This window comes from Sagittula salina, from assembly GCF_017813235.1.
Lineage (GTDB): Bacteria > Pseudomonadota > Alphaproteobacteria > Rhodobacterales > Rhodobacteraceae > Sagittula > Sagittula salina.
On sequence record NZ_JAGISH010000012.1, the window covers coordinates 1 to 57,671 of the forward strand.

Annotated in this window: 16 protein-coding genes (1 of these 16 running past the window's edge); 7 read left to right on the top strand and 9 right to left on the bottom strand. The window is 67.9% G+C overall.

The annotated features are described in order from the left end of the window. The 6 genes from J5474_RS18190 to deoC all read right to left on the bottom strand — a co-directional run. Positions 1-987: ABC transporter substrate-binding protein (locus tag J5474_RS18190; RefSeq protein WP_209362727.1), on the bottom strand; the 987-nt coding region annotated here is incomplete at its 3' end. Between the two features lie 48 nt (positions 988-1,035). Further along, positions 1,036-2,064, bottom strand: a complete 1,029-nt coding sequence (locus J5474_RS18195; protein WP_209362730.1) for a carbohydrate ABC transporter permease — start codon at positions 2,062-2,064, stop codon at positions 1,036-1,038. Then, the gene (locus J5474_RS18200; RefSeq protein ID WP_209362732.1) at positions 2,061-2,936 is read right to left on the bottom strand and encodes a carbohydrate ABC transporter permease; all 876 of its coding nucleotides are present in this window, start codon (positions 2,934-2,936) and stop codon (positions 2,061-2,063) included. Before J5474_RS18200 ends, J5474_RS18195 begins: the two co-directional genes overlap by 4 nt. After that, positions 2,933-3,865: a ribokinase gene (rbsK, locus tag J5474_RS18205; protein WP_209362734.1), complete on the bottom strand. Its 933-nt coding sequence runs from the start codon at positions 3,863-3,865 to the stop codon at positions 2,933-2,935. Before rbsK ends, J5474_RS18200 begins: the two co-directional genes overlap by 4 nt. Before the next feature lie 60 nt (positions 3,866-3,925). Then, positions 3,926-6,289, bottom strand: coding sequence for an aldehyde dehydrogenase family protein (locus J5474_RS18210; RefSeq protein WP_209362736.1), 2,364 nt, complete (start codon positions 6,287-6,289; stop codon positions 3,926-3,928). 5 nt (positions 6,290-6,294) lie between these two features. After that, positions 6,295-7,350, bottom strand: a complete 1,056-nt coding sequence (gene deoC / locus J5474_RS18215; RefSeq protein WP_209362738.1) for a deoxyribose-phosphate aldolase — start codon at positions 7,348-7,350, stop codon at positions 6,295-6,297. Between the two features lie 127 nt (positions 7,351-7,477). Here deoC and J5474_RS18220 point away from each other — a divergent pair, with 127 nt between their 5' ends. Continuing rightward, positions 7,478-8,233 (top strand): DeoR family transcriptional regulator, encoded by a 756-nt coding sequence (locus J5474_RS18220; protein WP_209362740.1) that lies wholly within the window; start codon positions 7,478-7,480, stop codon positions 8,231-8,233. A gap of 252 nt (positions 8,234-8,485) precedes the next feature. Here the strand turns inward: J5474_RS18220 and J5474_RS18225 are convergent, their stop codons facing one another. From J5474_RS18225 to J5474_RS18235, 3 genes are all read right to left on the bottom strand, one after another. Continuing rightward, positions 8,486-11,374, bottom strand: a complete 2,889-nt coding sequence (locus tag J5474_RS18225; protein ID WP_209362742.1) for an autotransporter family protein — start codon at positions 11,372-11,374, stop codon at positions 8,486-8,488. Positions 11,375-11,522: 148 nt separating this feature from the next. Then, positions 11,523-12,191, bottom strand: coding sequence for a GNAT family N-acetyltransferase (locus J5474_RS18230; RefSeq protein ID WP_209362744.1), 669 nt, complete (start codon positions 12,189-12,191; stop codon positions 11,523-11,525). A 61-nt stretch (positions 12,192-12,252) separates the two neighbouring features. After that, positions 12,253-12,459, bottom strand: coding sequence for a hypothetical protein (locus J5474_RS18235; RefSeq protein WP_209362746.1), 207 nt, complete (start codon positions 12,457-12,459; stop codon positions 12,253-12,255). Positions 12,460-12,955: 496 nt separating this feature from the next. Between J5474_RS18235 and repA the strand changes: the two genes are divergently transcribed. From repA to J5474_RS18265, 6 genes are all read left to right on the top strand, one after another. Beyond that, a complete protein-coding gene (repA, locus tag J5474_RS18240; protein ID WP_209362748.1) occupies positions 12,956-14,155 on the top strand; it encodes a plasmid partitioning protein RepA in 1,200 nt (399 codons plus the stop codon). Between the two features lie 22 nt (positions 14,156-14,177). Next, positions 14,178-15,155: a plasmid partitioning protein RepB gene (repB, locus tag J5474_RS18245; protein ID WP_209362751.1), complete on the top strand. Its 978-nt coding sequence runs from the start codon at positions 14,178-14,180 to the stop codon at positions 15,153-15,155. Positions 15,156-15,331: 176 nt separating this feature from the next. Then, complete coding sequence (gene repC, locus J5474_RS18250) at positions 15,332-16,420, top strand: plasmid replication protein RepC (protein WP_209362753.1); 1,089 nt, start codon at positions 15,332-15,334, stop codon at positions 16,418-16,420. Positions 16,421-16,761: 341 nt separating this feature from the next. Beyond that, positions 16,762-17,511, top strand: a complete 750-nt coding sequence (locus J5474_RS18255) for a SapC family protein (RefSeq protein ID WP_209362756.1) — start codon at positions 16,762-16,764, stop codon at positions 17,509-17,511. A gap of 1 nt (position 17,512) precedes the next feature. Further along, a complete protein-coding gene (locus J5474_RS18260) occupies positions 17,513-18,667 on the top strand; it encodes a BamA/TamA family outer membrane protein (RefSeq protein ID WP_209362758.1) in 1,155 nt (384 codons plus the stop codon). Between the two features lie 62 nt (positions 18,668-18,729). Beyond that, positions 18,730-57,671, top strand: the 5' portion of a protein-coding gene (locus J5474_RS18265; RefSeq protein ID WP_209362845.1) for a hypothetical protein. The gene runs 8,683 nt beyond the window's last position; 38,942 of the gene's 47,625 nt are visible here — the first part of the coding sequence; it begins with the start codon at positions 18,730-18,732; its stop codon lies beyond the right edge, outside the window.

Below are 57,671 nucleotides of genomic sequence, written 5' to 3' on the forward strand. Positions count from 1 at the left end.
GTCGATGGGCGTGTCGTAGCTGTCCCACTCACCGGTCTTGTAGTTGTAGACCTCGGTTGCGGACGGCAGCACGGCGGAGCCGACCTTGCCCGCGACGGTGGACTGCGACGGGTCCGCCGCGATCACGCCGGTGTCGCCCCAGCCGATGGACTGCGCCACCTGCCCGCCCGAAAAGGCCGCGTTGACCTCGCCGAAGGAGAAGTTCAGCGCCGAGGGCGGCGCCAGCTTCGACGCACGGATATATTCCTCGAGGCCGCGCACCCATGCCGGGTTGTTGACCTGCGCATCCATGGTTTCGGGGTCGAAGAACATCGACCCCGGCAGGTCGGGGTGGCTGGCGTAGGCCGCCACGTGGCTGAACAGGAACCAGAACTGCTGGCCGCCCCGGCGGAAGGCCTCGGCGGTGCCATAGACGCCTTCGACGTCGTTCTGGAAGAACTCCGCGATATCGAGGTATTCCTTCCAGGTCTTCGGCACGGCGAGGTCATAGCCGTACTTCGCCTTGAATGCCTCCTGGTTGGCGGCGTCCTCGAACAGGTCGATGCGATAGGTGTAGGTGTGCACGTCGCCGTCCATGGTCTGCGACAGCACCTTGTCGTTCCAGACCATCAGCTGTTCGCGGTAGACCGGCGCGATGTCTTCCCAGGCCTCGCCCTCCTGGAACTTGGCGGGCATTTCGGTCAGGAAGGGCGTGAAATCCGGCGCCCATGCGGGGGCAAAGGCGATCACGTCAAAGGAATCGTCGCCCGCCGCAAGCGTGGTGACGATCTTCGGATACAGCTCCGACCAGGGGAATTCGACGACCTTCACGGTGCCGCAGGTCTTCTCCGACCAGACTTCCGCCGCCTGGCTCAGCGCGGAGGCGATGTAGGGGCCGGTCTGCGTGGTCGCGGTGATCTCGACCCCGGTGTAATCGGGCGAGCACGCCAGCGCGGCACCCGTGGTCAGCGCCAGCGCGCCCACCGACAGTTTCAATGATTTCAGCATGGTATTTCCTCCCAGAAATGGCCCCTCCTCCGGGGCACTTTGTTAAACCTATTTGACGGCGCCGCTCAGCAGGCCGGACCGCATGAGCCGCCCCAGAAGCCCCGCGACGATCACCATGGGGATGATGGCCACGAGGGCGGCGGCAGAGATCGCCCACCATTCGTCGCCGCGCTGGCTGTTCTGACCCGCGATCAGCACGGGCAGCGTCTGCCATTCCGAATTGGTCAGGAAGAGCGCAAAGAGAAACTCGTTCCAGGTGAAGGCCAGCGTGATGACGAATGTTGCGATCAGGCCGGGGCGGGTCATCGGCAGCACGATGCCGAAGAAGATCCGCCATTGCGGCACGTTGTCGACCATGGCAGCCTCTTCGACCTCCAGCGGAAGTGCCGCGATGAAATCGCGCATCAGCCAGACCACGATGGGCAGCGAGAAGGCGATATAGGCCAACGTCAACCCGAGGTAGGTATCGGTCAGCTTGAACCCCATCTTCCCCATCTCGGAGTAGAGCAGGAACAGCGCGAAGGCGACGACGATCGGCGGGAACAGGCGCTGGCTGACGAACCAGAACACGATATCGTCGTTGTTCATCACCTTGCCCGGCAGCGGAAAGCGATTGGCGATCACCGACAGCGCCAGCGCCGCGCAAAAGGCAAGGATGGAGGCCGTGGCCGGTGGCAGTCCCAGCCAGTAGCGCCCGGCGAGGAAACCGCCCATGGCCACGGCAAAGAACAGCACGCCCGACAGCAGTTTCACCCGGAAAGAGAACCGCACCAGGGCATAGGCCGCCATGGCGCCCAGCAGCGTGGCGAAGACCGAGGACGACACCGCCACGATGGCGGAGGACCAGAAGTTCGAATAGAACTCGCCCCGGATGCCGGACAGAAGCTCGCGCCAGGCCTTCAGCGTCGGTTCGAAGTCGACAAACGGCAGGTAGGTCGGTCCGCCGACCACGTCGGGCGGCGTTTTCAGCGATGTGATGGCCACCCAGTACAGCGGGAAGATGGTAAAGGCGAACCACGCGCAGCACAGGGCGAAAGCCACCCAGCGGCGCGGGCCATGGAGATCGCGCACGCTCATTTGTACTTCTCCAGGTAGGGTTTCAGCAGGGCGAGGTAGACAAGGCTGAGGATCAGCACCACCGCGAGGAACAGGAAGGACAACGCCGAGGTGTAGCCCAGGTTGAACTTCTTGAACCCCTCCTGGTAGGCGAACAAGGTCAGCGTCTCCGTCGCCACCCCCGGCCCGCCGCCGGTCATGACGAATACCGTGTCGATGATCTTGAAGCTTTCGACGATGCGGATGAAGATCACCGCCGCAGAGATCGGCAGCATCATCGGGAAGGTGATCCCCCAGAACTGTTGCCAGCCGCTGGCGTTCTCCAGCTCGGCCGCCTCGTAGACGTCATCGGGCAGGCCCTGAAGCCCGGCCAGCAGCAGCAGGATGACAAACGGCGTCCACTGCCAGATCTCCACCGCGATCAGCGACCCCAGCGCCCAATGCGCATCCGTCAGGTACGGCAGGTTCGGAAACCCGAAGAAGGTGGCCATCTGGTTCAACGGCCCCATGGTCGGGTTGAAGATCTGCCGCGCGACCAGCGCCACCGCGACAGGCGCCACCAGCATCGGCATCAGGAAACTCACGCGGAAGAATTCGACGCCCTTCACCCGCTTGGCCAGCGCCAGCGCGATGCCGAAACCGATCACGAACTGCAACGCGACAGAGGTGAAGGCGATGATCGACGTGGTTTTCACCGTCTGCCAGAAGCGCGGATTGCTCAGCAGGTCGGTGTAGTTGTCGAGGCCCACGAACCGCGCGGGCATCGGCGGCACCAGTCGCAGGCTCATGAAGCTGTTGGCCAGCGAGAAGATCAGCGGAAAGATCGCGATGGCCAGAACGACAAGGAAAGCGGGCCAGAGAAACAGGTGCTTGATCGGGTCGTCGCGGGTCATGCGTGCGCTCCCAGCAGGGTGTCGATCTCGGCACGGGTCGGCATGGCGGGCGCGGTGCCGCGCCGGGTGACGGCGATGCCCGCCGTGGCGCAGCCAAAGCGTACCGCATCCTCGATCCCCTGCCCTTCGGCCAGCGCGGTGGAGAAGCCGCCGATAAAGGCGTCGCCCGCCCCGGCGGTGTCGATCGCCGGGGCGTTGGACAGCGCGGGTATGCGTTTGCTGATCTCGGCTGAGTGGATGTAGACCCCCTTATCGCCCAGCGTGATCAGGGCCGTCTTCACGCCGCGCCTCAGGAATTCCTCGCCCGCGCGTTTCGCGTCATCCTCGGTGACGACATCGAAACCGACGATGGCCGCCGCTTCGCTTTCGTTCGGCACAAAGAAATCGCTCAGCCCGTAGCAGGCATCGTCAAAGGAATTGGCGGGCGCAGGGTTGAAGACGGTGGTGACACCGGCTGCGCGCGCCGTCCTCAGCGCGGCCAGCGCGGCCTCGGGCGGCTGTTCCAGCTGGGTGACAAAGACCCGCGCGCCCTCGATCACGTCGCGCTGCGCCTCCACATCGGCCTCTGAAATGGTGCCTGCGGCGCCGGCGTAGACGATGATGGCGTTTTCGCCGGTCGTGTCGTTCACGAAAATGAACGCCGCGCCCGACGGCATGTCCGGCATCACCTCGACGCGCGGGGTAACGCCCGCGTCCTCGTAGATCTCCAGCGCCATCTTGCCGAACGGATCATCCCCGATCTTGGAGATAAAACTGACCTCGGCCCCGGCTCGCCCTGCCGCGACGGCCTGGTTCGATCCCTTGCCGCCGGGGCCAAGCGAAAAGCCGCTGCCCTGGATTGTCTCGCCGATCTTCGGCATGCGGCCCGCCAGATAGGCGGTATCCGCAACGTAGATGCCGAGGATCGCGATCCCCTTCTGCTCTGCCATGTGTCCTCCCCCCGCGCGGCTCTCTCCCGGTGCCACGCTCTGTTCGATTCTCTGCCGGGTCTATTCGCCGTAGGGCACCCAGATGTTCTTGATCTGCGTCGCCTGCCGCAGGAAAAGCTCGCCTTCCGCTTCCGGCGACATCCAGTCCCAGGCACGGCCGTAGTCGGTGAAGACGCGCTTGAGATTGCCGGTGGACAGCCGTTCCACCGTCTCCGACAACGCCGCCGAGCCAAAGGCCCAGAGCGCATCCACCCCGTTGTGCTTTGCCAGTTCCGCGCCCAGCGTGTCGGCGCTGCCGGTAACGATGTTCAGCACACCCGCCGGCAGGTCGGAGGTCTCCAGAACCTGGTAGAAATCCGTCGCCGAAAGCGGATGCGCCTCTGAGGCCACCGCCACAACGCGGTTGCCGGTGGCGATCAGCGGCGCGGTCGTGCTGACGAAGCCCAGCAGCGGCGCCTCTGTCGGGCAGATCACGCCTGCCACGCCGATGGATTCCGGCACTGCAAGCGCCAGCCCGCGCATCGGCGGCATGTGCACGACGCCCTCGTATTTGTCCGCCCAGGCGCCGTAGCTGAACAGCCGGCTGACGGCGGCCGCGACCTCCGCACGGGCACGGTCGGGCTTTGCCCCGGTCTGCGCCACGATGCGGTCGGCGAATTCCGCCGCGCGGGCCGACAGGTTCTCGCCCATGTAATACAGGATCTGGGCGCGGTTGTGCTGGGTCTTCGATCCCCAGCTTGCGGCCGCCGTCGCGGCTTCCACGGCGTTGCGGATATCCTTGCGGTTGCCCTCGCCGACCTCGGCCAGGACCTCGCCCCTGGCGCCGATCACCGCGCGGGCGTTGCCGCCGTCGGGGCGCGCCTGCTTGCCGCCGATGAACAGCTTCGCGGTGCGGTCCACCGCCTCGATGGCAAAGCCCTTGGCCTTCGCCGGGACGACGGGCTTGCGCTCGGGCGCCTTGGCCAGCGCGCGCGGCTTGAGGTAGTCGAAACACCCCTCCCGCCCGCCTTCGCGGCCAAAACCGCTTTCCTTGACGCCACCAAAGCCCACGCCCGCGTCCATGACGTTGGTGCAGTTCACCCAGACGATGCCAGCCTGCACCTTTGCCGCGAGGTCCAGCGCGAGGTTCACGTTCTCGCTCCAGATGCTGGCGGCGAGGCCATAGCGCGAATGATTGGCCAGCTGCACCGCCTCTTCGGGGGTGCGGAAGGTCATGGAAACGGCAACCGGGCCAAAGATTTCCTCGGTCGCGGCCGCGCAGGTGGCGGGCACGTCCTGCAGCACGGTCGGCGGGTAGAAGCTGCCCGCGTCGGGCAGCGCGCCCTCGGCCTGGAGCAGCGTGGCGCCCGCCGCGACGGCCGCATCCACCATGCCCGCGATACGCGCGCGCTGCGCCGGGTCGATCACCGCGCCCATGTCGATGGTCTTGTCCAGCGACGTACCGATGCGCAGCGTTTTCAGCCGCGCGGCGAGCCGGGCGTGGAAGTCATCCGCCACGCCTTCCTGCACCAGAATGCGCGAACCCGCGCAGCAGACCTGACCCTGGTTGAACCAGATGGCATCGACGACGCCCTCCACGGCGGCATCCAGATCGGCATCCTCGCAGACGATGAAGGGCGACTTGCCGCCCAGTTCCAGCGTCAGCGACTTGCCGCTACCCGCCGTGGCCTCGCGGATCTTGCGGCCGACCTCGGTCGAGCCGGTGAAGGCCACCTTGTCGACGCCGTCATGCGCCGCGATCAGCGCGCCGGTGGCGCCGTCGCCGGTGACGATGTTCAGCACGCCCTCGGGCAGGCCCGCCGCCTGCGCCAACTCGGCGAACAGCAGCGCGGTCAGCGGCGTGGCCTCGGCGGGTTTCAGCACCACGGTGTTTCCCAGCGCCAGCGCCGGCGCGACCTTCCACGCCAGCATCAGGAAGGGGAAGTTCCACGGGATCACCTGGCCGATGACGCCCACCGGGTCGTAGCCCGCGAACTGGCTGTCCTGCAGCTGCGCCCAGCCCGCATGGTGATAGAAGTGCCGCGCGGCCAGCGGGATGTCGATGTCGCGCGTCTCGCGGATCGGCTTGCCGTTATCCAACGCCTCGACCACCGACAGGATGCGCGCGTTGCGCTGGATGATGCGCGCCAGCGCATAGAGCTTCAGCGCCCGTTCGTGACCGGGCAGCGCGGCCCAGCCCTTCTGCGCCTTGCGCGCGGCGGCCACGGCCGCGTCCACGTCCGCGCCGCTGCCCTGCGTCACGCTGGCCAGCCGCTTGCCGGTTGCGGGTTCGACCGTATCGAACCCCTCCCCCGGCGTGCCGAAGCGGCCGCCGATGAAATGGCCGAAACGGCTCTCGTGCGCGGCCAGCCATGCGCGGGCGGCGCTGTCGTCTTCCTTGCTCGGGGCGTAATCCATGCTGTCGAAATACTGCGCTACGGTCATCTTGGTCATCCGATCGGGTGGCGGCGGGCGGCGGAATAGGCGCCGGTCACGCGGTGTTCGAGTTGCCGTTCGATATCGCCCAGCAAGGAGGAGGCGCCGATGCGGAACAGGTCCGGCTGCAGCCAGTCGTGGCCCAGCTCCTCTTTCATCAGGGCGAAATAGGTCAGCACGTCCTTGGCCTTCGACACGCCGCCGGCGGGCTTGTAGCCGATCTTTATCCCGGTCATCGCCTCGTACTGGCGGATTGCCCGCACCATGGTCAGCGACACCGGGAGCGTCGCGTTGACGCCTTCCTTGCCGGTCGAGGTCTTGATGAAATCGGCACCCGCCATCATGCAGACAAGGCTGGCCTTCGCCACGTTGCGCAGCGTCTTCAGGTCGCCGGTAGCGAGGATCGCCTTCACATGCGCATCCCCGCAGGCGGCGCGATAGTCGCGCATCTCGTCATACAGCGCCTGCCAGTTTCCGGTCAGCACGTGTTCGCGGGTGATGACGATGTCGATCTCCGCCGCGCCATCCTTCACCGAGGCCTCGATCTCCGCCAGCTTCGTCGCGTGCGGCGACAGACCCGCAGGAAAGCCGGTAGAGACGGCGGCGACCGGAATGCCCGTGCCCTGCAGCGCGTCCACGGCGGCCCCGACGAAACGGTGATAGACACAGACCGCGCCGGTTGTGATGCGGCGGTCACCCATGCCGAGCGCGTCCAGCAGATCGGGGCGCACCGGCTGCGCGGCCTTGGCACACAGGCGCCGCACGCGGCCCTCCGTGTCGTCGCCGTTCAGCGTGGTCAGGTCGATGCAGGTCACTGCCTTCAGAAGCCACGCGCTCTGGGCGTCGGCCTTCACCGCGCGGCGTCCGGGCAATGCGGCGGCCCGCCGTTCAGAGGCGGAGGTATTCACCCGAACGGCTTCGATCAGGGACAGATCCAGCGGCAGGCCGGGGTTGCGGGCATGGCCCGTTTCCGATGCTGGTTTCAGGCCCTTTTCCGGGGCGGATTTCAGATCCGGTTCCAGATCGGATTTCGGGGCCGTGCCGGCGGACAGGGCGGCTGTTTGTGACATTTCATAGCCCTCTTGCGCGAGTCGCGCATTCAGGGATGCGCAGCGGAATTTGGTATACCGTACGCGGAAATGTTTCGATTGCAACTCCTTTTTGTTATTTTTATAACATGCCCACAGGAGACCCATCATGTGCCCATCCGAAGGCCGCGCCGACAGCCGCCCAACACCGCAATCCCGCAAGGAAGCCCGCCTGCAGCAACTGCAGGACGCAGTGACCACCAGTGGTTCCCTGCATGTGCGCGACGCGGCCGAAATGCTTGACGTGTCGGAAATGACTGTGCGCCGGGATATTCGAGAGGTTCCTGAAATCCTTCAGTTTCTTGGGGGGCATATTGTTCTGTCGCAGGATTCCGCCCGGCGCGCGCCCTACGACCTGACCGAAGCCGCCGCCGAAAACGAAGCCGCGAAACGCGCCGCTTGCGCCGCCTGTCTGCCGCTGATCCGGGCCGAAGAAACGCTCTTTCTCGACTGCGGAACGACGCTGACCCACCTGATCGAGATGATCCCGAACGACCTCGAGGTGACGATCATCTGTTACGCGCTGAACATCGCCGATGCCGTGGTGCGCAGGCCAAACCTGCAACTGGTGTTGCTGGGCGGGGTCTATCACCCGCAGACGGCGTCCTTCTACCCTGTAGAGGAGGACAGGACGCTGGAGGCCTACGCCATCAACCATGCCTTCATGACGGCGGCGGGGATCGACGACCGGCTGGGCGTGACCTGCACCACCTTCCACGAGGCGGCCATGAAACGCGCCGCCATGGCGCGGGCGCAGAACCGCGTGCTGGTGGCGGACCGCTCCAAGTTCGGGCAGATCAAACCGGCCAGCTTCGCGGTAATCTCCGACTTCGACCACATCGCAACGGAGGAAGGGCTAAGCTGACGCGGCGCCCGTTGGAGAAAACAAACCAAGGTCGCGGCAGACTGGCAACCGGAAGTCCCTGCGGCCTCGGGGTGCCCTGGCCTCCCGGAATCGAAGGCGTGGCCCGAGTTCACCGGGGAAAGAGGGATGCGCGTCCCGACGACGAGTTCTGCAACAATGTCCCGCGGACCGGTCCGTCGAGGCCGCCCTCAGGACGGCACCGGGCCCCCGAACAGGTCGAGGGCCCGTGAATTTGCGTAATCGCCGATGGGCCTAGAACCGGATTTGCAGCGCTGCCTTGCCTGCGAACTCCGTACGGTCCTTCGAAAAGACGCTTTCCGTTCCCACTTGCAGCGTGGCGCCGTTGCCCATGGATACCGAGGTGCCGAGGCCAAGGCGAAGGCGATTCCGGCTTTCTCCCGGATTGTTCACGCCGAAGCTTGTCGGCGAACCCGCCAGTTTCAGCGTCGCGCTTTGTCCGGTGTCGCCGAAGACGTGCTCCCCTGCGAGGGACAGAGTCGGTTGCCACACCGCCTGCCCCATCTCGAAGCGACCGGAAACCGCCACCCCCAGGCTGACCGTACCGGTGTCGCGCGTCTCGGATTTACCCGAGAGGTTCAGCGCGCCCGCACCGGTTTCGGTGAACGCATCGCTCTTTGTGCGCGCCAGCGACAGGCTGCCGAACGGCGACACCACGACCGTCCCCGTCCCACCGGCGAAGGGGGCAGGCCGCACCATATTGTACCGGGCCCCGATCGTGCCGGAGAGCGTCTGCGCGTCATAGTCCGCCTTGGCCGTGCTGTTCACGGCGCCGAAGGCGATCCGGCGCTCGGTGTGGATGTCATGCCAACCATACCCCGCCGCGCCGCTGAGCGCGAAGCCGCTCTCCAGTGCGCCGGCGCCGGTCGCGCCGTAAAGGCCGAAGAGCGTCGTATCGACGTCGGACGACTGCGCGCGGCTGTCGAGGTCGGTGCTTCCCTGCGCCTGGCCCAGCGACAGGCCGAAGCGTGTGTTCGAACCCAGATCGGGCAGGCTCGCCTCGACGCCGAGGGCATAGCCACGGGTCGTGCTTTCGAAGCCGGACGCGCCATTCTGGCCGTCGACCTCGGCGCGGGACCCGAAACCGGTGACGAAGCCCGAGAAGGCCGCCGTGCTCCAGGGCGAGGCCTGCCCCTGCGAGGACAGGGTACCGGCGTTCCCGCCCAGGGGCGTCAGCGATGCACCGCCGCCCTTCAGCTGGCCGAGGAAGGCCTCCAGCGACAGCCCCGCCGTGATGGTGGCATCCGCATGGGTTTCGCCCTGCAAGGCATTGTAGACCGCTCGCAACTCTTCGGCGCTCAGACCGGCGAGTGACGACTGGATCGCGGCGCTGTTGCCGCTGAAGTTGAAATTCGTCAGGGCTGCGCCAAGCTGGCCCTGGTTGCTCGTTTCCGCGAACGAGGTGAAGTTTGCCGGATTTACGATGGCGGTCAGGTAGGCCGCATTGGTGTCGTAGCTGAGCGTGTAGTCGAGCAGCGCCGATTTCTCGGCCACGCCGTCGAATGTCCCGGAGAGCCCGTTCCCGGCGGTGAGGATCGTGTAAACCCGTCCGTCGGTATAGTTCGCCTCGGGATCGATCGTGACCGGAATGACCGTACCGCCCCCGAGGACTGCCGAAGCGCTCGTGGCCAGCCGGTCCGAGCCGCCGTCCGCCGCGATTTCCACCGTGTAGAAGGACCCCGACGCAAAGGTGATGTCGCCCTGGGCGGTGAGCTGCCCGATCCCGGTGCCCGGAGCCGCGATGCCGCCGGCGTTGACCATGAGGCTGCCAATGTTGCCGCTGCCGCCCAGCACACCGCCGGCATTGATCCCCAGCCCCATCCCCGGAGCTGTGGCATCGACGATCAGCTTGCCCGCGTCGATCTGGACCGCCCCGAGGCCAGTGCTGGCCGTGGTAGCGGCGTCACCGGTAAGCGTCCATGTCCCGCCACCGACCTTGCGGATCGACTCGAAGCCGAGCAGCGGCGTCAGACCGAAGTCCAGCGCGCCCATGGTGTCTGCCGCGCCGTCGAGCGCGAGGCTGTCCGTGTCGATATCCGGCAGGGCGACGAGAGCAACGGGTTGGGGGGCCGTGCCCATCGGGGGCTGCATCAGACTATTTTCGGCGTTGATCGCACCGGAAACCGTGGCCCCGGCGATCAGCCGGACGGAATCGCTTCCGGCACCGAGTGAGATCGCGGTCCCGCCAGCCTGCCCGGTCGATACGGCACCCGCGATGTTGACCTCGGTGGCGATGCTGATTCCGCGGGACGCCGACACGGCGATGGCCGCACCGCTGGCCGAGCTGATGCTGCCACCTTCGAGGACCTCGACGAGGACACTCTGGCTACCCGCGGTCTGGGGGCCGCCGGCGGTCTGGAGGCCGCCTTCGGTCAGCCGGACACCGGCACCCGTATTTGCGGAAATTGCGCCGCCGACGCGGATCTGCGTGGCATGTGTTGGCGTTTGGCTGGCGTTGAAAAGGTCCACATAGACGGCATCGCCGTTTCCGCTGGCGGAGATGGAGCCGCCCGCCTGAACGTCAAGCATCAGCCCGCCTTCGGCCCGCAGTCCGACTCCTCCGGCGACAGTGGTGAGCGAACCGCCGGAGTGGATCGTGACCTCGGCGCGCGTTCCCAGCACAAGTGCATCGGTGGATGCTGTCCGCACCGTCCCGGCCACCGACACCGTCGCATCCGCGCCGGCTTTGATGAGCATCCCTGGCCCGCCGGTCGCCGTGGACTCCGTGACGCTACCCGACAGCAGGTTGATCAGCGCGTTGTCCTGCATCTGGATTCCCGGATTCTTCGTCGAACCGTTGAACGTCTGCGAGGTGCTGATCGTGCCTTCGGAATTGACCGTCGAGTCGTTCATCAAGGAGATGACACTCGCCCCGTTATCCATCAGCGTCACACCGCTGGCGACGTCGACCACGACGCTGTCGCCAGTGGCGACGATGCCCGGCGGCTGACCGTTCGGATCGGTCGTACAATAGACGGTCGTGTTCGCGGCGGGCGTATTGGTGCTGCAGCTGCCAACCGTCGATGCCGGGGGCACCGCCTGGACTGGCGCTGCCCAGCCTCCGGTCAGGAGCGCAGTCGTGCCGAGAAGCAGGGCAAGTTCCCCAAGGTGTTTGTAATGCATTTTCGTTCCCAAAGTTTAATAAACTTGACGGATAGGCATCACATACCCAGCGCGTTGTAACGCGAATCCTGAGGATTGTGCTGGATTTCCCCCGGAGTGTAACCGACGGGTGACAGGCCACCTCACCCCGGTAATTCAAGCCCTTACATCAGCCGACGTCCGCCGGGGCATTCTCCCCTTCGGTCGTCGCGCTGCGGGTAGCGGCGACCCTGAACCGTCCGCCGGACAGACTGCCCGACCGCGCGATCAGGCGAGCGATGCGCGTTTCAAGCAGCGGAAATTCCGATCGCAACAGCCCGAACCGCAGCAGATCCACACGCCCGTTACCGCCGCGCCGGTCGCGCAATTCGCCGCGCAGGGTGCCTTCGAGCGTCATGCCGATGGCGTGGAAAAGCCGCGCCGCGCGGCGGTTCTCGACCAGGACATGCGCCACGGCCTTCTCTATCCCGGATCGGTAAAGCCAGTCGCTGACCGCCAGCGTCGATTCCAGCGCGAACAGACCGCAGCGGGGATGTCCCCGGTCGAGTGCCATGTCCAGGGTCGCGCTGCCCTGTGCTTGATCGATCGTGACCGTCCAGAAGCCGCAGAACGTCCCCGTGCCGCGCTCCCAAGCGCCGAGCAATACCCGTGTACGACCGTCGAATCCGGCGATGTAGCCCGCAAGTTCTGCCTCCGTCAGGCGCCGCGCGGGCAGGTTCATCGCGTTCATGATCGCGGGGTCCGCGAACATGTCGCGATAGGGTCCGCCCGCATCCGAGGCATCCATCGATCGCAGCACCAGATGTGTGGTATCGAGTGCAAACCGTGTCGCAGCCATGGTTCCGTTCCCCCGTCTTGACCGCAGTGTTATCCGCCGCAGGGCAAGCCTGCAAACGCTGTCAGCCTCCGGCGATGCCGGTTCCCTGCCTGGGCTGGCTGTTGATCTCCGGTAGAGACCGTCGGGCGGCGCCCGCGCGCCACGGCCGGAAGGACCAGATCGTGTCGGGGCACAGCTGGATTTCAGCGCCGACAATGCAACGGGCGACACTGGCGGCGGGCATGGGTCCAAAGGCGTCGGCCTGCGCGCGGATGCGTGACCCGATCATCTACCGCCGGCTCAAGAACCGGCGAGGTATCGCGTCGAAAATGGTTCCGGCGGCAGCGATCGGCCTCGGGGAACCGATCCTTGCTTGCCGGGACGGCCGCCCTGTTCCGGCAAGGACGGGCGAATCCAGCCACGCACCCGCCGCCGCGTCTCCAGATCGGACGAATCTCTGAACGCCGGGGGGGCTGCCTATGGCGCATCCGTCACGGGTACACCCAAATCCTGCCGAATGAGGGTGGGGTGCAACGTGCCCGCCCCGGCACAATTGAGAATTCCATTATAATTATATAATTCAATGCATTAACCCCACCCCTTCGCCGCCCCGACCCGATATCCCGGCAAGTCCTGCGGCACGCCCTTCCGCCATATGCGCAACAAACAGTTGCCAAGTGGCAGTCGACAATCGTAAAGAAACGGAAAAGAGTGAGCTGGCGAAAAACAGCGTTCCTGACGAGGCGGAAACAACCGCACCCGAGGCGGACAGAACGGCGGACCCAATGGCTGGCAGTGACCCCATCCATATCAATACCCGTATCCGGGAGAACGCGCAAAGCCTCGCGAGTGCGCTGGAGCAGCACATGCTCAAAAGCTTTGCGCCCGACGCGCGCAAGCAATTGCGCGTGTTCTCCGCCGGAGAGGCCGCCGACCTGCTGGGCATCTCCGCCAGTTTCCTGCGCAAGCTGCATTTCGAAGAACGCATCCCCGATGTCGCCACCTCCGCCGGGGGGCGCCGCAGCTATTCCGCCGAGGACCTGCTGACCATCCGTCACCACCTCGAGGCCAACGCCAAGGCGCGCGGCACCTATCTCAAGGGCCGCCGCCCCGGAACCGACGGCGAACCCGGCGACAAGGTGCAGGTCCTGTCCTTCCTCAACTTCAAGGGCGGTTCGGGCAAGACGACCTCCGCCATCCACGCCGCCCAACGCTTTGCGCTGAAGGGCTACCGGGTGCTGGCCGTGGACATCGACCCGCAGGCTTCGCTGACGACGCTTTTCGGCTATCAACCGGAATACGACTTCCTGCACGCGGGCAGCATCTACGACGCGATCCGTTACGAGGACCCCCTGCCCTTCTCCTCGATCATCCAGAAGACCTACTTTCCCGGTCTCGACCTTGCCCCCGGCGGGCTGATCCTGCAGGAGTTCGAGCACGAAACCCCGACCGCGCTGCGCAACAACATCCAGCCGCCGTTCTATGCCCGCATGGCCGCCGCCCTGCAGGAGGTCGAAAACGACTACGATATCATCGTCTTCGACTGCCCGCCGCAGCTTGGTTACCTGACCATGTCCGCGCTCTGCGCCTCGACGGGGGTGCTCATCACCGTGGTGCCGAACATGCTCGACGTGGCATCCATGTCGCAGTTCCTGCAAATGAGCGCCGACCTGCTCGACGTGGTGTCGAATGCGGGCGCGCGGATGGAATTCGACTTCCTGCGTTTTCTCATCAACCGCTACGAACCGTCCGATGGGCCACAGCAGCAGGTTGTCGCCTTTCTGCGCCAGCTTTTCGGGTCAGAGGTCATGGTGGCGCCGATGCTGAAATCCACCGCGATCTCGGATGCGGGCCTGACGCAACAAACCATCTACGAGGTCGAGCGCAGCGCCTTTCACCGCTCCACCTACGACCGCGCGATGGAGTCACTGAATGCTGTCAACGACGAGATAGAGGCGCTGCTGCAACAGGCCTGGGGCCGCTGAGACCGCGCAGAGGAGACACGACATGGCACGCAAGGGCATTCTAAGCACCGGACCGAACACTGGCTCCGACACGACCGCCGCCCCGTCCCGCAGACCGGAAGCCGGGCCCGCCCCGCGCGGCGCCGTCGGCGCGCTGCAAAGCTCGCTGACCAAGCTGCAGGAAAACGCGGTGCAGGAAATCGCACCGGAAAAGATCCTCGACGCGGGCGTGACCGACCGGCTGGGCGAAGATGCCGAGGCCGACGCGCAATTGCAGGAAAGCCTGAAGACATACGGCCAGCAGGTGCCGGTCCTCGTGCGCCCCCACGCGGGACAGCCGGGACTGTTCGACATCGTCTATGGCCGCCGCCGTCTGCGCGCGCTCAAGGCGTTGGGACTGCCGGTCAAGGCGATGGTCCGCCAGCTCGACGATCAGGCGCTGGTGCTTGCGCAGGGACAGGAAAACACCGCCCGCAAGGATCTGACCTTTATCGAAAAGGCCAGCTTTGCCGCGCAGCTCGATGCGCAGGACTACGACCGGCAGACAATCTGCGCCGCGCTTTCGATCGACGCGCCCATGCTCAGCCGTATGCTGAAGGTCGGGCGCGCCTTCGACATCGCCTTTCTGAAGCATATCGGATCGGCCCCCGGCATCGGGCGCGACCGCTGGATCAAGCTGGCTGAATCCATCCAGCGCCCCGGCGCCATCGAAGCGGTGGAGGTTCGCCTGCCCGCGCTCGATGGCCTGACCGACAGCGACACCCGCTTTGAACAGGTCTTTGCCTGGGCGTCCGGTCAGCCTGCGCCCAAGGTGGTGCGCGCGCCCTCCGCGCCCTCGCGCAAGATCGCGAGCGAGGCGGGCTACACGATTGCCAAGGTCAAGCGCAGTGAAAAGGCGCTGGTCCTCACCCTGCCCCATGGCGACGCCCCGGCCTTTACACATTGGGTCGATGCCCAGGCCGAAGACCTGGTGCAGGAGCTATACGATCGCTGGCTCAAAAGCCGCGCCGATCGGTCCTGACAATGTCCGAGCAGCAAAAACAAGGAGGCACATAGCGGACAAAAGAAAAGCCCCCCAGGACAGGTCCCGGAGAGCTCTCTCATTTCTCGCACTCCTGAGATAGCCGTTCCCGCCTGATCCTGTCAACAACCGCCGATTCGGCGGACGGCATCTTTTTGTCTTTTGTGATAGAAACCATGACGGAACTGTCCCGCATCCGCGTCGGGCAGCCGGTCGAGACATGCCCGAAGCCCGGCCCCTGCCCGGCTGACAAATGGGCGCTTCTCGATGCGCTGACCCATGCCGCATCCGATTTCGGCCTCGGCCATCGCACGCTGACCGTGCTGCGCGCGCTGCTGAGCTTCTTTCCCCACCGTGCCCTGCCCGCCGACCCCGGTGGCGCCGTGGTCTACCCCTCCAACCGCACGCTCTCCGAACGGCTGAACGGGATGCCCGAAAGCACGCTGCGCCGGCACCTCGGAACCCTCGTCCGCTCCGGACTGGTGAACCGGCAGGACAGTGCCAACCGCAAACGCTTTGCCCGCTTCGGCGGCGTGGCCTTCGGCTTTGACCTCAGCCCGCTGGCGCGCTGCGCCGAAAGCCTGCTGGCGGCGGCAGAATGCGCGCGGGAACGGCGCGACCGTGTCGCGGCCCTGCGTGCCCTCATCGCCGCGACCCGCCAACAGTTGCTCGATGATGGCTGCGATACAGGCGACCCCCTGCTTGAGGAGGCCCGGCTGAGCCTGCGCCGCAAGCTGTCCCCCGACACGCTGGAAACGCTGCTGAACGCTCTGGATAAGCGGCTGACAACACGCTTGCCCTCCGTCGAAATGAGCGCCTGCGACAACCGAAATGAGCGGCACATACAAGATACAGAAGATTCCGAATCTGTTTATCAGAACACCCGGTTCCGTGACCGCGGACCCGAGGCGCACACGCCCCCTGCCCTTTCCGAAGTGCTCGAAAGTTGCCATGAATATCGCGGCTTCTTTCCCGGAACGCCCTCCGACTGGCCAGGACTGGAAAGCATCGTCCGACGGCTGCATCCCATGCTGGGGATCGACGCGCAGGTTTTCGAGGAGGCCCGCACCGCCATGGGATCGGAGCGCGCGGTCGCGGTCGTGCTTTGTATGCTGGAGACACTGGAAGGCATTCACCGGCCCGGAGCCTATCTCCGGGGACTTGCCCGCCGGGCAGCCGAAGGCCGTTTTAACATGCCGGGAATGCTGATGGCCGCGCGGAAACGGCGGGAGTCCATGCAGGGCGCAATGGCAATTGCGGGCTAAATTGTCAGCTGACAATTTCCGTCCGAACCTGTGCCGGGAACCGATCTGCCGAAGAGTTGCGGGTCAAATTGTCAGCTGACAATTTTTCCTGGCGTGTCCTGTGCAAGGCGCTTGCTCTCCTCAGAGAGACGCGGGGCCCGATCCCAGCGGATCAGTCCTTTCGAATAGCTTAATGCACTGAAAAATATTTTTCTTTCCTTCGGCGAATCAATCGCTATAGACTGTGCAGCAAGAGGCCATTTTAAGGCCTTGCAGGGGGACATCGGGCTGTTTGGTCTGGGGCGGAGCACTCACGCGCCGCCTTTATTTTGCGACCCCGAATTTTGAAGGGGGACAGGCTCATGAAACAGATGTTGATATACGAACGCGCCCAGCCGCTGCGGGTCGCGGAGCATGGTGACGCTTCGGTGAAACCGCTCGCGGATTTCCGATTTGCTGCCGATCTCAACTCTGTTCCGATCGTCGCCGCCGAGTTCGCGGCCGCAGCGCAGGACATGGCCATCGTATTTGCCGGAACCGAAGAAGAGATCCTGCCCGCCGTCCTGCTGGGCGTCGAGGACGGTGCGAACCTCTTTATCGCTGACAACGGCCGCTGGACCGGGCGCTACATCCCGGCCTTCCTGCGGCGCTACCCGTTTGTGTTTGCCCAGAACGAGGCGGGCGACCAGCTGAGCCTGTGCATCGACGAGGCCTGCGGGGCGCTGAACCGCGACGGCATCGGCGAACGCCTGTTCGACGCCGAGGGCACCCGCAGCAGCTATCTGGAGCAGATGCTGGAATTCGCCGCGCAGTATCAGGCGCAGTTCGTGCGCACACGGGTCTTCTGCCAACGGCTGAAGGCGCTGGACCTGCTCGAACCGGCGGCGCTTTCGGTGCGCGACGGCGAGGCATCGAAGGGCATGGCCGGGTTCTTCCGCATCAACCGCGAGCGGCTGAAGGCGATTCCGCGCGAAACCCTGGGCGAGATGTTCGATACCGACGAACTGGAACTGTGCTTTCTGCACATGCAGTCGCTGACCAACGTCGAGGGTCTGTCCCGGCGGCGAGCGGAACGACGATTGGCGGAGGCCGACACCTCCGTCGTGCAGTGACATGGACCGTTCCGGCAAAGTGATCGCACTCTTCGTGGCACTTGCCGCGGCTCCCACAATCGCCTTCGCTCAGGGGCTTGCGACCGACAGCCCGTCACGCGATGCCTTTGGCCCCGACGAGAACGCGCCCGGCACCATGCTGGGCGGCGGCGGCGATCTGGCATTCGGCGTCGCCTACGGCAACCTCGAAGGTGTCGTGGGTATGGTCGAGGTCACGCAGGACGGGCTGTTCGGCAGCGACGAGGACCTGCGCTTTCACCTTGAAGGGTCGCAGTATCGCCAATCTCTGGCGCTGGCGCTGACCGACGAGGATTTCCTGGAGCAGCCGTTGCAGCGCACCATCCGGCTGAGCGGCTTCAACGTCGATCCGAACGAGGATGCGGGTCACCAGTACGGCTATGCCGGGGCGGATCTGTCCATGACCTTTGTCCGGGAGGCTTCGGGCGGCGTGTCGCGGCAGCTGGGCTTTGGCGTGGCACAGTACACCATCGACATGACGGCGACCATGCCGGTGGCGGTGACGGCCCACGCGGCGACCTACGGCGCGGTGACGGATGTCGCCTATGCCTTTGGCGGGGTGGACGTCAACCGGGTCGAACCCGGCTGGATGCCCGGGCGCGGCTGGCGGGCGACCGTGAACCTCGAGATCGGTCAGGCCAGCACGACCGGCTATGCCAAGCTGACCTTCGGCGGCGAAGCCTTTGGACGGCTGGCAACGCATACGGTGGTTCGCGGCCACGCCGGTGTCGGACTGAGCGCCGTGGCGGGCGGCAACGATCTGCCGCTGTTCAAGACCTATCAGGGTGGCGGTATCGGATCTGTCCGGGGCTTTGTCGCGGGGACCATGGGGCCGGTATCGACCATCCCCGGTTCGACCGAGGTAGCCTATCCCGGCGGGCAATCGGCCTGGTCGGCGGGGATCGAACTGGTGCAGGCGCTGACCGCCGTCGACGGGCTGAAGGCGCTGGCCTTCTACGACCTCGGGGGTGTTTCCGGCAGTGCGCGGCCTTTCGACGACCGGCGGTCCTCGGTCGGTCTGGGCCTGAGCTGGGAAAGCCCGATCGGCCCGCTGTCGGTCTTTGCGGCAAAACCGCTGGACGACAAACCGACCGACCGGACAGAGACCGTTCAGGTCGCCTATGGCGTCCGGTTCTGAATTTTTCGTCATGTCCCCGTTCGGGGGCCTGACATTTTGAAAAGACTTGCAAGGAGAGCGTCGTGACCGATTCCAACGACGACCGGCTGAACCAGACCCGTGGCGCAGAGATCGACTTTGGCCTCGACAAGCTGGAGGAACGGATCGTTCTTTCGGGCGATGTGGCGGTGGTGGATGACACCCTCCTTGAAACGACGGCGGCGGATCATTTGCCAACGGTGCAAACCACCGGCGATTGGGCGGAGGAGCCGCTGCCCCCGGCAGAGCTTACGCTGACCCGGCCAGCCGGAGGGGTTACGACCTTTACCGCGCAGGCCGATGGCGTGCAGGCGCTGCAGATCGGATCGGGCGAGGTGCTGTCGGGCGCGGGTGCGGTGTACCAGCCGCTGGTGAACGCGGGCACGCTGGCGCCGGGCAATTCGCCCGACATCCTGAGCGTGGCGTCCTTCACGCAGGGCGCGCAGGCGACGCTGAAGATCGAGATCGGCGGCGAGACGGCGGGCGCGGGTGCGGCCGATCCGCTTGACGGCTACGACCGGTTGGTGGTGAACGGCACGGCGGAACTGGCGGGAACGCTGTCGCTGGAGTTGCTGAACGATTTTCACCCGGTGGCGGGGCAGGTCTACGACGTGATGCGCTGGGGCGCGCGGACAGGCACCTTTGACCGGATCGACGGGCTGTATGCGGGCAACGGCGTGCTGCTGGTGCCGGAGTACCGCGCGGACGGGCTGCGTTTGACGGCGACGCAACTGCCGCTGGTCGAAGGCATCGTGACGCAGGGCGCGGATGCCGTGGCCGCGCTGGGACGCTGGGCACAGGCGGTGGCGACAAAGACCGCCGCGACGGGTATTCAGATCGCGGCACAGTTGGGGCTGGGTGGCGTTCAGGTCGGTGGCGACCTGTCGGTGGACGTGGACGCCACGGGCCGGTCGACGGTGACGGTGGCACAGGGCACGGCGCAATGGGGCGTCGCGGGCCTGGCGGGCGGGCTGACCGGGGTCAGCGGCACGCTGTCCTTTGGCGGCGGCGCGGCGTCGGCGGTCACGCTGAGCGGCTCGGGATCGGTGCAGGCCTTTGGCGGGCCGGTTCTGGCGGGCAGCTTCGTTCTGACGCAGGGCACGCAGGGGCTTGAGATCACTGCCGCCGGGGTCAGCGCCTCGGTCGGCGCACAGGGTCAGGGAGGGGCGCTGACGCTTTCGGGTGGCGCGCTGGCGCTGAAGCTGGCGAACGGTGCCATGGACCTGCGGGTCGCGGGCACGGGCGCGTTCAGCGGCATCGCCGGAGCGGCGTTCTCGGGCACGCTGGCGCTGGAAGCGAGCACCGCCACGGGTCAGGCGCGGTTTACCGCGCAGGGCGCGACGGTGACGCTGCCGGGGCTGGCGACGGTGAGCGGTGATTTCACCTTTAGCGCGACGCGGCAGACAGTGGAGAGTACCGTGACGCAGCGGCTGCTGATCGGAGCGGCGGGTGCCTCCGGGCAGGTAACGTTGGGCGATCTGGTGGCGGATGTGTCGAACGGCACGCTGGGTCTGGTGTTGAAGACGGTTTCCGACGCCTCGGGCGTGGGGGTCATCACGCGGACCTCGGCGGTGACGGCGGTGGCCGATCTGAGCCTGTCGGTGGACGGCAGTTTCGCGCTGACCGGGCAGCAGGTCACGCTGCGCTACAACGGCACCGGCGCGGCGGTCAGCACGCAGCTGACGCTGCCTTCGGGCGCGGCGCTGTATATCGAGATGGCGGCGGGTGAGCAGCGCATCGCCGGCGAGATCACCGCCACGGTGGCCGGGCAGGGCACGTTCTCCGGCCAGCTGGTGCTGGAGATAACGGACGCGCTGCGCATCCTGTCGGACGCGGCGCACACGCAAGTCGCGGTAACTGAATACCTCATCAGCGGGTCGGGCCTGACGGCGCGGCTGGGTGGCGACAATGGCCTGCGGGTCGAGGACGGGCAGGGCGCGCTGGTCTATGCGCGGGCCAAGGACGGCACCGGTTCGTGGCTGGCGACAAAAGGCACGCTTACCGAAGCCTCGCTCGCGGGTTTTGCCCTGCAGGGGGCCGCGGGCGACGCCTGGTCGGTGAACACGGTGGTCAGCGGCAGCGGCCCGGCGCTCGACTGGACGCAGGTCAAGAGCGTGACGCTGCCCTCCGGCGGCGCGGTGGTTTTTGACCAGGTGGGCGAGGCGTTCGCCGTCGCCGCCTCGGGTCAATTTGCCCTGGGCGGCGCGGCTCTGTCGGGTTCCGTTGCGGCAACCTATGCGCGGGCGACGGGCGCCTGGGCGCTGAACTTTGCCGAAATGTCGGTGGTTCTGGCGGCGGGACCGGCGATGCTGCGCCTCACGGGGGCCAACGGTACGGTCAACGTGGACGGCACGGGACGGCGGTCGGGGTCTCTGGCGGGCGCGCTGAGCCTGAGGGGCATTCCGGGGCTGGTGGCGCAGGCCACGGGGACGCTGACGCTGGACGGGCTGGACGATGCGCTGGCGGTGACGGCCACCGGCGTGCTGGGGCTGGACGGTTTTGCACGGGTGGCGGGCGATTTCAGTATCACGCGCGAAGTGACGGTGGAGGGCCCGCAACTGGTGGTCGCCGCCACCGGCGCGACGCTGGACGTCGGCGCCGGGGTGCGCGCCACGGCCACGGCGACCACGGTGATAGGCGCGGTGGCAAAGGTCACCGGCGCGGACCTGGGCCTGATCCTGCGCGGCGACGGGCTGGGGCAGGGGGGCTTTGCGCTGGCGGCCACGGGGGCGATGGCGCTTCAGGGCGTCACGGGCGCGGCACTGTCGGCCTCTGCCGTGACGGTGGAGGTGAACCGGCTGGGCACCGCGTTGAACCGGACGGTGGGCGGCGTGACGCTGGCCTTTGCGGATGACCGCGACGTGGCGCGGCTGGAGGCCAACGGCGCCAGCATGACGCTGGGCGGCGTGACGCTGACCGGCACTCTGGCGATCGTGCCGGAGGTGGTCGCCGTGGGCACGGCCCAGCGGCACGAACTGCGGATCGGGTTCTCCGAGGTGACGGCCACGGGGCTGTCGCTGGGTGCGGCCGAGGCGGCGCTGACCGGCGCCACCGGCGCGGTGGTTCTGGTGACGGATTCCTCGACGCAGGCGACGGACCCGGCGCGCTATGCCATCCAATTGACCGGCGCGGCCTCCCTGACCGGGGGCGATGCGCTGGAACTGTCCGCCTCCGAGATGGTGTTCAGCCTGAACCGGGTCGGTGCGGCCTTCCAGACGACGGTGGATACCGGCGACGGCTATGTGGTCATTGACCAGCTGAAGGACGAGTTGCGGCTTGCCGGGCAGGGCGAGGTGCGCATCGACGGCGTGGCGCGGTTGTCGGGGCAGTTGTTCCTTGAGTCGCGGACAGGCCAGAGCGTGACGCTGAGTGGTACGACGCCGGAGACGGTCACGGCGGACATGCTGATCGTCGGCGGGCAGGCGCTGGAGATCGCGCTGCTGGCGGGCGACAACACAATCGCGGTGCAGGAGGGCAACCTCGCGCTGGTCCTGACCAAGGAGCAGGCCGGCACGCGGCGCTGGCTGACCACGCTGTCGCAGTTCCACGGGCTGGAATTCGATCTGCTGGCAGAGGCCGATCTGGACGCCGGCCTGCTGGAGATCAACCGCGCGGTGGGCACCGATGGCGCACTGCTGGGCGCGGATGTCGCGGTGCCGGTCTACACCAGCGCGGCGCCGCTGCTGGTGGCGCTTGGCACCGATGCGGTGCTGTCGGTCGGGCAGGACGCGCAACACCTTTCGGCCACGATCAACGGCACGCTGCATCTGGGCGGGGCAGAGCTGTCCGGCGTGATGACGCTGACGCAGGGTGTCGACGCCACGGGGGCCACCGTCTGGGAACTGGATTTTGTCGCCGGGCAGATCGCGCTGGAGGCGGGTGGCGCGCGGGCAGAAGTCTCTTCGCTCACCGGCAGCTTCCTCATCAGCGACACGGCGATCACCGGCAGCGTTTCGGGCGTCGGTCAGGTGACCGGGGTGGACGGGCTGACTGCCACGGGCACATTGGCGGCGCGCTTTGACGCGGGCAGTCTGAAGCTGGCGGGCGACCTGTCGCTTTCGGTGGCGAACCTCGGCGCGCTGGCGGGGTCCTTTGCCATCGTGAAGCAGGACGAACAGCTCTCCGTCCCGGTCGAAACCGAGGCGCAGGGCACATCCGGCGGCGATGCAACGGTAACAGGGACGGTCGCCGGCGGGCAGCGGACGAACGCGGTCTTCCTCATGCGGATCGGTGGCGCGGCGGGGCAACCCACGCGCGAGGGGACCTATACGCTGGGCTACGCGGGTGCGCAGGCGACGGTTTCGACGCTGGGCGCCGATGGCGTGCCGCTGTCGGACGCGGCGCTTGCGGCGCGTCTGGCGGACACCCTGCAGGGGCTGTCGAGCGTGGGGCGCAACAACGTGCTGGTCACCGGCACCCGCGCGGAGGGGTTCCGCATCACCTTTACCGGGGCGCTGGCCGGTGTGACGGTGGCGCAGGGCACGTCGCTGGCCAGCGGCGGGTTCTACATGCAGGCACCGGCGGATGTGCCGGATGCACCCGACTGGGGCCTGACGCAACTGGACGCGGCAGCGGTAAGCGCCCGCAACGAGGTGCAGGACCTGCGCATCACCCACGACGGGACGGTTGCGGCGGGCGACAGCTTTGCTCTGACGCTGGACGGGGTGACCACGGGACCGATCGCGCTGCTGCCGATGGGGCAAGCCCAGAACCAGAAGATGACGCTGTCGGTCACGGTGGACCCGAACGACACGCGCTCGGCCATCTGGTTCGAGGCGGAGGGCGTCACCACCACGCGCATCGCCACGGGCAAGGGCCCGCTGGTGACGGCGCGGCTGATCGACCTCGCGCTGGAGGAGATCTACGGGTCCGACACGGTGACGGTGCGCTACGAAAAGGGTTTCGTGGGCAACAACCGGGTCGATTACTACATCGAGTTCCGCGGCGACATGGCCGGGAAATCCGTGGCGCCGATCACGGCTGGCGTATCGTCCACGGGGGTCGTGACCAACTGGACGACGCGCGCCGTGGGCGGGCCGGGCTATTCCGTGCAGGCGCAGGCGGCGGCAATCCAGTCGGCGCTGGTCGAAACCTTCGGCACCGGCGCGGCGAGCGTCACCTTTGCCGACGGGGGCTCGGTGGCGGATGCGCGCTACCGCATCACCTTTGGCGGCGCGCTGAAGGGGCAGGACCTGGCGCTGATGACCGCCACCACCGGCGCGGCGGCGACGCTGACGGTCTCCGGTGTCACGAATGGCGTGACGCGGGGGGCCGAAGTGCGGTCGATCCACCTGTCGGACGCGAACCGGGTCGGCAATTTCTCGGTTTCGCTGGCCTGGGGCGGGGAAACCTACACCTCCGGGCCCATCGCGTTCGGCGCGAGCGCGGGGCAGGTGCAGGCGGCACTGATGGCGGCGGTCGACGCCGAGGGCCTGCGTCTGGCGGCCGCCGGCGCGGAGATCACGGTGACGCAGGGCACGGGTGCCTGGTCCGTGGCCTTTGGCGGCGCCATGGCGGGCGAGGCGCTGGAGGCGTTTTCTGCCAAGGTGCTGCAGGCAGTGAACGCGCCGGAAGCGACGCTGTCGCAGGTGCAGGCGGGGGCCACCACGAGCGCGGTGCAGCGGCTGGACCTGACGGGCGCCACGCGCATCGTGCTGGGCCTGCCGGGCGGCGGATCGACCGGCGTGCTGGATGTGGCGACGCTGGACGCGGATGCGCTGGCGGCGGCGCTGGGGGCGCTGGCTGGCATCGGCGGCGCGGGCAATGTGTCGGTCAGTGGCACGGCGGGCGTCTTCGAGGTGAAGTTCACCGGCGGGCTGGCGCGGCAGGACGTGGCGACGCTGGTGGCGGTGCCGGTGCAGCGGCTGGACCTGTCGCTGGCGAACGGCAAGCGGCCGACGGAGATCGCCGTGCGGCTGGGCGACGGCGAGGAGATTTCCGCCGCCATCGACGTGAGCGGGATGGACAACGCGGCCCTGGCCGCCGCCCTGAAGGCGGCGCTGGCGGAGCAGGCCATTCTGGACGCGGCCGACGTGATCGTGACGGCGCAGGGCGGGCTGGTCTTTGACGTCGCCTTTGGCGGGGCGCTGGCGGGGCTCGACCTCGGGGCGGTCACGGTCTTTGCCAGCCAGCAGGCGGTGACGGCGGCGGCGCAGCTGACCATCGGGGCGACGGGCGTGAGCATGGCGGCCACCGGGCTGAACGCATCGCTGTCCGGGGGCGAACTGGCGCTGCTGGTGCGCGAGCGCGCCGACGGCACCACGGGTTACGCGCTGGAGGCGGCGGGGACCGTCGGGCTGACCACGGGCGGAGTAAGCCTGAGCGCCGCGGGCGAAGTACGGCTGAACGCGCTCGGCGAGGCCGTGACGCTGGAAATCCCCACCGGGATCGCCACGTCGAAGGTGCTGACCTTTGCGGATGGCGCGGCGCGGCAGGAGATCGTGATCGAAAACGGCACCGTGGCGGTGCAGGGCTTTGGCACGGTCACCGGCAGCCTGCGGATCGAACGGGTGTCGAAGGTCGTGAACGGCATGAGCGTGACCGATGTGACCATCGGCATGGAGGGGCTGGCGGGCACGCTGGCCATGGGCCCGGCGCAGGCCTCGCTGAGCGACGGACGCGGTGCGGTGATCCTGCGCGAAACGGTGCAGGGCGACGGCACGCGCACCGTGCAGGTCGCGGCCGAGGTGGCCGGCGATGTCGCGGTCTCCGGGCTACCGGCGCTGAGCCTGACGGCGGACGACCTGACGCTGACATGGAACCGCTGGGGCGGCGATGTGGCGCGCGAGGTCGAGACGGCGCAGGGGATCTATGTGCTGAACCTGCTGGCGGGCGAAACCCGCATCACCGGCGGCGCCACCGTGGCGCTGGATGGCGTGGCACGGGTATCGGGCGATGTCTTCATCGAGCGGCGCGAAGGCCAGTCGGTCACGCTCTCGGACGGCACGCAGGCGGTGGTGGACCAGCTGGTGTTCGGCGGCGCGAATGTCGCGGCCTCGTTGCTGCACGGCGCGCCGCTGCTGACGATCGGCTCGGCGGACGTGGCGTTCGTCTATTCAAAGGCGGCGGACGGGCGTGCCTGGATCAGCGCGGCGGCGGATGTCGACGACCTGACCATCGGCGGCAATGCGCTGCTGGGTGACACGCAGACGGCGCTGGCCTTCAATGCGGCGCTGGACGCGAGCGGCGCTCTGGACGCGGCCAACGACCTTGTCATCGACTGGTCGGCGCTGCCCCTTGCCTTGCCGCTGGACGGCGCGGCCGCGGTTTCGCTGGACGAGGCGGGCCACGTCTACGAGGTGTCGGTGATCGGCGCGCTGAACCTTGGCGGCGCGCGGCTGTCGGGCGGGTTCAGCCTGACTGCGGACCGCAGCGGTGCGGTGGATGTCTGGACCCTTGCGGCGGATGGCGCCGAACTGGGCTTTGGCGCGGGCGGTGCACATGTCGGGATCGAAGGCGTCACCGGCTCTGTGACCTTTGTGCCGGGACAGCAGCCAACGGGCGCGCTGACCGGCATGCTCAGGGTCGAGGGGGTCGAGGGCCTGGCCCTTGGCGGGACCTTCACCACGGTGTTCGACGCGGCGGGGACCCTGTCGCTGAGCGGTACCGGCGCCACGGCGGAGATCGCCGGGCTGGCGGGTCTTGCGGGCGATTTCACCGTGACGAAGACGGCCGGTCAGGTGACCATCGGCGCCACCAGCGTGACCAGCACGGCGGCGGGCGGCGTGAGCCTGACCAACGGCACGCTGGGGCTGATCGTCGAGGAAGTGACCGAGGGCGTCGGCGGCTTTGCCCTGATCGCCGGGGCGGACGCGGTGATCGCGGGCGCGGGCCTGTCGGTCAGCGCCACCGCGCAGGTGCGGGTCAACACGCTGGGCCGCGCGGTGACGCAGACGGTGGGCGGCGTTGCGATCGGGTTCGCCGATGCCTCCGACGTGCGCGAGATCGCGATATCCAATGCGGCGGTCGCATTGGGCGATCTGGGGACCGTCACCGGCAACGTGGCGGTGCAGACGCGGACCTTCGAGGACGCCGGGCAGGTGGTTTCCGAAACCCGCATCGGGCTGGAGGGCGTTACCGGGCTGCTGACGCTCGGCGCGCTGAGCGCGGACATGACAGACGGGCGCGGTGCCGTGCTGTTGCGCACCGTCGCGGGCGTGACGAAATTCGCGGCCCAGATCGAGGGCGGCGTCAGCGTGTCCGGCGCGGATCAGGTTTCCCTGACCGCCGAGCGCATGACGGTGTCGCTGAACCAGTTCGATACGGCGCTGACCGGCGAGGCCATCGCCACCGGCGCGGGCGATTACACGCTGGACCTGATCGCGGGCGCACGGCGGCTTGAGGGTGTCGCCACGGCCAGGGTGGGCGATGTCACCATTTCCGGCGAACTGTTCGTCGAGATGCGCGATGGCGTGACGCGGCGCGTGGTCGGCGAAGGCGACGTGACCATGACCGAAACGGTCATCGGCGGCGCGAACCTGTCCGTCGCGGTGGATGCGGGCGGCACCGAACTGCTGCGGCTGGAGGACGCCGACGCGGCGCTGATCCTGTCGGCAGAGGCGGCGGGCACGCGGCAATGGCTGTCGCTGGCGGGGGGGCTGTCCGGGCTGCGCCTGCTGGGCGACGACTTCGCGCATGTGGAGTCGGGCACCGTGATGGTGAACCGGTCGCTGACCGACGCGGCCTCTGCTGCGGTGATCGACTGGAACGGGGCCACGGACACGGAGGCCTACGCGGTCGCGCTGTCCGCGACGGATGCCACGGCGGTGGCGCGGTTCGACGCGGGGGCCGAAGGGTTCGCCGTGGCGGTGACGGGTGCGGTGGATCTGGGCGCGGCGCGGGTGTCGGGCACCTTCGGCGTCACGCGCACGGGCAACGACCTGCGCATCACGGCAAGCGACGCCAGCGCGGCGCTGATCGCGGGCGGCGCGGCGGTCGAGGTCTCGGACGCCTCGGGCGTGCTGGTGAAATCCGGCGCCACGGTGTCGGGTACTCTGGCAGGCACGGCGGCGGTCACCGGCGTCGACGGGCTGGTGCTGGAAGGCACGATGTCGGCCAGCTTGGACGCTACGGGTGTCCGGGTCGCGGGCGCGGATGTGACGGTGTCCATGGCGGGCTTTGGCGCGGTCACGGGGGATTTCGCGGTCGAAAAGCGCACCGAGGCAGGCGCCGACCTGCTGCTGGTCGGACTGAGCGACGTTTCGGCGGGGATCTCGGGCCTGACGATGGCGGATGGCACGCTGGGTCTGGTCATCACGCGCAATGCTGCCGGGCGGGACGGTTTCGCGCTGATCGCGTCGGGTGACGCGGCGCTGACCGGCGTTCCGGGGCTGAGCCTGAGCGCCGAAGCGGTGCTGGCGGTGAACACGCTGCGGGAAACCGTGGACCATGCGATCACGGTGGACGGCACGGCGGTGGCGGTGCGGTTCGACACCGGCGCGCTGACCCGGCAGCTGACGGTGACGAACGCGGCGCTGACCATCGACGGGCTGGCGACGCTGACCGGCGACATGACCTTTGCCTCCGAAGTCTGGACCGAGGGCGGCGTGGTGCATGAACGTCTGCTGGTGACGGTGGCGAACGGCGCGGGCAGGCTGGATGTGGACGGGGTGGAGGCCACGCTGTCCAACGGCGCGGGCACGCTGCTGGTGGAACGCACGCTGGATGCGGCGGGCGCGGTGGCGACCTCCGGCTATGCGTTGGACATGGGCGGCGATTTCGCCGTCGACCTTGGCGGCGCCGTGGCGCTGACGGCGGACGACCTGCGCGTGCAGGTCAACACGCTGGGTCGCGCGCTGGCGGCCGAGGCGGTCACCGTCGCGGGCATCGAAACGCTGCTGACCATGCCCGACAACGCCCGCCGGCTGGCGGGACGCTTCGGGCTGGACGTGGCCGGGATGGTGGACATCTCCGGCCTGATGGCGATGGAACTGCGTACCGGAGCGAACGCACGCGACGTGCTGCTGACGGATGGCTCCACCGTCACGGTCGATCAGGTGGTGATCGCGGGGCAGGGGCTGAGCGGCGCGCTGGGGTCCGGGGCGCTGAAGGCGGCGGTGGATGACACCGACCTCGTTCTGGTGCTGAGCACGGAGGTCGTGGCCTCCGGCGAGGCGCGGCGCTGGCTCTCGCTGGAATCGTCGGTGGACGGGCTGACGCTGGATGCCTACGCGCTGGGGAACGTGCAGGACGCAGCGCTGGTGCTGAATTCCGAGATCGTGGGCGGCGCGCTGGTGATGGACGGCACGCGGGCGGTCATCGACTGGAACGGTGCGGCGAACGACAGCGAAACCGGGATCGTCGAACTGGGCGGTGCGATGGTCACCTTTGACGCCGGTGAGCGGACCTTTGGGGTGGCGGTGGGCAGCGCGTCCTTCGACATGGGCAATGCGGTGCTCGAAGGCGGCTTTGCGCTGGAGATGGTCAGCGGCCCGGCGGGGCAGCAGGGCTGGCACGTCACGGCCACGGATGTGTCCGTCGCGCTGACGGCTGCGGGCGCCACGGCGGCGATCCGCAACGGCGCGGGCGACCTGTGGATCGGTGTCAACCAGACCACCGGCACATGGGGCACCACGGAACGGTCGGGGTCGATCAGCGGCACGGCGGAAATCACCGGCGTCGAGGGGCTGACCGCGACGGGCACGCTGGCGACCACCTTCGACACCAGCGGCAACCTCGTGATCGCCGGGGCGCTGGATCTGGCGGTAGGCGACGTGGCGCAATTGTCGGGCGAATTCGCCTTCGAGCAGGGCGCGGTGCAGACCGCAGACCCGGTGATCGAGACCGGCGGCGTGTCCAGCGGAAGCGCCGTCACCGCCACCGAGGCGGCGCAGGGCGGCGTGACCAGCGCCAGCGTGTTCACTCTCGTGGTAGGCGCGGAGCGCGACGGCGTCTTTGACCTGCGCGCAGGGGTCTATACCTTTGCCCGGGGCGGGGTGAGCGTCACGGCGGAACTGCTGGCCTCGCAGCCGGAATCCGTCTGGACGGACCGTTTGCAGGCGGCGATGGACGCGCTCTTCGGCTTTGGCAACGTGGCGGTGACGGGGGCGCGGGAAACCGGGTACACCGTGACGCTGGCCGGGCCTCTGGCGGGGCAGGCGGTGACCGGGCTGGAGATGACCGCGCCCGCCGATCCTTCGGACCGCGACGACTGGGGCCGGAACTACGTGCTGTCGCGCGGTGACGCGAATACCCCGGCGGTGCACCTGTCGGACCTGATCCCGGCGGGCACGCGCGGGGCGCAGGATTTCGAATTCGACTATACCGCCTCGGCGGATGCGGCCTTCCGCTGGAGTCTCGGGTCGGCGGGGGCCTACCGCGAGGGGCGCTACGTCTTTGGCCAAGGCGGAAAGACGGCCACTGTGATGACCACCGGCCTGTCCGACGCCGATCTTCTGGCCACCATGCGCACGGCCATGCAGGGGCTGTTCGGCGCGGGCAGCGTGACGGTCACGGGCGACCGGGCAGCGGGCTACGATATCGTGCTGGGTGGCGCGCTGTCCGGGCAGGATGTCCGGGCGGGGCAGGAGTTCACCATGCAGGCGCCGGCGGACGCGCCGGTGCTGGCGGACGGCGCCGCAAGCGTGATCCAGCAGGCGCAGGCCGGGACAAACGCGACGCGCTACACGCTGGAATTGAAGATCCCGACGGCGGCCGGCTATGCCTTCAAGAATTCCGACCAGTTCACCTTTGGCTTCGCAGGGTCGCTGCGCGAGGAGGCGGTCAAGGTCACGTCGATCGAGAGCAGCCAGGCGCGGCAGATCCACGACGAGTTGTTGCAGCTTCTGGGCTACCGCGACGGGACGTATACGACGACGACCTCCTTCCCCTCGACCGCGAACGCGGTGGTCAAAAGCTCGGTCCTGTCGGTGACGGTGCGGGCGGATTCCGTCGCGCGCGACCAGTTCTACGAGATCGCATTCAGTGGCGACGCGGCAAAGCGGCTGGCCGCGAAGGGCGCGTTGACGGTGGCGAATACCGGCGCAAATGCCGGGATCGACTACATCCTGACCGCCAATGGCGGCGGCGTGACGCAGGGCGCGGTGCAGGTGCTGTCGGGCTACCCGGCAGGGGCGGCGGGCAGCTTTGCGCTGGCTTTCGACTATGACGGCGCGGCGGTGCAGACCGTTGCCATCGACCTGCACGCGGACGCGGCCACGGTGAAGGCCGCGCTGATGGACGCGCTGGGGGCGGGCCGCGCGGGGGTCGATCTGACCGTGACGGCGCAGCAGGACGGCGGCTGGAAGATCGCCTTTGGCGGCGACGCGCTGGGTGTATCGGTCAGCGCCATGGCGCGCACGGTGACACCGGCGGCGCAGGGTACGGCGGTGCTGTCGCAGGCGCAGGTCGGCACGCGGGGCGAGACGCTGACCTTCCGGTCAGACCGGATCGGGTTCGACGTCTTCAACACCGACGCGGAGGCGATCCGCGCCGCGCTGCTGGGCGCGGAAACCAGCGACGGCACCAGCGTCGCGGCCAGCGGCATCACCGTCGACGTGGCGATGGACACCGCGCGCGACAAGTGGGCGATCACCTTTGGCGGCGCGGCGCAGGGGCAGTCCCTGTCCGTCATGCGCAGCGAGGTTTTCGCGGTTTCGGCACCGGAGGCGGTTCTGACGCAGGACGCCACCGGCGGCACCACCGACGAGGTGCAGCGGCTGGTCCTGGGGGCCACGGGACAGGTGCGGCTGGCGCTGGGTGGTGCGGTAAGCGATGTGCTGACACTTGACGGGCTGGACGCCGCCGGGCTGACGGCCACGCTGGAGAGCCTGCCGCAGATCGGGGCGGGCGACGTGACCGTGACGCGGGACGCGCAGGGGGCCTTTCTCGTGGCCTTTGGCGGCGGCATGGCCGACCGCGACGTCGCGGCGCTGAAGGCGATTGCCGTCACGCGGCTGTCGCTGGCGGTGCCCTCGGATGGCGAACTGGCGGACGTGGTGACGCTGCGCGCCACCGGCGCGACGGACTGGGCGGCGACGCTGCAGGTTCCGGCGGGCGCGGATGACGCGGCCCGGATGGCTGCGCTGAAACCGCTTCTGGAGCGCGCCATCGGCCGGCTGGACGGCGTGGGCGTCGGCAACGTGATGCTGGTCACGGTGGCAGGCGATCCGCTGTCCTTCGACGTGGTGCTGACGGGGACCGCCGCGCAGGTGTCGCTGGGCCTGGACCTGGGCGTCGCGCGGGCCGTGGCGCAGCCGGAGAACTTCATCAAGATCGGCGCCTCGGGTGTCGATGCCTTTGTCGGGACGGCGGATGCCGGTCTGCGGGTGACGGACGGCGGGCTGGCGCTGGTGATCTCGCGGCAGGTGGACACCGGCGCGGGGCAGGTGGCCCAGCAGGCCGGGTTCGCGCTGCAACTGGGCGGCGTGGCGGAGCTGAACGGCTTCGGCGATGCCGTGACCCTGAGCGCGGATGCGGTGCTGGCGGTGAACACGCTGGGGCGCGCGGTGGACCAGACGGTGCGCGTGGGCTACGATTCCGCCAGCGTGCAGCAGGTCAGCTTTGCCGACGGCACCGAGCGCTACGAGCTGCTGATCAACGAGGGATCGGTGACGGTACAGGATCTGGGCACGGTGACGGGCCGCCTGCGCATCGAGGTGACAAAGACCACCGACGGCGCGGCCGAGGTGCTGCGGCTGGAGGTCGGCGTCGACCGCGCCGAGGGCAACCTGACGCCGGGCGGCGTGGGCGCCACCCTGACGGGCGGCACCGGCGCGCTGGTGATGGAACGCCGGACGGTCGGCGCGACGACAACGGTGAAGCAGGCCTTTGTCGCGGAGGGCAGCGTCGCGCTGGAGGGCGTGCCGGGCGTGACGCTGACGGCGGACGAACTTGCCGTGGCGTGGAACCGCTGGGGCGAGGATCTCGACCTGTCGGTGGCGACGGTGGACGGCACCTATTCCGCCAGCCTGATCGATAACGAGACGCGCGTTCGCGGTCACATGGCGCTGGAGATCGGCGGCGTGGTGCAGACCTCCGGCGACATGTTCATCGAAAGCCGCACCGCGCAGACGGTGCTGCTGTCGGACGGCTCGACCGTGACTGTGGATCACCTGCTGTTCGGTGGCGCGGGACTGGAAGGGCGGCTGGGCGCGGCCTCTGTCGCAGCGACGCTGAACGACGCGGCGGTGGCCATCGCCCTGTCGACCGAACGCGGCGGCGCGGGCCGTCGCTGGCTGGCGGTGCAGGGCGCGGTGGGCGACCTGTCGCTGGTGGCGGGCATCGATGCCGAGGTGACCGACGCCAAGGTGGCGGTCAACCGGCTGATGTCTGCCTCGGGTGGCATCCTTGCCCCCGGCGGCGTGGTGATCGACTGGAACGGCGCGTCCGACGACCAGAGCACCGATCTGGCGGTTTCGGACAGCCGCACGCTGTCGCTGGCCTACGGCGGGCAGGCGCTGGAACTGGACCTGGAGGCAAGACTGGGCTTCGGCACCGCGCTGGTATCGGGCGAAGTGACGGTCGCGCTGACCGAAACCGCAGAGGGCCAGACCTGGACCGTGACGGTGGATAATGGCCGGGTCGAGATGTTCGCGGGCGACGCGGGCGTGGTGATCGAGAACGTCACCGGCGCGCTGGTGCTGGCGCCTTCGGGCGCGCGGTCGGGCACGCTGGCTGGTGACGGGCGGATCGTTGGCATCGACGGGCTGGAGTTCAGCGGCACCCTGGAAACGCGGTTCGATTCCTCGGGCAACCTGCAGGTGGCGGGCGCGGCTTCGCTGGCGGTCGACGGCGTCGGCGCGATCAGCGGCGAATTCGCCGTCACGCGCGAGGTGATGCAGAGCCCGGAGGCGGCAATTCTGGCATCGCGGGCGGAAACCGGCAGCGGCGCCGTGGTGAGCGAGGTCACCGCCGGCGGGCAGGCAAGCGCGACGGTCTACAGGCTGACGGCTGCGGCCACCGGCACGGACGGCGTGACGCGGTTCCGCGAAGGCGCCTACGTTCTGGCGCGCGGCGGGGCGCAGGTCACCGTCTCGACGTTGAACGCGGATGGCTCGGCGCGCAGCGACGCGGCGCTGGCCGAGGCCTTGGCGACGGGGCTGGATCTGCTCTTTGGCGCGGGCAACGTGGCGGTGACGGGCACCCGCGCTGGCGGCTTCGGGATCACGCTGGGCGGTACGCGGACCGGGCAGGACCTGGGCGGTCTGACGATGACGCCGCCCGCCGATCCGGCCGACAAGGACGACTGGGGCACGACCTCCATCCTGCGGCGCGCGCAGACCGGACAGGTCGGCGCGCAGTACCTGAAGCTGACGCCGGTGAGCGTGGGCAGCGTTTCGGGCGCGAAATTCACCCTGACGCTGGCGGACGGACGCAGCACGGCGGCGGTGCGCTACATCGCGGACCCCGTGCGGCAGGCGGCGGCCATCCGGCAGGCGCTGGAGGCCGTGACCGGGGCTGGCACTGTCTCGGTGGTGTTCGACCAGAATTCGCCGGGGATCAGCTGGCAGGGCTACCGGGTAACCTTTGGCGGCGATCAGGCGCTGGCGGGGGTCACGGCCTTTACCACCGCATCGAACGGGGCCGTGCTGGACGGCACGGTGCGGGTGACCGCGGCGCTGACCACGCTGGGAACGGCGCAGGCCGCGACCGGCATGGTGCAACAGATCGACCTCTACGACGAGGGCCTTGAAGGGGCGTTCGACCTGGACATCCCGGCCTTCGGCACGGTGTTCAAGACCGGCGACATCGCGTTCGACGCGACGCCGGAGGCGGTGCGGGCGGCGATCCTCGGGGCGGAAACGGTGTCCGGGGTCACGCTCGCCTCGAAGGGCGTCGCGGTGTCCGTGGCCCTGGTCGAGGTTTCGGCGGGCAAGCACCTGTGGGAAGTGACCTTTGGCGGCACGCTGCTGGGGCGCGATCTGGATGCGGTGATGACCGGGCAGATCACGCGCCTGGTGGAGGCGCCAGACGCAACGCTGACACAGACGGCGGCCGGCGCGGTCACCTCCGAAGTGCAGCACCTGTCGGTGGCGGCGCTCGAGGGCGCGGTGGCGCTGTCCTTCGGGTCCGCCATCACCGGGCCGATCACGCAGGCCACCACGGCGGCGGAATTGCAGGCGGCGCTGCGCGGGCTGGCCACCATCGGCGCGGGCAACGTGACGGTGACGGCCTCGGGTGACGGTTTCGACATCGCCTTTGGCGGCGCGCTGGCGGGCAGCCAGGTGGCCGATCTGAAGGTGAACGCCGTCCAGACGGTCGATCTGCGGCTGGTGGACGGGCTGGCCGACACGGTGCGGCTGCGCGCCTCGGGCACGACGGAATGGGCCGCGTCTCTGGATGTGCGCGCGCTGGAACCCGGCACGTTGAAGACCGCGCTGCAGGGCGCGCTGGCGCAGGTGACGGATGCCACGGGCGCGACGGTCTGGGGCACGGATGTCCGCGTCATCGAGACCGCAACGCAGGGCGTGTTCCAGATCGTCGCGCAGGGCGCGCTGGTCGGCCAAAGCGTGCCGACCGTGGTTTCGGGATTGTCGCGCCACGTGGCGCCGGTGCCGGATCGCCTGATGATCGGCGCGTCGAACGTGACGGCGGCCATCGGGTCTTCGGCCAATGGGCTGAGCCTGACGGATGGCGGGCTGGCGCTGCTGGTCATGCAGAACAAGGCCGACGACGGTAGCTATGCCGCCGCGACCTGGGCGCTCGAAGCCGAGGGCGACGTGGCGCTGACGGGCTTTGACGGCGCTGTTTCCCTGAGCGCGAACGGCACGCTCAGGATCAACCGGCTGGGACAGGCGGTGGATATCGCGGTCCCGGTGGGTCTGGGCGGCGCAGCGCGTCAGTTGACCTTTGCCGACGGGCTGGAGCGTACCGAGGTGGTGGTCGAGGGCGCGGCCTTTACCATCAAGGACTTCGGCACCGTCACCGGCGATGCGGCGATCAGCGTGCTGGCGCACAAGGTCGACGGCATCGAGACGACCGACATTCGCATCGGCCTGTCGAACCTGTCCGGCGCGATCACCGATTTCGGCGGCATGGATGCCTCGTTGTCAAACGGCGGCGGCGCGATCCTGCTGCGCGACCAGCAATACATCGCCTCGCGCTATGCCCTGCAGCTGGAGGGCGACGTGGCCTTCGGGCTGGGGTCGGCGGTGACGGTGCAGGCGGACCGGCTGTCCTTTGCGATGAACCGCTGGGGCAGCGATCTGGTAGAGGGTGTGGCCACCGCGCAGGGCGTCTACGACGTCGACCTGACGGATGGCGAAACCCGTCTGCGTGGCCAGATGGCGCTGAGCGTCACCGACGTGCTGAGCGTCGAGGGCGACCTGTCGCTGGAGGTGAAGAAGGCGCAGGCGGTGACGCTGGCGGATGGCACCACGGCGACGGTGGATCAGGTGCTGATCGCGGGCGCGGACCTGAGCGCGACGGCGCTGCCGGGGCAGAGCTTTGGCGTCGCCCTGCGCGATACGCAGCTTCTGGCGGCGGTGTCGCTGGAACAGACCGGCGCGCGGCGCAGCTGGATCTCGGCGGTGGCCGAGGTCGGGGAGGCAGGCTTTAACGGGCTGACGCTGGCCGAGGTCACCGACGCGCGGTTCGAACTGAACCGGGCGCTGGGAGCGGCTGGCGGGTCGGCCATCGACTGGTCGGGCCAGGTGCTGACGCAGGCGGTGTCGCGCGGCGGGTCCGAACTGGCGCTTGACGACGCGGGCGCGCGTTTCCTGATCGAGGCGAACGCGGAGCTGAACCTTGGCGGGGCCTTCCTGCGCGGCGATTTCCGGGTGGAGCGCGATGCGGTGGCTGCGGCATGGCGCGTGACGGCGACGGATGCGGAACTCGGGCTGCGGGTCGGCGGCATCGCGCTGGCGCTGGAGAACGTGGCCGGCACGCTGGTGCTGGGCGACGATGGCACCCGCAGCGGGTCGGTCGCGGGCGCGGTCAGCCTGACGGGCGTGCCGGGCGTGACGCTGGACGGCTCGCTTGCGGCGGCCTTCGACGGCACCGGCAACCTGACGCTGGCCGGGCAGGCCACTGTCGAGGTGCTGGACGTGGCGGCGTTCGAGGGCAATATCCTGATCAGCCGCGAGGTCGTCGACGGTCGTGGCATGCTGCTGCTGGGGGTGACGGATTTCACCACCGAATTCGATCTGCCCGCCGGGTCCGAGGTGTCGCTGACGGCGGGGCGCTTTGCCCTGCTGGCGGGCACGGGCGCCAACGGCCAGCCGGGCTATGCCATCGAGGGCAGCGCCACAGCGGTGGTGGACACCCCGGTGATGGGGCTGACCGGCACAGTCACGGTGGCGGGCAACTCGCTGGGCCGCATGGTGGATCGCACCCTGTCGTTGACCGACGCCACCGGCGCGGTGAGCGCGCTGCACCTGGCAACACAGGCCGCGACGCAGGAAACGCGCATCGACTTTGGGTCGCTGGACGTGCTCCTGACCGGCGTGCTGGGCGATGCGACGGAAACCATCGGCGAGACGATCAGCGACCTGAAGGCGGATATCACGCCGGATTTCTCTACCGGCGAGAACAGCAATACCCATCCTATGGCGGTGACGCTGCCGCTGCTGGGTACGTCCCTGGCGCAGCTGGTGGGCGCCGATACGCTGCTGTCCTTCGGTGACTACATACAACGCTACATGGGCGAGACAGCGGACAGCGCCATCGCCGCGCTGCCCGCCCCGACCTACGGCGTCACCGGTGAGCCGAGCCTCGTTGGACTGGTGAATTACCTGAGTGCCAACTGGCTGCCGCTGCTGGGCTTCTCCGAGGACGCGCTGACGCTGGTATCGGATCAGACCGGCCTGCGGCTGGTGTTCGACGACACGCTGACCATCGAGCGCAGCCAGCGCCTGACGCTGGGTGAGGCGATCGAGGCCGGGCTGGACCACCTGCCGTTCGACGTGCCGCTGGAGCTGGACGCCGACGTGACGCTGAACCTGACGGGGACAGTGTCCTCGGGCTTCTCTCTGGCCTTCGACTGGACCACGGGCGACACCAGTTTCACGCTGGACCGGCTGGAATACGACCTGAATGCGTCCGTCGATGACGTGGTGATCGGGGCGAGCTTTGGCCCGCTGGGCGCCTCCATCGGGGATCGCAGCCGCGAAACCGGGCGCATCACGCTGGCGCTGGCCGGTCACGTGGAGGAAACCACGGCGGGCTTCCGCAACGTGCTGACATCGAGCAACCTGGAGGTCGATCTGCCGGTCTATGCCGAGGTCGGGTCGCTCGACCTCGCATCGGGGAAGACGCCGCGCATCCTGGCATCCGGCGATTTCCTGACCGATGGCCTGCCGGAATTCGAACTGGTCGATTTCGACGCGCTGCTGGATTTCCGCAACGTGTCGGTGGTGGACATCATCCAGATGTTCCCCGACTTCCTCGATACGCTGGAACAGGTGCGCTACAGCGACATGTTCGCCACCGATCTGCCCTTCGTGGGCACCGGGCTCGATACCGTGCTGCAGTTCGGCGAGGCGTTCGAAACCAACGTCTACGACAAGATCGACTTCTACCGCCCGCTCGAGGTGGTCAGCACCTTCCAGGGTATCACGGTCGCGCCGGTGGTGCGGACGGTGGACGGCACCCAGATGGTTCAGGTCCGCATGGCTTCGGCCTTTGGCGGGTTCGACGCGAGTCTGTTCGACGGGCGTGAGGTGTCGCTGTACCAGACGGTGAACGGCGTGCGGACGGCGGTGGGCACCTATACGGTGTCCTCCGTTCTGGACGGCAAGACGGCGGTGTTGCCCGCGTCGGTGACGGCAGTCGGCACTTTTGAGGCGGTCGTGCACGAACGTCGCCAGAAGATCCGCACATTGCAGGAATTCATGACGGCGGTGAACAACTCCGGCGTGCTGCCGCCGGGGATCACCATCAGCTACGACCCGCTGGAACGCGCCTTTGTGGTGCCGATGCAGTTCGCGCAGACCTTCGAACCCTTCGAGGTTCCGCTGAGCCTCGACATCGGGTCGGACGCGCTGAGCCTGTCGACCGATGCCGTGGGCGGCATGACGGTGAACGTGGCCGGGCAACTGGGGTTCTTCATCGACCTTGACGGCCGGACCTATTCCGGCGCGGCGGGACGGACCACTGCCGGGTCGGAACTGTTCTCGGACGACACGTTCATCTTCGATTCCACCATGGTGGGCTACGGTCTGGAACTGGGCGGCGAGCGCTACACCGTCACCGGATACCGCAACGAACACCTCGTGGTTCTGGACCGCGCCGTGGCAGAGAGCGAGGCCAACCTCGGCTTTGTCCTGCGGGAGGGCGAAACCAGCCTTGGCATTCAGGACGTGTCGGTCAGCGCCGGCGTGTCGCTGGACGTGACAGACCTGGAGGTGGCGCTGTCCATCGGTTCGCTGGGCGCGACCGCAGGCGGCGCGGGCAGCGGATCGGGCGTCCACCTCGAGGCGCAGGTGACGGCACGGCTCGACCGCAACGCGGACGAAGTCGTGCCGGGCGATACCCGATTTGGCCTGACCGACGTGAACGCGGGCGATATCGTCATCACCGCGACCGGCACCGCGAACGCGTCCTTGCGCGGGCTGACGGTCAATCCGGGCTTTGGGTCGGACATTCCGCTGGCGCCGAACGCGGAGGTGTCGATCACGGCGCTCGACCTGTTCGATCCCGGCGAATTCGTCACCATCGCGCAGGACCCGAACTATGCCGCCGACCTCGACCTGCTGGTGGCGCAGGGGCAGATCGCGGCGAACGATATCGTGGTGGTCTACCCGGAGCTTGGCGCGCTGTTCGATTTCAAGGACATGTCGCTGGCCGATATCGTCGGCGCGGTGCGCGACGGGCTGGACCTGCTGCGCGGCGTGATCGAGGATCAGCCGTTCTACGACGAGATCCTGCCGGGCGTCGGCAAGTCGCTGGCGGATGCCTTCCCCTTTGTCGACGAGATCCTCGCGCAGGTGGAGGAGGCGGCGGAGAACCCGCAGACCGCCTTTGACCAGATCGAGGCGCTGTTCGAGAACGCGCTGGGGATCGACGACGACAACACGCTCGCCGCCGAGAATCAGGTCTTTGCCCTGCGCATGAACGGCGAGGCGCTGGATATTCACATGAATATCCAGAAATCCTTCCGCGAGACCTTCGGACTGGCGCTGGATATCCAGCAACTGGCCGGGATCGTCGGGGCCGACGGGCTGGCGGGCTTCGATTTCGCCAACGACCTCGTGAGCGGGTCGGGTGACGTGGAACTCGACGTGCTGGCAAAGCTGCGCCTGCACGCCGGCGTCATCCTCAGCGCCGAAGGCATCGAGACCTTCCTTTACGACTACGACCCGACGCGGGTGGTCACGACCACGGCGGCGGCCTTCGGGTCAGTCGGCTTTGCACGCGGATCGTCGACACTGGCCGAGGATCAGCGCCAGGCGGTTCTGGCGCAGATGCGGCGGATGATCGGCGAAAGCGGCAAGGACGTCACCCGGCTCTGGGCGGAGGTGAACACCGGCTGGCTGTCCTCGACCGAGGGTGGCAATACCGATACCCAGCATGGCAAGGGCCAGCTGGCGGGGCGCCGCATGAGCGCCATCCAGGACCTGCAGGACTGGCTGTCGGGCGAACTGGGCGTCGATGTGCAGCTGCTGTCGGGCAGCCAGACGGCGGATTACGCGGGCAAGACCTTTACCGCGGTGGAACTGGAATTCCGCCAGGCGGTGGACCCGTCGAAGGCGCGCGGCACCTATGCGTCGCTCAACCTCGCGGCGCGGGGGTCGAACCTCGATCTGCAACTGGACGCAGGCGTGGCGCAGATCGGCATCAGCGACGGCTGGATCGCCATTGACGGCGACGGGCTGGCCGCGACCACCGACGATTACGCATCGCTCATGGTGCGGCTGGACCAGCAGGCGGGCAGCGTCGCGGATGATGGCCGGTTCTACCTGTTCGACGAACGGCTGGCGGACAATTACGCGGTGTCGCTCAGCGGCAACCTGCAGGCCAACCTGCCGATGCGGCTTCAGGCCTCCAGCCTGCCGGATATCGCGCTTGGCGCCTTTACCATGCAGACGCCGAAGGGCTTCGGGGCGTTGATGGACATGGCCAGCGGCAAGCTGGTCGAAGGCGAAGTGCTGCAACTGACCGTGCCGGATGCGCAGTCGGCGATGGATCAGTATCTGGGCGAATTCAGCCTGTTGGGTATGATCAACGACCCCAGCCGGCTGATCGACGGCGTCGATTTCGCGTTGGGGATGGTGCAGGACACGTTGCAGGACGAACTGAGCCGCGACATCCCGCTGATCGGGGACAAGCTGGCGGCCACCGGCAACTTCGTTCAGGATGTGCGGCAGGGTTTCCTGGGCGATCTGCGGGCAAAGCTGTCCTCCGAGGGCGGCACCACGGGCATCGTGCGCAATTCGCTGTGGTCGCTGTTTGGCGTCGACGGGCTGAACATCGTCCGCGACGTGAACGGCGACGGTACGGTGAACATCGAGGATATCGCCGTCGGCTGGTACGACCGTGCCGGCGTAAAGCTGGGCGACTGGGCGCAGGGCGATCTGCCGCCGGACAGCGCCGATGCGCTTCAGATCGAGATGGAACTGGGGCAGGACCTGCTGTCCACGGGCTTTGATATTCCGCTCGACTTCGACCTGCCGGGCTTCTCCATGGACATCGACGGCGGTTTCTCCTTCGAGGCCGGATGGACCTGGGAATTCGGCTTTGGCATCTCGGTGTCGGACGGGTTCTACCTGGTGACGCAGGACGGCGAGGACGGCGACGGCAAGCCCGAGATCCGCGTCGAGGCCAGTGCACGCCTGCGCGGCGACGACGACGACACGCCGTTCACGGCCACCGGGTCGCTGCTGTTCTTCGACGCCGAAGTGGTCGACGCCCGACCGAATGGCGAGGCATCCGGCGCGGAGGCCGTGCTGGGCATCGACGTGAAGGGCGACGGTCGCGGCCGCCTGTCCGCGTCCAAGCTGCTGTCGCAGTCCTTCAGCCAGAGCTTTGGCGTCGCCTTCGAGGTCGACAGCGACGTCGACCTGCAGATGACGCTTTCGGTGGACGCGGGCGGCGCGGTGGCGCTGCCGAAGTTGCGCGCCAACCTCGTGATGGATTGGGACTGGCAGATCGGCCAGAAGCTTCAGGCCCCGACCATCGAACTGGAGCGGCTGCGCGTCGACGTCGGCAGCTTTGTCAACGACTTCCTGCTGCCGCTGTCCGAAGACGTGTCGGATGCGGTCGATCCGATCTACGACTTCGCCAAGTTCATGATCACGGAACTGGACGAGCTGTCGTTCCTCAAGGGGCTTGGCATCACGCCCTCGCCACTGGGCTTCGTCAACGGGATGCTCAAGCTCAAGGGCAAGCCGCAGATCCCGGAGGCGTTCTTCAAGGCGATCGTCTTTATCCACGATCTGCCACCGACCATCCGGGGCTGGGGCGACACGGGGGAAATCCTGCTGGGGGATATCGCCGGCATCGGCACCGGCACGCTGTCGGGCACGGCGGCGACCGGCGATACCGGCGACAGCGCGGCACTGGACGCCAAGCTGCGCGCGTTGGAGGCGGCAAGCTCGGGCGGGTCGTCCTCCGGCACCACGGTAAAGAAGGGCACATCGGCCACGCCGCGGTCGGGGTTCAAGACCTTTGAATACCTGACCGACCTCGACAACTGGATGTCGATCCTGTCGGGCGGCGATGCGATCCTGTTCACCTACGAACTGCCGCTTCTCGAAGCGCGCGCCGAGTTCGAGGCGCTGCTGGGCGTGATCCCGATCATTCCGGGGCTGGTCAACTTCAAGGTTTCCGCCTTTGGCGGGGTTTCGGCCAAGGCCGACCTGGCATTCGGCTATGACACCTTCGGCATCCGCAAGGCGCTGTCCTCCTCTGATCCGCTGGACGCGCTGGACGGCTTCTTCCTGGCCGACTGGACGCTGCCGGAATTCCGCAACGGCTCGATCGTGGCGGGCACGGGCGGCGTGGAGAAGGACGAATTCACGCTGGATGCCTGGATCGGGCTGAAGATGGGCGTGAACGTCGGTCCGATCTCTGGCGGGGGCAAGGGCCGCGTCGAATTCGGCGCCGGCCTCGACGTGCAGGACATCGCGCGCCCGCTGCTGGTCAAGGACGACTGGGGCAACGTGCTGGCAAGCCAGACGACGTGGATCAGCGACGGTCGCATTCGCGGGTCCGAGATCTGGACCATGCTCAACTACGAAAGCGACACGCCGAACCCGCTGAACCTGTTCAACCTTTCGTTGCACGCCGACCTCGTGCTGGGTGCCTTCGTCGAACTGGACCTGTGGGTCAAGACGATCACGCTTTATGATCAGGACCTGTTCAAGCTGCGCCTGTTCGAAACCACCTTCGAGGCGCCGCGCGTGCAGCCGGTGCTGGCCGAGAAGCAGGGCGACACGCTGCACCTGAACTTTGGCACGCGGGCGGAGATGCGAAAATACTTCGGCACCAACGACGCCGGCGAAAGCGTGGTGCTGTCGGGCTCCGGCGGGACGGTGAACGTCGAGTGGGACAACTGGTACCAGTCGTTCAGCGGCGTGCGGAAGGTCGTGGCCACCTTCGGTGACGGCGATGACATGATGGACGCCACGCGCCTGTCCGGCGTGACCTTCGACATCGACGGCGGCGACGGCAAGGACACGCTCCTGGTCTCCACCGGCGGCGGCGTGCTGAAGGGCGGTGCGGGCAAAGACAGGATCCAGGTCGGGCAATTCGAGAAGGGTGTCTTTACCCCTTCACAGGAGAAGGGGGTCGCGGGCAGCTACACACCGGGCGATTTCGTGACCACCACGGCCCAGGCCGACGGTTTCCGGATCGAGGGCGGCGACGGCGACGACGTGTTGTCCGGCGGCTTTGGCGACGATTCCATCTACGGCGACGCGGGCAACGACCGGATCACCGGGCTTGCCGGCAACGACTGGCTACAGGGCGGGACGGGCGATGACCGGCTGGCCGGCGGCGCGGGCGCGGACACCTATGCCTTTGCCGAGGCCTACGGCAACGACCGCATCAGCGACGACCGGGACGAAAGCACGGGGCTGGATTTCTCCGGCATGGGCAATGGCGTGACGGCGACGATCACCAAATCGGGCGTGACCGTTTCCGACAACGGGTCTGACGGCGAGGTGCGCGTGTCGCGCCTCACGGTGGACCGGATCACGCTGTCGGGCTTTGCCGACACGCTGTTCACCACGGCCTTCCCGGCGTGGGAGGCGCAGATCACCGACACCGGCGGTGAGGACGATTACAACTTCCGCATGGGTCGGGCCGGCGCGCGGGGCGATACCGGCACCTTCCACATCACGGAAACCGGCGGCGATTTCGACGAGATCATCCTTGAACAGACGGCGGCACGCGGCGCGGACGACGCGATCCGTCTGGGCAACGGCGTCATTTCCAACGGGCGGGAACAGATCCGCTACACCTCTGGCGACGTGGAGCGGCTGACGCTGACGGGCAAGGGCGCGCGGACCGAGGATACCGCCGTGCGGGCGTTTGGCGGCAACGTGGGCTTTGTCGCGCTGGACGGGCAGACGGTGATCGACCTCGGCGCGACCGAACTGCGGGCGATTGCGCATACCGTCACCCAGTTCAGCGCGCTCATGGCGCAGGGCGTGATCCTGGAACAGGAAACCACGCTGACCATCGCGCATGACGTGACGCTGCTGAACGGTGGCGCCATGGACCTGCGGGTGGTGGGCGACGATGCGTCGATCCGGGTCAACGCGAATATCTCCTCCTCCGCCGATCTGGGCGCGGGGACGGATGGCGACAGCTGGATCCGAATGACCGCCGCGGACGGCAATGTGTCCAACGCCGCCGGTGTCACCATCGCGGCGGAACAGGGTTACCTGGTCATCAAGGCACGTGATGCCATCGGGTCGAAGGACACGCCGATCCATACGCGGGTGAAGGAGATGACGCTTGCGACCTCCGCCACCGGCGCGGGCGACGTGGCGATCCGCGAGGACGACGACCTGACCCTGATCGAGGAAAAGGCGCTGGACCGCTATGAAAACGCCGGTCTGCAGATTCTGGCGACCCCGGCGGAGGACGATTGGGAAAGCGGCGTGACCTGGGTCACGCGCGCCGGTGCGGCGGCGGCGGAATGGCGCGATATCCTGCGCAAGAACCGCGGCAACATCCGCGCCGACGTGGCCATCGAGGTGGCGAACGGCGATCTGGTGATCGACCTGACGGCGCAGGATGCGCTGCTGACGCTGGCTTCGGGTCATGTGCTGGCGCACAAGGCCGACGCACAGATCGTGTTCAACGCCGACGACATGGACTTTGCTTCGGGGGCGAACCGGATTGTCGGGGCCGGCGGGCTGACGCTGCGGTCTCAGCAGGCGGTCTGGCACACGGTCCTGGGAACCGCGGCGGAGGATATCCGTGGCGTCGATCTGCCGGAGGATGGCGACGTGCAGGGTCCGACGCCGGGGCTTTACCTTTCGTCGCGCGATGTCGCGGCGATCAAGGACGGGTTCACGCAACTCATCGTCGGGCGGCGCGACCTCGGCAACACCATGGTGTTGGGCGACCTGAAGGATGCCGAGTTTGCCAAGATGCCGGACAATTCCGGCCCCGTGGCGCGGCCCGCCGACAGCCGCTTTGCCAGCCTGCGCGACGATACGCGCCTGTTGTCCGACGTGATGACGGTCATGGGCGACGTGCAGGCGCCCGCCGATCTGGTGGAGCTTCAGACCCGCCTGCTGCGCGTGTCGGCGCAGAATATCCAGGACCTGACCGGCTTCGCGGATTCCGGCGTGTCCGGCATGAACGTGAAGATCTCGGCGGACGAGCAGATTTCGGTCGGTGGCTGGGTGCGGGGCACACGCAGCGTGACCATCGACGTGTCCGGCGTGCAGGACCCGACCGTGCGGACGGACGCCTACGTGACGCCGATATACCTGAACGAGGCGGGTCACCTGAGCGTCACGATGGACGTCGGTTCGGTGATCGAGACGACCGGCGATGGCAGTACCTTTGACATAACGACCGCCGGTGCGGTCGAGGTGGGCGCGAGCCTGCTGCTGGGTGGCGTGGGGTCCATCATGACGCTGGACGCCGGCGGGCCGCTGTTCCTGCTCGAAGGCGGGGTGATCCAGTCGACGGGCGACAACTCCCTGATGGATCTCTCGTCGGACGATCTGGTGTCGATCAACAAGGGGTCGGCCCTGCTGTCGGGCACCGACTACGTGACGGTGCCGAACCCGGCCGATCCGTCGCAGACGATCCAGCAACTGGTGACGCTGGCCACCGGGGCGAGCGTCAAGGTCGCGGCAGGCGCCGAGATGCTGCTGGCGGGGTCGATCGCCGGGGCGGGCGCGATGGAATTCGCCGGCGGCAACCAGCGCTATGACGGTCTGATCTATGGCAAGCCAAAGCTGGCGGACGGCAGCGACAATCCGGCCTATCGGGCGAAGTATTCGATCTTTGACAAATCTTCGACGTTTGAGCTGATTGCGCTGACCAATCCGCTGAGCTACCTGGCCGAGCATACCGGCGGCTACGGTCTGTGGATGTCGGGCGACATGGTCAGCCTCGCGGCGCGGCCCGTGGTGCTGTCGGCGGCGCAGGACGTGATCGTGACGGGCTATGTCACCGCGACGGCGGCGGGCGCCGACGTGACGCTGCACTCGGACGAGTTCTTGTACGTCGACGGGCAGGTGACAGCGGATGCGGGCGTGACGATGCTGGGCGGCCTTGCGCTGGACGGCAGCGCGCTGGCGGCGGGTGCCGTAACGGCGGATGCGCGCGGGTCTTCGGTCTACCTCGACAATTCGGGTGCGATTCAGACGAACGCGGCCGGCTCCTTCATCACGGCCACGGGCGGGCAGGACGTCGACATCTTCGGGACGCTGATCGCGGGCGGCTATGCCGATGAAACCGGCGTACATTTCAACCTCGACGCGCAGGGCAATGGCGGGTCGAGCGTGACGCTCGAGGCTGGCCAGCAGCTGCTGATCGGCAAGGGCATCCTGACCAGTGGCGACATTACCGTGACGGGCGGCGTCGCGGGGGCTGACGACCACTGGGACGGCGAGAAGATGTATTCCGCGCTGGCCTCGGATTTCGAGAACCCGCTGTCGCTTTATATCAATTCTGCGGGCGGCCTGACGGGCGCGGGTCTGGGCGCGAACGGTGCCGGATCGGTGGTCACGATCAATTCGACCGGGCGGGCGGAACTGTTGGGCAATATCATCGCCGGCGGGCGGCTGGTGCAGACCTATGAACAGCGGCAGATGCCGGACGGCACGACAAAGACCTTCCTCGTGGAGAAGCACGTCGACTGGACCGGACGCGAAAGCGACGTGGTGGTGCGGTCTGACAGCCGGGTGATCCTCGGCGGTCTGGTCAAGACGGAGGACGGCCGTATCGTTGACGCGGGCGGCTACGTCCGGGCAAGCCGCGCGGTGGATGCCATCGGCGGCGCGGACGCGGTGACGGGCACCGGGCTGGTGGTCAACGCGGCCTCCGAAATCGTGGTCGAAGGCACATGGGACTATGACGCCGACGGCAATCGCAGCCGCGCGGCGGGTGGAACATACGTCGACGGGTCGATCTCGCTGAAGGGCGCGGGCGACGTGGACGTGCTGGGCCTGCTGCTGTCCGGCGGCCGCGTGGTCGAGCACCGCGACCCGGTGGCGGGCAAGTATCAGGGCCGTACGCTGGACGCTTACGACGTGGATTCCGAAATCCTGATCGAAGCCGACCGGCAGGTGATCATCGGCACCGACATCACCGCGGGCAAGCGCATCGACGTGATCGGCGGCATCGACGACCGGACCCCCGTGGCGGGCGACCCGGACCACCAGTACGACGGCACGGGGCTGGTGCTTTATGGCTCCGCCGCGGTGACGACCACGCGGGAGAATTCCGTCATCAACCTCGCGGGCAAGGGCGACGTGAAGGTACTGGCCCCGGCCTGGGTCAACATGCTGGAACTGGACGCCTGGCCCGTCAGCGTGAACGGCACGCTGGGGCAGGACGTGTCTTTTGTCATGCAATACGACCGGCTGGGCTTTACCGTTGAAGCGGTTGTGACCGTCACGGCGGCGGAGGCGGCGGATAATACCGCCATCACCGACCTGCAACAGGACATCCGCGACGCATGGGACGCGGCAACCTGGACCGTGGTGCAGACCGATGCGGCGGGGATCACGCCTGACATCGGCACCGATTACGCAGGCCTTTCAGCGATCCACGCGGCGCATCGCGACGCCAGCGACAGCACGCCCGACCTCGACGTGATCCTGCGCGAAGGGCGGCTGGCCTTCGTGTCGCCCTACGAGGTGAAGATCCTCGACGATGCGAGGCAGCAGAACGTGGCGCTTCTGGGCGTGGCGTTTGGCGGTACGGCGGAACTGGTCTCCGGTCAGCGCTACGCGCTGGACGCGGCAGCGGCGGGCAGCATCGTCAACCTCGGCTCCGCCACCGGTCCGAACGGAGAGCTATACATCGCGGGCAAGATCCGCGCACATTCGGCGATCAACATGTTCAGCGATCCGGCGTCTCTCGATGGGGGAATCCGTCTGGACGCCACCGGCGTGCTGGAGACGGTGGACGGTTCGATCACCTTCGAACTGGGGCAGAACAGCCTGCTCGAAGGCGACATCATTGCACATGGTCAGGACCGCGACGTGATCCTGTCGGCCCAGGGCACGCTGAAGGTGCAGGGACTGATCGAGGCCTCGCGCAATGTCACGCTGACAGGCGGCACGGCGGCGCGGTCACTGGACATCGACAATACCGCGCGCCTGCGGGTGCTGCAGGCGGGCGGGGCGATCACGCTTTCGGGCGATCAGGAGATCTACCTGAACGGCACGCTGGAGACGCTGCGGGACGACCAGACCATCGCGGTGGATTCGGCCAATGGCGGCGTCGTGCTGACGCGCGATTTCGGGCGCATCCTCGCGGCGGGCGATCTGTCGATCCATGGTGCGGATGTCGACGTGCAGGGCGTGATCACCAGCACCTTTGCCGGGGGCAGCCAGCCGGAGGTGCGCATCGTGGCGGACAACGCGCTGGATATCGGCGCGAACCTGACGGCGGCGGGCGATCTGGCGCTCGAGGCGTCCAACCGGGTGACGGTCGTCGATGCGGTGCTGAAGGCGCAGACGGTGGCCTTTGTCGGGGCGAACGTGGTGCTGGGCGATACGGCGTCGAACCGTGGCGCGGTCGTGGTGGCGCAGGACGCCATCACCGGGGTGCTGACGGGCGACCTGCGGGTCGAGGAAGGCGTGCTGATCGGCACGTCGGCCACCGGGTCGCACATCGACCTGTCGGCGGAGACGATGACGATCATGGGCACGCTGCACGCGGGTGCCGCGCTGCAGGACACGCCGAGCCTGAAGCTGACCGCGGCGGCGGACGGGGCGACCGTGACGCTGACCGCCAGCGACAGTCTGCGGCTGGGCGGGACCGACCATCTGGGCGTCGCGAAGGGCGGCAGCGTGCTGGCCACCGGCGGGATCACCCTGAACGGCGGTTCCGCGGCGATCCTGCGCAGCGGTGGTGCCATCATCGAGGCGGGGCTTTTTGTCGATGCGGCGAGCCGGGTCGAGGTTCTGGACGTGGCGGGCACCGGGTCCGGCACGATCGCCATCACCGGCACGCGGGACGTGGTGCTGAACGGCCAGATCTACGCCGATGGCACTGGCGGCGTGGTGGATGTGGACGTCGAACGGCGTGCGCTGCTGAACGGCTTCCTGCGGGCCAATGCGGCGGTGGACATCTACGGCGGGAAGTCCGATCCGCTGGCCTATTCGGTCGAAACAGAGACGGTGGTCTACGACGAAACCGACCCGGCGAACCCGGTTCGCCTGTCGGGTTCGGTGATCGACACGCTGGCGGCGGACGGCACGGTGACGATCACCGGCGGCGGCACGCTGCGGCTGGGCGGGAAGATCGGCGAAGCGTCAGCGGCGGACGGCATCACCGGGCTGCCGAAGACGGTGACGCTGACCGGGTTGGGCGATGCGCAGGTGCAGGTGACGGGCGAGGTCTTTGCCCGCTCCGACATCCGCGTTTCGGCACAGGACGTGTCGGTCATGGAGGGCGGCAGCCTTCTGGCCCGCGCCGCCGATGCGCTGATCGAGGTAACGGCGCGCGGCGGCATCCAGATCGCCGCGGCCACCGGCGGCGGCCGCAATGGCGCGATCCAGTCGGCCGGGCAAGCGCATCTTCTGGCCGGGACGATCGTCGTCGCGGGCGCGCTTGAGGCGGAGTCCGCCCTGTGGCTGGACGCGACCTCGCAGATCCTCGTGACCGGCGCGGTGCAAACCTCCGGCACGGAGGCCAGCGACAGCATCGTGCTGCGCGCGGGCGCGGCGGCGGTGAACCGCACGGCGGCAGACCTGCGGGACACGGCCCTGTTGCCGGCCCTGACCGGAGGCATGGTCTACATCCTGGGCGCGGGCACCGTGACCACCGCAGGCGATGCGCAGATGCGGGCGGGCGGCGATGTGGTCGTGAACTCCGGCGCCACCGGCGCGCAGGGCTACGACCTGACATTCGCCATCACGAAGACAGAAAAGGTCACCGAAGAGATCATCACCGGCTACACCCAGGTCGCGGTGGGCACCGTCGACATCGAGGTGGTGAAATTCGTCGAAACGACCTTCTTCGTGCAGGAGGGCTACAACTCCATCCCGGTGGGCACGACGCGCCATACCTTCGACTTCGATCTGGTGCAGAACGGCTATTCGAATGGCACGCAGATCGTGCAGTTCTTCGTCCAGGGCTTCGACTACCGCAACAGCTCGTCCTCGCTGGGGGCAGAGCATGGCGCGCCCGTCATCAACTGGGGCGTCGCGGGCACACCGGGTGCCGTCACCCCGCCGGCGACCAATGCCACCTTCAAGGAACTGACGGACGATCAGAAGGACAAGGTCCTGCAGCAGCTGGGCTACAAGCGGCATTACACCTTTGTCTACAAGACCGGCACGGGCAAGGAAGTCATCGACAACAACGGGTCGAAGAACATCCTGAACTGGACGCCGGACTGGGTGAGCAAGCCGACCGAGATCGTCAACGTGCAGGTCGACGGCCTGCTGGACAAATGGATCACCATTCCCGTGGGCGCCGAGGACGACATCGCCAAGGTCGTGACGACGGGCAAGCCGGTGACCACGGAAACCGTGGTCGGGCGCTCCTACGACGAGGCGAACCTCAACTACAGACAGCAAAGTTCGATTCTGACCGGGACGCGGACGAATCTGGGCAACGATTATTACCTGAGCGACGATGACGGGAAGTCGCTGAATTTCGACCTGAGCATCAAGGACGGGCAGAAGCGCGTCTACGAGATCAACAACCGCAGCGATATTGCGCTGGCCTATGCGTCGCAGTGGACTTCCGCGAGCCAGTTTGCAGAGACAAACAGTGCGATTGCGGGGGACATCCGGGGGATCGCGACCAGCGGTGTCAGCGGAAACTTCTATACTCTGGCGCGATCGCTGGAGCGCGTGAGCCAGGCCAACGGCGCCTATACCAGCGCATCGGGCTACGAGATCGAACGCCGGCAGGCCAAGATGACGATCAAGCTCGAAAGCTTCTACCAGGCAAATAACAACGAAAGCGGCGCGGACGAGGACTACGTCATTGCGTGGTACGGCTACAACGACCGGAACGACTACTATCACGACGGTCGGGGCAGCTATAACCAGTACAGCAATCCCGGGTCGGCGTTTACCTGGACGGGCGGCTGGGCCAACTACAGCGACCTGAACAACCTGCAATACCGGTATGAACTGTGGGAAGCGGACCCCGGCGGTCGCGGCGACGATGTCTTTGAAGACAACGACGACTTCGAGGCCTGGTTCGAGGGAACTTGGTATCGTGGATCCAATACGAATAACCATAGGCACGACCTCAGCGACGGCAGCCATGTCACCTTTGATATCACGTCCGATTTCCGGTACGATCAGACCTATTCCAATATCAGTGGCTACAGTGCCGCCGGCACGCGTGGCACGTCTTTCAGCGGCAAATCGGGCAGCGCATATGCCGGCGTGAGCACCGATTTCTACGCGGATTGGTCGATCTCCAATGGCCAGTATTCCGAAGAATACCGCAATTACGTCTACCACTGGGAAAGCATCTACAACACTGTCACCGACTTCCGGACCACGCTGTCGTTCAAGGGCGAATCCGCCCCGGTGACGAACTACGACAACCAGCCCAACATGGTGCAGAAGACCGCAACCACGAAGGTCTCCGAAACCGCGACCAAGACGGTCTACGAAGAACGCGCCATCACCGAAACGGTCACGCGCGACGTGACATCGCTGGTCGATGCCAGCACGCTCAACGTGGCTGAGTTCGAGGGCGTCTCTGTCTCGGCGGGCAACCTCGTGTTGGACTCGGGCGGCAAGGCGCTGGTCTCCGGCAAGGTGGAGACCAGCGGGGCGGCGACGATCACCTCGGGCGGGGACTTTGGTCTGCGCGACCTGTCGCTGACGGCTTCGGGCCAGGTAGACAGCGCGTCGGAGATCACGACGGGCGGTGCCCTCAGCATCACGTCGCAGGGCAAGGCGGTGTTTGATGTGGCCTCCCGCGCGACTGTGGGCGGGGCGCTGACGGTCAGCGCCGCGAAGACGCTGACCATGGATGGGACTGTGCAGGCAGGCACGGCGGCGCTGTCGACGCAGGCCGGGCTGGAGGTGGCGGGCAGCCTGACCACGTCCGGTGCCATGACGCTGGGATCGGGGGCCGGGCGCGACGTGGTGCTGGCGCTCAACGCGCAGCTGACGGCGGGACCGGGCACGGAGGGCGACATTGCAGTGGCCGCTGGCGGCGCGATCCGCATGGATCACGCGGTGATCGCGGCGAGCGACCTGCTGACGCTGACCGCGCAGACCGGTGCGATCCTGTCCGAAGGGCGCGAAATCAGTGCCGGACGCCTGACGCTGGCAGCGGCGGGGGATATCCGGTCGGCGGGCGGGGCCTTTGGCTTTGACGCGGATACGCTGGTCGCGGCGACCAGCACGGCGGGCGTGATCCGTCTTGAGGACAGCGACGGCCTGACCATCGAACGCCTTTCGACGGAGACGGGCGACGTGACGGTGTCGGCGGGCGGCGCGCTGGTGGCGAAGGACATTCGCGCCGGGACCGCGGGCGACCGGGCACTGGTGCTGACAACGACCGGCGGCACGGCTGCGGCGCATGGCATCGCTCTTGGCAAGGTGCGCGGTGGCGACGTGACGGTGACGGCTTCGGGCGGGATCACCGGGCTTGGCGGAGCGGTGACGGCCGATGTGGCGGCAGCCCGGCTGGCGCTGCGCGCCACCGAAAGCGTGACGCTGGGCGGGCTGGACATTGCGGCGCTGGACGCGCGGTTGATGGCGAACCTGCAGGCGGGGAACCTCACGCCGCGCAGGCTGGAACTGACGACCACCGGCACCGGCGATCTGTCGGTCGAGCGGCTGGTCAACACCGGCGGGTCGGTCCGGCTGACTGCGGCGGGCACGGTCGACCTTGCCGCTCTGACCAGTCGGGCGGTGGGCGGCGGGACCGACATTACCGGTGGCGTCTATGCGCGCCAGCTGGACGGTGTGGCGACCACGGAACCGGATCTGGAGATCGTGGCCGGCGGCGCGATCCGCGGCGATGGCGTGGCGACGCAGCTGAAGGCGGCGCGCTCCGTTGGCGGCAGCGTGGCGCTGACGGCGGGCTCGGGGATTACCGGCGTGGTGCTGGATGCCGAGGTGCTGGAACGGGCGGTGACGACCACGGGCGGGATCGACATCGCGCATCGTGGCACGCAGGGGCACGCGGTCTGGGAAGTTTACGGCCTGCGCGCGGATGCGGGCGACATTTCCGTGACCACCGATGCCGCGATGAAGCTCGCGGCGGTCGGTGCGGCACGGGACATGGCCTCGGTTTCCGTTACGGCATCGGGCGGCGATCTGTTCATCGCCACAGATGCCGAACGCAGCGCCCTGCGCAGCGCGGGCCATCTGGACGGCGCATTGGCGGACCTTGGGGGACTGAGCGCGCTGGCGGGCGGCGCCGTGGTGGCGGGCGGCGTGGTTGGTAACCTGACGCTGAGCGCTTCGGGTACGCTGGTCACCCCGGCGGATACGCGGTTCGACGCGCAGCATGGTGTCACCATCACCAGCGGCGACAGCTACGCGCTGTCGACGGCGCAGACCTACGCGGCCGAGGTCATCCGGGTCACGTCGGACAAGGACATCACCACATCGGGCAGCCTGGTGATCGGCGGGCAGGGCAGCGGCGCGGCCGAGGTCACGCTGACCTCTGGTCGGGATATCACGCTGGCGGGGGTCATCCGCACCAGCAGCGGCGCGGCCATCGACGCCGTGACGCTCACGGCCGACGGCTCGGACCTGCAGCAGCGCAACCTCGTATCCGAGGTCAGCGCGCGCCGCATCGTCGAGGACGCCAGCGGCGCCCGCCTGATCGAGGCGCAGGCCCCCACCGATGTCGACGGCGCGACCTACGCGGTCTACGTGCCGCAACAGGCCTATGTGGTCGAGAGCTTCGTGGCGGGCGGCCAGACGTGGTATGTCTTTGATGCGGTGCCCTTTGGCGCGCCGACGGCCAATTCCGTGAAGGTCGCGGCGACCAATCCCGACGGGTTGGGCGCGCTGACGCGGATCAGCACGGACGCCAATGGTGCGATCGTATTCGGCACCGCGCTTGCGGTGCAGGACGGCAGCGGCAACGCGACGCCGCCCACCGTTCTGGGACGCGGCAGCATCGACGTCACCGCACGGCTTGCCGGCCAGGCGACGAGCCTTGTGCTGATGCAGCCCGCGTCCACGTCCGGCACCTTCGACCTGCGGCTGGAATGGCCGACCGCCGCGGGCGGGATCGACGCGCGGGTGATCAGCGGCAGCTGGGGATCGCTGGCGGCGCAGATCGAGGCGCTGACGGGGCTGAAGGCCGTGGCCGGGGCGGACCGGATCACGGTCACGCTGGATCGCACGGCGCTGGGAACGCGGGCCATGGGCGGCATCGCCGTGTCGGGCTTTACCCACACCATCGGCGGTACGACGCAAAGCACGGCGCTGACCGTTTCGGGCAGCCAACTGGGCCAGACCGTGCTGACCAACGCGGGTCAGAAGGCGACGGCGCAACATCTCGCGCTGGTGCAGGAGGATCTGTACCAAAGCACGATCACGCTGGATCTGGGTACGGCGGCCTACGGCGACATGACCATCCGCGCGTCCAGCGCGGCGGGGACGAACGGCCATGTCGTGATGACCGCCGGTCAGGACATCGACCTGGATCGTGTGGCGATCACGGCAACGGGCCGCGTGGACATGAGCGCGACCGGCACGGATTCGACCATCGTGGGCAGCCGCGTGCTGAGCGCTGACACTTTGGTGGCGCGGGCGACGGGTGAAATCCGCCTGAATACCGATGTGGACGTGGCGGATCTGGAGATCACCACCAACGTCTCGGGCCAGTCCATCGACATCACCAACGCGGGGCGGCTGGAATTCTCCGGTCAGCTGCACGAAGGCACGATCTACGTTGCCGCCAATGGCTCCCTTCTGCTGCGCGACGTCGAGATCGAAACCAACGCTGCGAGCAACAAGCTGACGGTTCACGCTGGCGACGACGGACAATTCCCGGGCGAAGCCGCGGTGATCGCGGCGCGTCAGGCGGAGACCGGGCTGAACGCCATTCCGCAGGAATCGCCCGCCTTCGAGGCGCGCGGTGGCGTGCTTATCGACCGTATCGACGTGGGCACCGGCGGCGCCGTGCAGATCCGCACATCCGGCATCGTCCGCGAAGTGCTGGTGGACGCGCCCACCGATACCCGCTACGCGCGGCAATCCACGACGCAAACCCAGCGCAACGCGCTGGACGCCAACTATGCTGACAGCGTCGACGTGATCGCGGCGCGGTTCACAGCCATCGCGGATTACTCCGGCGTGGCGGACAACGTGGCGAAGGTCACGGCGCTGACGGGGCTGGAATTCAGCGGCGTGGTGCCGGGCACGACCGGCGCGGTTTCGCTGGGCTGGGATACGCAGGCTGTGCCGCAGGTGATCACCGCCTCCGACCCGGACCTGCGGACCATCCGCGACGCCGCGGGCAATGTGCTGCGCAAAGTCTACACGATCTCGGGCAAGTATGCCTCCGGCGTCGGCTTCTCTTCCTCCGATCCGGCAATCGAATTCGTTGTGCAGGGGCTTTATTCGACGGGCAATATCTCTGTCTCCGGGGCCGGGCCGGTCACGGTGAACGGGGCGCTTTCGGCCGCGAACAGCCTGAGCGTCACCAGCACGGGAACCGGCACGGTAACGCTGGGCGGCGGTGCGGACCTTTCGGTTCGCGCGGCGAACGGGTCGCTGGTGGTTTCCGCTTCGGGCGACGTGCAGGCAGCCGCCGACAGCGTGCTGCGGGCGACGACCGTCACCGTGACGGCGGCGGGCAACGCTATGCTGGGCGATGTGACCGCGACCGGGGCGCTGTCGGTCACGGCGACGGGGGGCGATCTGAGTGGCGGCACCCTGACCGCTGGCGGGGCGCTGAGCCTTGTCGCCGGGGGCAGCATCGGCACCGATGCGGCGCCGCTGACGGTGAATGCGGCGAACATCAGCCGCGTGCAGGCAGGCCAGCAGGTCGACCTGACGCTTGCGGGCGCCGGGGGACGCATCGGCACCCTGACGGCGGTCGGAGCCGAGATCACGGCGGCCGGGGCCGTTACGGTCGGCAACAGCGACACCTGGACGCTGGACAGCCTGAGCGTGACCACGCCGGGTGCCTTCACCGCGACGGGCACCGTTTCGGTCGGCGGGCAGCTGACAGTGAACAACGCCGCGACGGTTGACCTTGGCTCGACCGGGACGGTCGATCTCGGCTCCGTGGTGGCGGGCAACGTGGGCCAGCTGACCGTGCGCGACACCAACGGGCTGAGCGTCAGCGGCACCGTGAGCGGCGCGGCCTCCGTCACCGCGGGCGGAACGCTGGACCTGGGCACGCTTTCCGCGGCGACCCTTGCCTCCAGCGGTGCGGCGATTACGGGAACGGGGCCGGTGACGGTCTCCGGGGCAACGACGCTTTCGGCCTCCGGCGCGGTGACGCTGACCGGGGCCAACGATTTCGGCGGTGCGGTCACACTGGCGGCCACGGGTGCCGTGACCCTGCGCGATGTCGACGGGCTGAGCCTTCACGGCACCAGCGGTGCTCTGAGCGCCATGACCGACGCGGGCGATCTTGCGGTCGGCGGTTTGACTGTCTCCGGCGGAGCAGCGCTGCGGGCTGCTGGCGACGTGACGGACAGTGGTGCCGTCACGGTGACGGGCGCGCTGAGCCTTTCCGCCGGGGCGGACCATGACATCCTGCTGGATGCGGCGAATGCCTTTGGCGGGGCCGTGACGGTTGAGCAGGCGCGCGATGTGGCGGTGAACACCACGGGTGCGCTGCGCCTCGATGGTGCCGCGACACGGGCCGCGACGCTGACCTCCGGCGGCGTGTTGACGCTGGGGCAGGGGGCGGGCTTTGTCTCCGGTGCCGGGATCGATCTGGACGGCGCGACGGGGATCACCCTCGGTGCGGTCACAGCCGGGACGACGCTGACGGCCAGCGCGGGTGCCAGCGGCATCACCGGGGGCGGCGGCGCGGTGCGCGTGGCGGGGCAGACAAGCCTGACCGCCTCGGCGGGCGCGGTCACCCTGACCCATGTCGAGAACGATTTCACCGGCGACGTGACGGTGAACGCAGGTTCGGCCACGCTGCATGACACCAACACGCTGGCCGTGGGCGGCAGCGTGACGGGTACCCTGACGCTGGACAGCGACGAGGCCGCGACACTGCTGGGGCTGACCAGCGGCGGGCTGAGCGTGACCGGCGCGGGCATCGGCCAGCGTGCGGGCACTTCGGTTGTCGTCGGCGGCACCGGCACCTTTGATGCCAACGGTGGCGCGGTCGTGCTGGATGCGGCGGACAATGATTTCGGCACCGTCGCGCTGAGCGATACCACCGACGCGACGCTGCGCGACACGAATGGCCTTGTGCTGGGCGGCAGCACGCTGACCGGCGCGCTGCGCGTCACTGCGGGGGCGGCGCTGACACAAACCGGAGCGCTGAG

Bases quoted from the DNA above. Each gene is read 5' to 3' on its own strand.
- J5474_RS18195 (WP_209362730.1), bottom strand. From the start codon at position 2,064: ATGAGCGTGCGCGATCTCCATGGCCCGCGCCGCTGGGTGGCTTTCGCC.
- J5474_RS18200 (WP_209362732.1), bottom strand. From the start codon at position 2,936: ATGACCCGCGACGACCCGATCAAGCACCTGTTTCTCTGGCCCGCTTTC.
- rbsK (WP_209362734.1), bottom strand. From the start codon at position 3,865: ATGGCAGAGCAGAAGGGGATCGCGATCCTCGGCATCTACGTTGCGGAT.
- J5474_RS18210 (WP_209362736.1), bottom strand. From the start codon at position 6,289: ATGACCGTAGCGCAGTATTTCGACAGCATGGATTACGCCCCGAGCAAG.
- deoC (WP_209362738.1), bottom strand. From the start codon at position 7,350: ATGTCACAAACAGCCGCCCTGTCCGCCGGCACGGCCCCGAAATCCGAT.
- J5474_RS18220 (WP_209362740.1), top strand. From the start codon at position 7,478: ATGTGCCCATCCGAAGGCCGCGCCGACAGCCGCCCAACACCGCAATCC.
- J5474_RS18225 (WP_209362742.1), bottom strand. From the start codon at position 11,374: ATGCATTACAAACACCTTGGGGAACTTGCCCTGCTTCTCGGCACGACT.
- J5474_RS18230 (WP_209362744.1), bottom strand. From the start codon at position 12,191: ATGGCTGCGACACGGTTTGCACTCGATACCACACATCTGGTGCTGCGA.
- J5474_RS18235 (WP_209362746.1), bottom strand. From the start codon at position 12,459: ATGATCGGGTCACGCATCCGCGCGCAGGCCGACGCCTTTGGACCCATG.
- repA (WP_209362748.1), top strand. From the start codon at position 12,956: ATGGCTGGCAGTGACCCCATCCATATCAATACCCGTATCCGGGAGAAC.
- repB (WP_209362751.1), top strand. From the start codon at position 14,178: ATGGCACGCAAGGGCATTCTAAGCACCGGACCGAACACTGGCTCCGAC.
- repC (WP_209362753.1), top strand. From the start codon at position 15,332: ATGACGGAACTGTCCCGCATCCGCGTCGGGCAGCCGGTCGAGACATGC.
- J5474_RS18255 (WP_209362756.1), top strand. From the start codon at position 16,762: ATGAAACAGATGTTGATATACGAACGCGCCCAGCCGCTGCGGGTCGCG.
- J5474_RS18260 (WP_209362758.1), top strand. From the start codon at position 17,513: ATGGACCGTTCCGGCAAAGTGATCGCACTCTTCGTGGCACTTGCCGCG.